The organism is Ruminococcus albus AD2013 (assembly GCF_000526775.1).
GTDB lineage: Bacteria > Bacillota > Clostridia > Oscillospirales > Ruminococcaceae > Hominimerdicola > Hominimerdicola alba_A.
This window is the reverse complement of sequence record NZ_JAGS01000001.1, coordinates 3,745,487-3,795,135: the sequence shown is the minus strand read 5'-3', so window position 1 is coordinate 3,795,135 and position 49,649 is coordinate 3,745,487. Positions and strand designations below refer to the sequence as shown.

General features: G+C 40.2%; 49 protein-coding genes and 5 pseudogenes. 9 read left to right on the top strand and 45 right to left on the bottom strand.

The features are described 5' to 3' along the window. Positions 1 to 459: 459 nt before the first annotated feature. On the top strand, positions 460 to 837 hold the full coding sequence (locus N773_RS0117145) for a hypothetical protein (protein ID WP_024855858.1): 378 nt from the start codon (positions 460 to 462) through the stop codon (positions 835 to 837). 19 nt (positions 838 to 856) lie between these two features. On the opposite strand, the gene N773_RS0117140 is transcribed toward N773_RS0117145, so the two are convergent. Then, positions 857 to 1,051 carry a hypothetical protein gene (locus tag N773_RS0117140; protein WP_024855857.1) on the bottom strand — a complete coding sequence of 65 codons (195 nt, stop codon included), beginning with the start codon at positions 1,049 to 1,051 and terminating at the stop codon, positions 857 to 859. Further along, positions 1,008 to 1,307, bottom strand: a pseudogene (tnpB, locus tag N773_RS23535) (IS66 family insertion sequence element accessory protein TnpB); the annotation flags it as partial. The gene N773_RS0117140 and the pseudogene tnpB (N773_RS23535), both read right to left, overlap by 44 nt. A 170-nt stretch (positions 1,308 to 1,477) precedes the next feature. Between tnpB (N773_RS23535) and N773_RS0117135 the strand changes: the two are divergent. Next, entirely contained in the window at positions 1,478 to 2,623 is a 1,146-nt protein-coding gene (locus tag N773_RS0117135; protein WP_024858915.1) for a hypothetical protein, read from the top strand. 370 nt (positions 2,624 to 2,993) lie between these two features. After that, positions 2,994 to 3,173 (top strand): hypothetical protein, encoded by a 180-nt coding sequence (locus tag N773_RS22695; protein ID WP_196231657.1) that lies wholly within the window; start codon positions 2,994 to 2,996, stop codon positions 3,171 to 3,173. Between the two features lie 569 nt (positions 3,174 to 3,742). Here the strand turns inward: N773_RS22695 and N773_RS22690 are convergent. Further along, a complete protein-coding gene (locus N773_RS22690; protein WP_196231656.1) occupies positions 3,743 to 3,979 on the bottom strand; it encodes a hypothetical protein in 237 nt (78 codons plus the stop codon). A 627-nt stretch (positions 3,980 to 4,606) separates the two neighbouring features. On the opposite strand from N773_RS22690, the pseudogene N773_RS22685 reads away from it, so the two are divergent. After that, positions 4,607 to 4,918: pseudogene (locus tag N773_RS22685) on the top strand (hypothetical protein); the annotation flags it as partial. Between the two features lie 606 nt (positions 4,919 to 5,524). On the opposite strand, the gene tnpB (N773_RS21985) reads toward N773_RS22685, so the two are convergent. The 7 genes from tnpB (N773_RS21985) to N773_RS0117095 form a co-directional block, all read right to left on the bottom strand. After that, positions 5,525 to 5,761, bottom strand: a complete 237-nt coding sequence (tnpB, locus tag N773_RS21985; protein WP_043537903.1) for an IS66 family insertion sequence element accessory protein TnpB — start codon at positions 5,759 to 5,761, stop codon at positions 5,525 to 5,527. Between the two features lie 3 nt (positions 5,762 to 5,764). Continuing rightward, entirely contained in the window at positions 5,765 to 6,076 is a 312-nt protein-coding gene (locus N773_RS0117110; RefSeq protein WP_024858912.1) for a hypothetical protein, read from the bottom strand. A gap of 439 nt (positions 6,077 to 6,515) precedes the next feature. Then, complete coding sequence (locus N773_RS20530; RefSeq protein ID WP_024858911.1) at positions 6,516 to 6,992, bottom strand: sigma factor-like helix-turn-helix DNA-binding protein; 477 nt, start codon at positions 6,990 to 6,992, stop codon at positions 6,516 to 6,518. 233 nt (positions 6,993 to 7,225) lie between these two features. Next, the gene (locus tag N773_RS23010) at positions 7,226 to 7,504 is read right to left on the bottom strand and encodes a hypothetical protein (RefSeq protein ID WP_242840417.1); all 279 of its coding nucleotides are present in this window, start codon (positions 7,502 to 7,504) and stop codon (positions 7,226 to 7,228) included. 89 nt (positions 7,505 to 7,593) lie between these two features. Continuing rightward, positions 7,594 to 7,779 (bottom strand): hypothetical protein, encoded by a 186-nt coding sequence (locus N773_RS23005; protein ID WP_242840416.1) that lies wholly within the window; start codon positions 7,777 to 7,779, stop codon positions 7,594 to 7,596. Next, the gene (locus tag N773_RS23000; protein WP_242840415.1) at positions 7,754 to 8,554 is read right to left on the bottom strand and encodes a recombinase family protein; all 801 of its coding nucleotides are present in this window, start codon (positions 8,552 to 8,554) and stop codon (positions 7,754 to 7,756) included. Before N773_RS23000 ends, N773_RS23005 begins: the two co-directional genes overlap by 26 nt. 125 nt (positions 8,555 to 8,679) lie before the next feature. Further along, positions 8,680 to 8,862, bottom strand: a complete 183-nt coding sequence (locus N773_RS0117095; protein WP_024855849.1) for a hypothetical protein — start codon at positions 8,860 to 8,862, stop codon at positions 8,680 to 8,682. Positions 8,863 to 9,121: 259 nt separating this feature from the next. Here N773_RS0117095 and N773_RS0117090 point away from each other — a divergent pair. Then, positions 9,122 to 9,478: pseudogene (locus tag N773_RS0117090) on the top strand (IS66 family transposase); the annotation flags it as partial. Between the two features lie 163 nt (positions 9,479 to 9,641). Here the strand turns inward: N773_RS0117090 and N773_RS0117085 are convergent. The 33 genes and pseudogenes from N773_RS0117085 to N773_RS23520 all read right to left on the bottom strand — a co-directional run bounded on the left by N773_RS0117085 (position 9,642) and on the right by N773_RS23520 (position 43,730). After that, on the bottom strand, positions 9,642 to 9,983 hold the full coding sequence (locus tag N773_RS0117085; RefSeq protein ID WP_024858909.1) for an IS66 family transposase: 342 nt from the start codon (positions 9,981 to 9,983) through the stop codon (positions 9,642 to 9,644). Continuing rightward, on the bottom strand, positions 9,943 to 11,277 hold the full coding sequence (tnpC, locus tag N773_RS0117080) for an IS66 family transposase (RefSeq protein ID WP_024858908.1): 1,335 nt from the start codon (positions 11,275 to 11,277) through the stop codon (positions 9,943 to 9,945). The genes N773_RS0117085 and tnpC overlap by 41 nt, the downstream gene beginning before the upstream one ends. 152 nt (positions 11,278 to 11,429) lie before the next feature. After that, positions 11,430 to 11,597: pseudogene (gene tnpB, locus N773_RS23530) on the bottom strand (IS66 family insertion sequence element accessory protein TnpB); the annotation flags it as partial. A gap of 135 nt (positions 11,598 to 11,732) precedes the next feature. After that, entirely contained in the window at positions 11,733 to 12,956 is a 1,224-nt protein-coding gene (locus N773_RS0117075; RefSeq protein ID WP_242840414.1) for a tyrosine-type recombinase/integrase, read from the bottom strand. A gap of 133 nt (positions 12,957 to 13,089) precedes the next feature. Then, positions 13,090 to 13,740: a tyrosine-type recombinase/integrase gene (locus tag N773_RS0117070; RefSeq protein ID WP_024858907.1), complete on the bottom strand. Its 651-nt coding sequence runs from the start codon at positions 13,738 to 13,740 to the stop codon at positions 13,090 to 13,092. Continuing rightward, a complete protein-coding gene (locus N773_RS0117065) occupies positions 13,737 to 15,674 on the bottom strand; it encodes a tyrosine-type recombinase/integrase (RefSeq protein WP_024855856.1) in 1,938 nt (645 codons plus the stop codon). Before N773_RS0117065 ends, N773_RS0117070 begins: the two co-directional genes overlap by 4 nt. 96 nt (positions 15,675 to 15,770) lie before the next feature. Next, entirely contained in the window at positions 15,771 to 15,989 is a 219-nt protein-coding gene (gene tnpB, locus N773_RS20520; protein ID WP_080678369.1) for an IS66 family insertion sequence element accessory protein TnpB, read from the bottom strand. Beyond that, positions 15,983 to 16,357: an IS66 family insertion sequence element accessory protein TnpA gene (gene tnpA, locus N773_RS21470; RefSeq protein WP_024855846.1), complete on the bottom strand. Its 375-nt coding sequence runs from the start codon at positions 16,355 to 16,357 to the stop codon at positions 15,983 to 15,985. Before tnpA ends, tnpB (N773_RS20520) begins: the two co-directional genes overlap by 7 nt. Positions 16,358 to 16,811: 454 nt before the next feature. Then, positions 16,812 to 17,924 (bottom strand): hypothetical protein, encoded by a 1,113-nt coding sequence (locus N773_RS0117050; protein ID WP_024855845.1) that lies wholly within the window; start codon positions 17,922 to 17,924, stop codon positions 16,812 to 16,814. Next, positions 17,921 to 18,394: an RNA polymerase sigma factor gene (locus N773_RS0117045; protein WP_024855844.1), complete on the bottom strand. Its 474-nt coding sequence runs from the start codon at positions 18,392 to 18,394 to the stop codon at positions 17,921 to 17,923. The genes N773_RS0117050 and N773_RS0117045 overlap by 4 nt, the downstream gene beginning before the upstream one ends. A 309-nt stretch (positions 18,395 to 18,703) precedes the next feature. Beyond that, positions 18,704 to 18,892, bottom strand: a pseudogene (locus tag N773_RS23525) (BspA family leucine-rich repeat surface protein); the annotation flags it as partial. Between the two features lie 103 nt (positions 18,893 to 18,995). Continuing rightward, on the bottom strand, positions 18,996 to 19,325 hold the full coding sequence (locus tag N773_RS0117040) for an IS1096 element passenger TnpR family protein (protein ID WP_196231655.1): 330 nt from the start codon (positions 19,323 to 19,325) through the stop codon (positions 18,996 to 18,998). A gap of 222 nt (positions 19,326 to 19,547) precedes the next feature. Further along, the gene (locus N773_RS0117035; protein WP_024858905.1) at positions 19,548 to 20,711 is read right to left on the bottom strand and encodes an IS1096 element passenger TnpR family protein; all 1,164 of its coding nucleotides are present in this window, start codon (positions 20,709 to 20,711) and stop codon (positions 19,548 to 19,550) included. A 263-nt stretch (positions 20,712 to 20,974) separates the two neighbouring features. Next, the gene (locus N773_RS0117030) at positions 20,975 to 22,072 is read right to left on the bottom strand and encodes a nucleotidyltransferase domain-containing protein (protein WP_024858904.1); all 1,098 of its coding nucleotides are present in this window, start codon (positions 22,070 to 22,072) and stop codon (positions 20,975 to 20,977) included. Positions 22,073 to 22,126: 54 nt separating this feature from the next. Then, positions 22,127 to 22,795 (bottom strand): UDP-N-acetylglucosamine pyrophosphorylase, encoded by a 669-nt coding sequence (locus N773_RS0117025; protein ID WP_024858903.1) that lies wholly within the window; start codon positions 22,793 to 22,795, stop codon positions 22,127 to 22,129. A gap of 10 nt (positions 22,796 to 22,805) precedes the next feature. Then, positions 22,806 to 24,644 carry a glutamine--fructose-6-phosphate transaminase (isomerizing) gene (glmS, locus tag N773_RS0117020; RefSeq protein ID WP_024858902.1) on the bottom strand — a complete coding sequence of 613 codons (1,839 nt, stop codon included), beginning with the start codon at positions 24,642 to 24,644 and terminating at the stop codon, positions 22,806 to 22,808. Between the two features lie 16 nt (positions 24,645 to 24,660). Beyond that, positions 24,661 to 25,776, bottom strand: a complete 1,116-nt coding sequence (gene aepY, locus N773_RS0117015; RefSeq protein WP_024858901.1) for a phosphonopyruvate decarboxylase — start codon at positions 25,774 to 25,776, stop codon at positions 24,661 to 24,663. Positions 25,777 to 25,781: 5 nt separating this feature from the next. Continuing rightward, complete coding sequence (locus N773_RS0117010) at positions 25,782 to 27,209, bottom strand: lipopolysaccharide biosynthesis protein (RefSeq protein WP_043538384.1); 1,428 nt, start codon at positions 27,207 to 27,209, stop codon at positions 25,782 to 25,784. A 3-nt stretch (positions 27,210 to 27,212) separates the two neighbouring features. After that, a complete protein-coding gene (locus N773_RS0117005) occupies positions 27,213 to 28,331 on the bottom strand; it encodes a phosphonoacetaldehyde reductase (protein WP_347495433.1) in 1,119 nt (372 codons plus the stop codon). Further along, positions 28,331 to 30,340, bottom strand: coding sequence for a phosphoenolpyruvate mutase (gene aepX, locus N773_RS0117000; RefSeq protein WP_024858896.1), 2,010 nt, complete (start codon positions 30,338 to 30,340; stop codon positions 28,331 to 28,333). The genes N773_RS0117005 and aepX (N773_RS0117000) overlap by 1 nt, the downstream gene beginning before the upstream one ends. Then, a complete protein-coding gene (locus N773_RS20510; RefSeq protein WP_043537901.1) occupies positions 30,337 to 31,521 on the bottom strand; it encodes a CDP-glycerol glycerophosphotransferase family protein in 1,185 nt (394 codons plus the stop codon). Before N773_RS20510 ends, aepX (N773_RS0117000) begins: the two co-directional genes overlap by 4 nt. Beyond that, entirely contained in the window at positions 31,518 to 32,234 is a 717-nt protein-coding gene (locus N773_RS20505; RefSeq protein ID WP_043537899.1) for a glycosyltransferase family 32 protein, read from the bottom strand. Before N773_RS20505 ends, N773_RS20510 begins: the two co-directional genes overlap by 4 nt. A gap of 23 nt (positions 32,235 to 32,257) precedes the next feature. Further along, positions 32,258 to 33,463: an EpsG family protein gene (locus tag N773_RS0116990; RefSeq protein WP_024858898.1), complete on the bottom strand. Its 1,206-nt coding sequence runs from the start codon at positions 33,461 to 33,463 to the stop codon at positions 32,258 to 32,260. Positions 33,464 to 33,499: 36 nt separating this feature from the next. After that, a complete protein-coding gene (locus tag N773_RS0116985) occupies positions 33,500 to 34,684 on the bottom strand; it encodes a glycosyltransferase (RefSeq protein ID WP_051454303.1) in 1,185 nt (394 codons plus the stop codon). A 207-nt stretch (positions 34,685 to 34,891) separates the two neighbouring features. Then, the gene (gene aepX / locus N773_RS0116975; RefSeq protein WP_024858896.1) at positions 34,892 to 36,901 is read right to left on the bottom strand and encodes a phosphoenolpyruvate mutase; all 2,010 of its coding nucleotides are present in this window, start codon (positions 36,899 to 36,901) and stop codon (positions 34,892 to 34,894) included. A 2-nt stretch (positions 36,902 to 36,903) separates the two neighbouring features. Further along, positions 36,904 to 37,746, bottom strand: a complete 843-nt coding sequence (locus tag N773_RS0116970) for a LicD family protein (protein ID WP_024858895.1) — start codon at positions 37,744 to 37,746, stop codon at positions 36,904 to 36,906. A 128-nt stretch (positions 37,747 to 37,874) separates the two neighbouring features. Continuing rightward, positions 37,875 to 38,963 (bottom strand): glycosyltransferase family 4 protein, encoded by a 1,089-nt coding sequence (locus N773_RS0116965; protein ID WP_242840413.1) that lies wholly within the window; start codon positions 38,961 to 38,963, stop codon positions 37,875 to 37,877. Continuing rightward, a complete protein-coding gene (locus N773_RS0116960) occupies positions 38,960 to 39,559 on the bottom strand; it encodes an acetyltransferase (RefSeq protein WP_024858893.1) in 600 nt (199 codons plus the stop codon). The genes N773_RS0116965 and N773_RS0116960 overlap by 4 nt, the downstream gene beginning before the upstream one ends. Before the next feature lie 2 nt (positions 39,560 to 39,561). Then, on the bottom strand, positions 39,562 to 40,308 hold the full coding sequence (locus N773_RS20500; RefSeq protein ID WP_043537898.1) for a sugar transferase: 747 nt from the start codon (positions 40,306 to 40,308) through the stop codon (positions 39,562 to 39,564). After that, the gene (locus tag N773_RS0116950) at positions 40,305 to 41,576 is read right to left on the bottom strand and encodes a DegT/DnrJ/EryC1/StrS family aminotransferase (protein WP_024858892.1); all 1,272 of its coding nucleotides are present in this window, start codon (positions 41,574 to 41,576) and stop codon (positions 40,305 to 40,307) included. Before N773_RS0116950 ends, N773_RS20500 begins: the two co-directional genes overlap by 4 nt. A 720-nt stretch (positions 41,577 to 42,296) precedes the next feature. Beyond that, positions 42,297 to 42,887 (bottom strand): hypothetical protein, encoded by a 591-nt coding sequence (locus N773_RS22995; protein ID WP_242840412.1) that lies wholly within the window; start codon positions 42,885 to 42,887, stop codon positions 42,297 to 42,299. Positions 42,888 to 42,944: 57 nt separating this feature from the next. Then, entirely contained in the window at positions 42,945 to 43,622 is a 678-nt protein-coding gene (locus N773_RS22990; RefSeq protein ID WP_242840411.1) for a hypothetical protein, read from the bottom strand. An 18-nt stretch (positions 43,623 to 43,640) separates the two neighbouring features. Next, a complete protein-coding gene (locus tag N773_RS23520) occupies positions 43,641 to 43,730 on the bottom strand; it encodes a transposase (protein ID WP_155250934.1) in 90 nt (29 codons plus the stop codon). Between the two features lie 1,048 nt (positions 43,731 to 44,778). On the opposite strand from N773_RS23520, the gene N773_RS22335 reads away from it, so the two are divergent. After that, complete coding sequence (locus N773_RS22335; RefSeq protein WP_155250915.1) at positions 44,779 to 44,952, top strand: hypothetical protein; 174 nt, start codon at positions 44,779 to 44,781, stop codon at positions 44,950 to 44,952. Positions 44,953 to 45,181: 229 nt separating this feature from the next. Beyond that, positions 45,182 to 47,500, top strand: a complete 2,319-nt coding sequence (locus tag N773_RS0116925) for a peptidase domain-containing ABC transporter (RefSeq protein ID WP_024858890.1) — start codon at positions 45,182 to 45,184, stop codon at positions 47,498 to 47,500. 297 nt (positions 47,501 to 47,797) lie between these two features. Here the strand turns inward: N773_RS0116925 and N773_RS0116920 are convergent, their stop codons facing one another. Together N773_RS0116920 and N773_RS23515 are read right to left on the bottom strand one after the other, a co-directional pair. Further along, positions 47,798 to 48,217, bottom strand: a complete 420-nt coding sequence (locus tag N773_RS0116920) for a hypothetical protein (RefSeq protein WP_024858889.1) — start codon at positions 48,215 to 48,217, stop codon at positions 47,798 to 47,800. Positions 48,218 to 48,235: 18 nt separating this feature from the next. Beyond that, positions 48,236 to 48,325, bottom strand: a complete 90-nt coding sequence (locus N773_RS23515) for a transposase (RefSeq protein WP_242840439.1) — start codon at positions 48,323 to 48,325, stop codon at positions 48,236 to 48,238. Between the two features lie 511 nt (positions 48,326 to 48,836). On the opposite strand from N773_RS23515, the gene N773_RS0116915 reads away from it, so the two are divergent. Together N773_RS0116915 and N773_RS0116910 are read left to right on the top strand one after the other, a co-directional pair. Then, a complete protein-coding gene (locus tag N773_RS0116915; protein WP_013483404.1) occupies positions 48,837 to 49,016 on the top strand; it encodes a helix-turn-helix domain-containing protein in 180 nt (59 codons plus the stop codon). Between the two features lie 213 nt (positions 49,017 to 49,229). Continuing rightward, a complete protein-coding gene (locus tag N773_RS0116910; RefSeq protein WP_024858888.1) occupies positions 49,230 to 49,517 on the top strand; it encodes a hypothetical protein in 288 nt (95 codons plus the stop codon). Positions 49,518 to 49,649: the final 132 nt, after the last annotated feature.

Here is a 49,649-nt window from a genome sequence, read left to right as displayed (position 1 = left end):
ACAATTTCTTCATTTTTGTGGTACAATCCTTTCGTTGGTTTGATGTTATATTTGCAATTACATTATACCACAAAATGAGACGCCTGGCACTACCTTTTTGGTGTGTCAGGCGTCTTTTTCTTTGTTGGGGCTGCAACAGCCCCTTTATTTTCATTGTAGCGAGCCTGTACAAACTCTATATAGTGAATTCACTTTCAATTTGATCAATGGAATTTTAAGACTAGAAAAATGTATAATCAACGCCTGATTTGAAGTCCAGTAAATTCGACTTCAAATCAGGCGTTGATTACAGATAAAAAATAAAATCTGTCTAATACTATTCAACATTCTAAAATAGTTTTCAAGAGCTTTAGACGTTTTCTTTAATGTCATTTCAAAAAAGGTGTGGTTATTCTTTGCATCATTGAGAGTGTGATTCGGCGGTTGCTTTTTTTTTAGCTGATGTGGTATAATTTGTAGATGAAAGTAACTCTTATACATGCACAAAGTGATAGTATGATTCTTATCATTGACAATATTAATGAATTAAAATGTTTATTCGGTTTTGTGCCTGAAGAAATTGAATATGATGATGAAAAATTAAAACAGTATAGTAATAATTGTACGTTTCTGTACAACTTTAAAGAGCAGATACTAAACCGAACAAATCACACTAGTGGCGTTGTACTTTATAGTCTGTATTACTGGCAGCATAAATATATAGAAAGAATGCATGAGCTTTCTTATTCGGACGAAAGCTATGAGCAATGGAATTTTAAGACTATGGAACAGATAGAATACACTTGTGGAAAGGTAGACCTTGCTCTGTTAGAAAAAATCGAAAACAATGAAATATAAGTCGAAAGATTATTTAAAATCATCGAGAACCAAACATGGAAAGCTGAACACCGAATTCCTTTTCCATAACAACAGATGTTTGCTCTGTTTTTCTTCCGAATATCTGCTTTCTGAACCAATCAAGCTGCTGGTTGGCAAGTGCTAGTTCTTCTTTGAGGACAGCATTTTCATTACGGAGTGATACTATTTCCGATGTCATATTTTGTTCGGACATAAAGCAACCCTCCGTTCGTGATGATACATCCATAATACCACGAAAAGAGGGGCTTTTCAAGCACATATTCTGAATATTCGGTAAGTATTGCCTTAATACAGCGCGCCGGTTTTCCTTCACGGATAGCTTTCGGCTGTTCGATCTTCAAACCTTCTAAAAGCCAGCGAATTTGCTGAGATGTGAGCATTACAGCTTCTGTTTCACTGCGTGGCCACTGAAATCTTCCGTTGTCAAGGCGCTTGTACAGCAGCAGAAAACCATCGCCCTCTTATCCGAATATTCGGATAAGAAGGCTTATCCGCAGGTTTTTGTTATCCGAACATTTATTAGAGATAAGGCGTGTTCCTGCTGTTTAAGATAAATTCGGAAAAAAAATGTTCGGATAACAATATTTGGGTGTATCATTATCTCAGGAGGTGATACACAATGAACGAATATCGCAAAAATGTTACTATTGTTTTAAACTTTCTGAAAGAAAGGGGGTATGCGCAATCCACAGTTAAAAATCATGAACGGTTTTACACTCTGCTGGCTGACGATCTTGCGGCTAAGGATATAACCTATTCACCAGAATACGGAAAAGCTCTGTTATCCACATTACCGGTGCCTGCATGGCTCCCTAAAAGCCGTATAGAAAATGCGGCTTGCATTTCAAAACTTGATGATGCATATATCCACGGATGCATCATCAATGCCCAGGCATCACCCAGGAAGAGTTACTCCAAGCTATCGCTTAACAGCAACTTTGAAAACCACATCACAAGATTCCTGCGTTCTCGCGAAAATGTTTTTACAGAATCGCAAATAGCAAATGTCAAACGAAGGTGCTCATTGTTCTTGAAGTGTATGCAATCCAAGGGAAGGATGGATCCATCTGAGATAACCTACGGTGACATAGATTCATACCATGAGGAGCTTGCGCACTTGAAAAGGATTTCCCGAGTTATTGAAGAGTCAACTTTGCACCAGTTCCTGCAATTCCTGGCCGAATCGGGAAAGGTTCCTTACGGTCTATATCTGAGAATATATGCATTGGAGACGGAATGTTCCGTCAACCTGGACGATTTTCCACCTGATGAACAATCCAGGCTTATAAAGAATAGCTCTGAGGGACAAGTCCGGTTGTCGCCTGAAAGGTTTTTGTCTGAGGGCCTGGAACTTATCAGACTCCATCAAGAGGCAGGCTATGTCCAGAAATATACAGAAGCATCTAAAAGGGCAATTCTTCAGCTATACCTGTTCCTTGATTACCACAATCTGTGGTATGACCCAGACATGGCAGACATTTGGCTTCATTCGGACTGCGTAAAAAAACGTCTGTTCAAAGGCTGTTCGTGGAATACAGCGCGGCACATACTGTTCATGTTTTCCGATTATGTTACATCCGGGTCAGTCCATTTCGAGAAGAAGTTGCCGAGGGGAATCAACGGCATAAATAACATTCCAGAATGGTGGCTTGACACCACTGCTTGGACTTTGCCGAGGAGCCGCCGCAAGATGAAACTGGATGAGAACACCGTTAAAAACGATATTTACTCCCATACTCAGATTTTGCCGGTTTATAATCGGTGAGGGCCTGTCATCGTATGGCGAGTTGTTAACGAAGTCATCTTGCTGATTTCAAACCTTGCAAGACCACCATGGAACCCCAGAGGGCAAAAAATGCATGCAACAACCGGGTGAAGCGGTTCCTTAAGTACCTGTATCGTAAAAGGTCCTCAACGCAAACCCATCGCTGTATATGGCTCTTGGGCTGCTCGGCGGCACCAGTGGGAGACCGTTGTGGTAGTAGCTCACTTCCAGTGAGATCGAGGAGATCAAAACTTTTGTTTGGCAATGCATATACGGATCTTGAGATCCGCGACAGTGCAGTCCATAATGCTCGGACTTGAAATGGGAATGCGCAAGCAGCGATATTGCAAAACCTGAAGCTGGGAGAACATTGATTGGGGAAAACCGTTCATTCTGTACAGGCCAGAACAAGACAGATGCTGATGTATGGGTAGCCGATGCCAGTGGCGGTAAGGCAATGCCATCTTGCAGATACCTGAAGATGGCACGTCCAAGAATGCGGTATGCAGAAATGTATTCGTTGATTTCAAGGCTCCGTTTAGCGGCATGAGCCGAAACATATGCTACAGTGCGTTAAAGCGAGCTTTGCCTGACCGCGATGTAAGGGATCAGGTTTTCACGTCACCCGAAAAACATTTTCGACAAACAGGGCTTAGAAAACGGAGTTTCGTCCCCGAAAGCATAGCAGATGTAATCGGGCCAGCAGGGACACGGAAAGCCTGAAGCATTACCTTTCCCTTGACGATGACGCATGGCGGCATGTCCGCTCTCCTTGCGGATCTTCGCCTTGAAATGGAAGGGAGCGATGCGTTATGATGAATATCGCTTTCAAGAGCGTCCTGGCCCATACATACAAGGGTTTACTGGATCAAAAAAGGTCACTTGGCTTCAAGTATGACAACGAGGCATATATACTCGCACGCTTTGACAAGTATTGGCTGGAGAACCAATGGGGATTCGGATGACGTGACAATGGAATCTCTTGAAGGATGGACGCGACTGCTTCCGACAGAGGGAAAGTCATCCCAGGCTGGGCGGATATCTGTGGATACGGCAGCTGACTCTGTACATGAATGGCCTCGGCAAGATTTCAATATGTTCCTATAGATTGTTATACGTTTACAGCCGCCCTGTTTGTCCACGTTCTGTCACCAGAAGAGGTTGCTGATCTCTTCCGTGTGATTGAACGGGGTAATGTTCCCAAAAAGCAATCCACGGAAAGTGACAAGGATGGGCGGTAATGGTTACAGGGTGATTTTTTTCGACTGATTTCTTGCAACGGGTCTGCGCAGAAGCGGAGGCGGTGTGCTCCGGCTTGATGACATCAACCTGGAAAGAAACGGTTTCCATTACCATTTATAATGCAAAGGGTCATAAGGACAGGGTGGTTTTTCATGTCTGGGATCTTACGAAAGTCATGAGAAAATACACCAGTGACAATCTACGCCTAATGGACACTGAGTGGGTTTTCCCGTCCTTTGATCCCGCCAGGCATTTTTCCGGTGGTGGCACTTTCCATACGCTTTAGGCAATTTTGGAAAGGAAACCGTATATGCGCCGAGTTGCGCAAAGCCCCCGACAATCCACTCACTGCGTCACACTTATGTTGTTATGCGCATGAATGCATGGATATCCGAGGGAATCGACCTGAATGTCATGCTGCCTTACCTCAGGCAGAGCGTTGGGAACACAAATCGTCCAATGAGACCTTCTATTATTACCACCAGGTCAAAGAGACGTTCCGTATTATACGGGAAAAAGACAGCCTCGCGTTATGAGATTTTTTCGGAGGTGAGGGTCAGATGAATAATACGGTTAAAAGAAGCTCTTCTTTTCCATGACGTTTGGACTTCCTTGAAACCTATATACCCCAGGACAGTCCAAGCCTGAAAACGGTAAAAACATATAGGGACGGACTTAGCATTTTCAGGAGGTATGTCTCGGACGAAAAAGGGATATCCATGAAACGATTCCCTTTTTGAGGATTGCACTTTTGACTTTCTCCTTGACTACCGGAACTGGTTGCTCGACTACAAGAAACACACCAGAAGCACAGTCAACAACAGGCTTGCGGCAATAAAGTCATATGTCCGGTACGCTTCATCACGCGATGTTTCTCTCCAGCAGGTAATATTTGAGCATTACCGATGTTCCCATTTTTGGCGCGTGGAAAAGAAGATGCGACCCATAATCGAGGAACGTTCAACGCTCAAAGCTTTTTTAGATGCTCCCGCCCAATACAAGGACGGGATGCAGGGACACGATGATGCTTTTCCGTTCTGTTTGACACGATGATACGCGCGGACGAACTCATAAATATCCGGTTGAAAGATTGTTAATCTGAAGGTTGCTGCACCCTATATTCTAATTAAGGGTAAGGGCAACAAGGAACGAACAGTCCCTATTTCTGAAAATGTAGTGTCTCTCATTGAAGCGTACATGGCAGAATACCATGATGGGGAGTCAGCTGGGTCTTTCCGTCCCATTTATCTACACAGTGTCCCATGGTGAGATACATTCTATGTCGGAAAGGAATGTGGAGCGCATAGTGAAAAAATATGCGGACATTGTCCGAAAGGATCATCCAGACCTGCCCAATCCAGTTTATCCACATATGCTTCGAAGAACACGGGGAACATACCTTTATCGTGATGGAGTGGCAAATAGAGACGATTGCTGTGGCAATGGGGCATTCGAGCATCCAGACCACGAAGGACCATTACGCATTTCCATCTTTGGAACAAAAACGCAAGGCCATGGAAATAGGGAACCCTGTAATATCTTCTGGCAATGAGGTACCAGAATGGCCCGATGACGAGGATGAATTTGCACGGCCTTTGCGGCTTGAGGTAAATTTTTATCCGCATATTTTTTTGAAGGAACAAGGCTTGATCATCAGCATCAAGCCTTGTTCCATAAAAATGTTCGGATAACAAAAACCTGCGGATAAGCCCTCCCACAGCAGACCTTTGATGCGGTCACAACGTCCTGCCGCAGAACAAAAAACAATGCTTTCGAGAACGGGTCAAGTCGAAGCTGAGCCTGAACGATAGTCGCAAGTCCGTCTATCCCGCGTCGAAGGTCGGTGTATCCCGTAACAAGATAGACCTGTGCGTCCGCTGCCAGATCATTCAGCATAGCTCATGCACCAAAGCGGTCAGAGTGTCCCGCAGATATATCTGCCGGAAGAGATATTTGAAGTCCGTTTTTCTCAATGTGGATATTTTCGTTTGAGCAAGGAACTGATACAGGAACGATGGTCGGAAAATTTTCGATATACTTTTCACGCACTTTTCTTAGGCGGTTTGTAATACGTGTTTGGCTTGATCCCATTTTTCTTTGCACCATTCCCGGATCGTCAGACCGCTTGCCTGCTGTGCTTTTGATCTGCGCAGACCATTCCTGAAGCTGCATTTCTTTTTTGATTGTTGTGATGGATGTTGTTTTGTCCATACCTGTTACCTCCTTGTCTAATCGTCTCCAATGAACTCCATGGATCAATTTTGGATTATTCAATTTACTTCATGGTGTTGTTTGGAGTTTATTATACTTCATTAGACTTTGGTGAGGTAGGTGCGGAGGGTTATACGCTTACCGCAAAGTGCTATAAAAACAATGAATCATCGTGTTGATGTTATCCTTCCCTCCGTCGTAGGCGGTGGGAAGGATAACCGCCTAGTATTTCAAGTTCCGATATTACACCAATTAATTTGGTGTGTCAGCGGGATAACCAGATTTCTATTTTCAAATTTACAACATGACACGTATGAGTTCATATGAGTGGAACTTTGATTAAATCGACAATACTGCAACAATTATAACGACAGCAAAAAAGACGTAACTATAAGCTGAACTGTTTTTCAGGATGTCATACTTTATTCCAGTTCATGCCTCAGCTTCTCCAAAAGCCCTTTTTTTCTATCCGCGATACATACGACCTGGATATCCCCAGCTTTTTAGCCGCCTCACGCTGAGTGAGGGCAGGTTTGCCGAAAAGCCCGTACCTCATAACAATTATCTCCTTCTCACGATCATCAAGGCACTTATCAAGATCGATATACATCTGTTCCGCACGGACAAGAAGTTCTATACGCTCCGCAACGTCCTCGCTGTCGGTCAGTATATCCATAAGTGAAAGACTGTTACCGTCTTTGTCTGAACCTGTCGGCTCTTCCATAGAAACATCGTTAGCCGTCTTTTTCAGGGAGCGGAAATGCATGAGTATCTCGTTTGCTACACTCGCACTCCGGCTCTGAATGCGGCACATCAGCACCCCCCGCTTTTCTGCGCCCATAAGATACAGGTGGATATTCTCGCCGTCCCACTCAACACGACGCACGAAGCAGCGTATAACATCACGCTTTTTCATAACATCTAATGTGTCAATAGTTTTTAGCGAATGACGACAGCATATCCGCAAGGCTTTGATACTGCTCGTCGGTGATGTCGCTGTTTTTCCATAAGCCTGCGGTGCTCGGATATCTGCCTTTCAAGCTCGGAAGTCTTAGTGTGCAGATCGTTTTATTTGCGAGATGATGTCATCAGCAGCCATAGTATCGCCTGCCAAAGTCCAAAGCCTTAACAAGATTTGTGCGCTCGGATTCATACTGCTTTTTCTTTTTCAGTCAGCCTGTCGATTTCTGCCTGCGAATCAGCGAATGTCTCATTCAAACTCTTCTGTGAATTTCTTAGCAGCTTCATCAGCTCCGAATCGTCCTCGCCCAGGTGCTTTATCTCATCGCATATCTGACGGTCAAGCTCGTTGCCGTTAATTCGCTTATTATCACACTTGAGACCGTGACTTCTTTCTTTGAGCTCGCAAAGGTAATCATATACCTTCTCGCCCTGCTTGTTGACCCTTGATGAAAGCTTTGGGCGCATAAAGCTTCCACAGCACGCACAAAAACAGCAGTCCCGACAGAAGTGCGGTATTGCTCTTGGGCCTTCGGTATGCCTTGTCCCTGTTCTTTTCAAGCAGATGCTGTACCTCTACCCAGCGCTTGCCCTCGATAATTCCCTCGTGCTTGCCAACAGCCCACTATCCACTCGCTTGGAGCTTTCTGCTTCATTGACCTTCCCTTTTTCTGTATGGTCTTGTTGTACGCCATAATACCGTGAATGCCGTCAAAGTCATCGTGTGAACCGTACAACTGCATATCTTTTTTCGTTCAAATATACCCATGTATCCTCGTCAGCAATGGCATATACAGGGTTTTGCAGAATGGTCTTAATGGCAAACCTCGAAAGCGTGTTGCCCTTTTTCGACTTGAAATCATTATTGAGCAGATAGGTCTCCACCTTAGTAATAGAACGCAGTTCAACAAACTTAGTGAACACCAGCCTGACAAGCTCTGCCTCTTCGGGATTTTTCTCCAGCATTCTCGCCTTATGTATCTTGCCATCAACCGTCTTACTGCCTACGGTCTCGGCACTCCTGTAACCCGTTGGCGGATTGCCGCCCAACCACCGTCCCGACTTTGCAAGCTCATGCATATTGTCGGTTATTCTCTCTGCAATAATGTCACGCTCCAGCTGTGCAAAAACCGAGCTTATCATCATCATAGCCCTGCCCATAGGCGAGGTATCATCAATGTTGTCGCTGACCGAACGAAAACTAACGCTGTGTTCTTTCAGCTCCTCATAGGTGTTCACAAAGTCCGATGTGTTGCGGCTTATCCTGTCAAGACGGTAGCAAATAACCAACTGAAACTCACCATTGCGGCAGCGCTCCATCATCTCCTGAAATTTCGGGCGCTTGGTGTTGCCACCCGAAAAGCCCTCATCCTCGAACTCCACAATGTCCTCATCAACTACATCATATTTGCTTTTCAACGCCCGTCTGCATATCTCAATCTGGTTTTCAATGCTCTCACCTTTACCGGTGAATTTGGATTTGCGGCTGTAAATTGCGTATTTTCTGTTATCAGGCATATTATTCTTCCTTTCGTTATATTTGCAATTGTTATATATCATTATGGATATTATATCATTATTATTAGCAATTGTCAAGTGCCAGATTTAAAGACCTCTCTGAATGTCAGGAGAGGTCTTTGCGGTCAATCGTTTTTCTGCGATGCGATATTTTCTATCACCATATCAAGCAGTTGTTTCTTCTTTTCTTTTGAAACAGGCAGTGCATCAATGTGAGCCGTGATAATCTTAGCGTGGCACTCAGCAACAGTCGTTTGAAGCTGCCTGATACCCTCAGCCGAAGTGGGATAATGTAATACGATTTTCATGTTATCACCTTTTCTTTTTGTTTTCAAGCTAAAAGCTTATCATTGATATACAATCATTGGCTTTGCTCTAAAACTATTATATAAGAAAATTGTATGTGATATTATCATGATTCTGCATAAATTTACAAATGAGTTAAATAGAATATGACTGTTTATTCTATGGTTTGTGTTTGTAGTCTTATGAACTATCAGCATTTTCGTGGTATCATTAAAGTATCATCACGAACGGAGGGGTGCTTTATGTCCGAACCAAATATGACATGCGTTGAATGAACGGAAATATCTTTACACGTTTCTTGAAAACGGTGATGTTCCTATTGATAACAACAGGGCTGAGAATGCGATAAGACCGTTTGCTGTCGGCAGACGTTATGTTCTAAAAAACATAACAGACGCAACTGGCTATTCAGCAACACAGCCAACGGAGCAAAAAGCGAGTGCGGCGCTGTATTCGATAATTTCAACTGCGCAAGCTAATGGTCTTGATGCGGAGAAATACTTGACCGAGGGCTCGGGGGTGTTATGTTCTGCTGGTATTTATGCCGTTTTCAGTTCAAAAAGAGTAATTCCAATAACATTGGAAAGAGCCGGTTTGATGCTTACTTTTCACAAATAATAAAGCCATCCTGATAGTAAGCGCCAACCAAACCCAGCCCCTAAAGAGAAAAGCCGAGGCTTCCAATGAAACCTCGGCTTTGATTATTAGAGCCATCTACTTGTACTTTACTACCGGTTACTATACTTCTCTACCAACGGCTGTAACTCTACTTTACAGCCAATTACTTTACCTCACTGTAAGTTTGCTTACAGTATGGTGGAAGTGCCATGCTCCAAGGCATTACCGATTTAAGCTGTGTTTCAGTTGGATCCGCACCCCACTTGGGCAGGACGGTCAGCAGATAGAGCAGATACCCATAGACATCAAGCTCATTTCTTTTTGCTGTTTCGATGATGCTCATAACTGCTGCGCTTGCAGCGGCTCCTTTTTCCGTGTCGCTAAAAAGGAAATTCTTTCGGTTGATGACATAAGGCTTCACCGTTCTTTCGGCTAGATTATTTGTCATTTCTACATCGGGATTGTCAAGGAACAGGTACAGCTTCTTTTTTCTGATTTTGGGCATAGGTAACTGCCTTAGCCAGGTTTGAACCTTGACTAGGGCGCAGAGTATTTATTATCTCATATGCCTTGTCGAGCAGAGGCTTTACTTTTTCCTGCCGCATTTCAAGTATCTGCTCCCTTGTGTATTCTGCCTCCTTAGCCGCTTGTTCATAGTCTGCTGCCTTGCTGATCAGTGCAACTATCTGCGCTGATGGACAGGTGGTATCTCCATCTGTTATGCAGTCGAAGAAGTATCTCCGGCAATGAGCCCAGCAGCCGGCACTCTCATAATCTCCGCTGCCATAGGACTTCATTCCGTCCGTTTGCACAACACCCGTGTATCCTTCAAGCAGCTTCTCGGCAGTTATCTTGCTGCGGCTGTCACGGTAATAGTACAAAGCGATCTTCTTTGATGCACTTGCCCCTGTGCAGATAACCCACATCTGGCATTTTTTCTTAGATGGCTTGCCGTCTATCTTCAATACCCTTGTTGGAGTCTCATCGGCATTCAAAACCGGTTCGAGGAATGAATACATACGCAGCATTCCGATGACCGGTTCAAACCATTTTGCACCCTTTATGACCCAGTTTGCAAGTGAAGTGCGGTTCAGATAAATGCCCCTCAGCTTCCAGTATTGCTCCTGTCGATACAGAGGTTCTCCGAGCTGATACTTTCTCTGCATTATATCCGCGACCAGCGACGGATCGGGCAGCCCCTTTTCGATGACAGCGGCAGGAGTCTTGTTCTCCGCTTTGATTATGTTGGACCTGATCCCATTCTTATCGCAGTTTCTGCACTTATAGACCTTGCGGTAGTATTCTATCTTGTAGATCTTTTCGGGAATGACCGCAAGCCTTGTTGTCAGATATTCTTCGGTATATTCTGTAAGAGCATCACCGCACACACCGCAGATAAGCTGATTCTCGGGCAGATCAAAAACGACCTTTTTGGTTTCAAGGTCTGTTCTTATCTCATTTCTGCCGCGGTGCTTTCCGGTCTTTGCAGACTTTCTCGTTATCTTTTCTTCGTTAGGTTCCGACAAAGCTAAATTTGACTGTTCTTCGGCTTCATTGAAAAATCCTTCAAATGAAAGCTGACCATCACATAGATATTTACCCTTTTCGCTTTTCTGACCAAACAGCATTTTATTGCGTTTAAGAACAAGCTCGGTAAGATGTTCTATTCGGAGGTCTTTGTCTTCATTTGATTTTTTTAATTCACTGTTTTCTTTTTCCAGTTCAGCTTTTTTCGATTCAAGTTCGGAACACTTTTTTGCGGCTTCTTCATATGCTTTTTTCAGTTCTTCGTATGTCATAAAAAGCGCTCCTTTTCTTGTTTTTTTCAGTGGTTCCCGATACTTTAATTATACCACAAACCGCCCGATTTTTCAAGAAAAAGAACGCTTTTCACTGCTTTCCGGGCAGAGAAATATTGTCAACATTTATGTGCAGATTTAGTGTTGGATATTCAGCATATATCCACACCACCGCTGATCTTTTTTATTGCTTTCGGCTGGTCGATAGACAGCCCCTGCATCAGCCATATGAATTGCTCTCTCGTAATATCCCTTACTTCCTGCTCATTGCGTGGCCAGTTGAAACGACCATTTTCAAGCCGTTTGTAGAACAGCAGAAAACCGTCGCCTTCTTATCCGAATATTCGGATAAGAGGGCTTATCCGCAGGTTTTTGTTATCCGAACATTTTTATGGAACAAGGCTTGATGCTGATGATCAAGCCTTGTTCCTTCAAAAAAATATGCGGATAAAAATTTACCTCAAGCCGCAAAGCCGTGCAAATTCATCCTCGTCATCGGGCCATTCTGGTACCTCATTGCCAGAAGATATTACAGGGTTCCCTATTTCCATGGCCTTGCGTTTTTGTTCCAAAGATGGAAATGCGTAATGGTCCTTCGTGGTCTGGATGCTCGAATGCCCCATTGCCACAGCAATCGTCTCTATTGCCACTCCATCACGATAAAGGTATGTTCCCCGTGTTCTTCGAAGCATATGTGGATAAACTGGATTGGGCAGGTCTGGATGATCCTTTCGGACAATGTCCGCATATTTTTTCACTATGCGCTCCACATTCCTTTCCGACATAGAATGTATCTCACCATGGGACACTGTGTAGATAAATGGGACGGAAGACCCAGCTGACTCCCCATCATGGTATTCTGCCATGTACGCTTCAATGAGAGACACTACATTTTCAGAAATAGGGACTGTTCGTTCCTTGTTGCCCTTACCCTTAATTAGAATATAGGGTGCAGCAACCTTCAGATTAACATCTTTCAACCGGATATTTATGAGTTCGTCCGCGCGTATCATCGTGTCAAACAGAACGGAAAGCATCATCGTGTCCCTGCATCCCGTCCTTGTATTGGGCGGAGCATCTAAAAAAGCTTTGAGCGTTGAACGTTCCTCGATTATGGGTCGCATCTTCTTTTCCACGCGCAAAAATGGAACATCGGTAATGCTCAAATATACCTGCTGGAGAGAAACATCGCGTGATGAAGCGTACCGGACATATGACTTTATTGCCGCAAGCCTGTTGTTGACTGTGCTTCTGGTGTGTTTCTTGTAGTCGAGCAACCAGTTCCGGTAGTCAAGGAGAAAGTCAAAAGTGCAATCCTCAAAAAGGAATCGTTTCATGGATATCCCTTTTTCGTCCGAGACATACCTCCTGAAAATGCTAAGTCCGTCCCTATATGTTTTTACCGTTTTCAGGCTTGGACTGTCCTGGGGTATATAGGTTTCAAGGAAGTCCAACGTCATGGAAAAGAAGAGCTTCTTTTTAACCGTATTATTCATCTGACCCTCACCTCCGGAAAAAATCTCATACGCGAGGCTGTCTTTTTCCCGTATAATACGGAACGTCTCTTTGACCTGGTGGTAATAATAGAAGGTCTCATTGGACGATTTGTGTCCCAACGCTCTGCTGAGGTAAGGCAGCATGACATTCAGGTCGATTCCCTCGGATATCCATGCATTCATGCGCATAACAACATAAGTGTGACGCAGTGAGTGGATTGTCGGGGGCTTTGCGCAACTCGGCGCATATACGGTTTCTTTCCAAAATTGCCTAAAGCGTATGGAAAGTGCACCACCGGAAAAATGCCTGGCGGGATCAAAGGACGGGAAAAACCCACTCAGTGTCCATTAGGCGTAGATTGTCACTGGTGTATTTTCTCATGACTTTCGTAAGATCCCCAGACATGAAAACCACCCTGTCCTTATGACCCTTTGCATTATAAATGGTAATGGAACCGTTCTTCCAGTTGATGTCATCAAGCCGGAGGCACACCGCCTCGCTTCTGCGCAGACCCGTTGCAAGAATCAGTCGAAAAATCACCCTGTAACCATACGCCATCCTTGTCACTTCCGTGGATTGCTTTTTGGGAACATACCCGTCAATCACACGGAAGAGATCAGCAACCTCTTCTGGTGACAGAACGTGGACAACAGGGCGGCTGTAACGTATAACATCTATAGGAACATATGAAATCTTGCCGAGGCCATTCATGTACAGAGTCAGCTGCCGTATCACAGATATCCGCCCAGCCTGGGATGACTTTCCCTCTGTCGGAAGCAGTCGCGTCCATCCTTCAAGAGATTCCATTGTCACGTCATCCGAATCCCCATTGGTCTCCAGCCAATACTTGTCAAAGCGTGCGAGTATATATGCCTCGTTGTCATACTTGAAGCCAAGTGACCTTTTTTGATCCAGTAACCCTTGTATGTATGGGGCCAGGACGCTCTTGAAAGCGATATTCATCATAACGCATCGCTCCCTTCCATTTCAAGGCGAAGATCCGCAAGGGAGAGCGGACATGCCGCCATGCGTTCATCGTCAAGGGAAAGGTAATGCTTCAGGCTTTCCGTGTCCCTGTGCCCGATTACATCTGCTATGCTTTCGGGACGAACTCCGTTTCTAAGCCTGTTTGTCGAAAATGTTTTTCGGGTGACGTGAAAACCTGATCCCCTTACATCGCGGTCAGGCAAAGCTCGCTTTAACGCACTGTAGCATATGTTTCGGCTCATGCCGCTAAACGGAGCCTTGAAATCAACGAATACATTTCTGCATACCGCCATTCTTGGACGTGCCATCTTCAGGTATCTGAAGATGGCATTGCCTACCGCCACTGGCATCGGTACCCATACATCAGCATCTGTCTTGTTCTGCCTGTACAGAATGGAACGGTTTTCCCAATCAATGTTCTCCAGCTTCAGGTTTGCAATATCGCTGCTGCGCATTCCCATTTCAAGTCCGAGCATTATGACTGCACTGTCGCGGATCTCAAGATCCGTATATGCATTGCCAACAAAAGTTTTGATCTCCTCGATCTCACTGGAAGTGAGTACTACCACAACGGTCTCCACTGGTGCCGCCGAGCAGCCAAGAGCCATATACAGCGATGGGTTTGCGTTGAGACCTTTACGATACAGGTACTTAAGGAACCGCTTCACCCGGTTGTTGCATGCATTTTTGCCCTCTGGGGTTCCATGGTGGTCTGCAAGGTTGAAATCAGCAAGATGACTTCCGTTAACATCGCCATACGATGACAGGCCCTCACCGATTATAAACCGGCAAAATCTGAGTATGGAGTAAATATCGTTTTTAACGGTGTTCTCATCCAGTTTCATCTTGCGGCGGCTCTCGGCAAAGTCAAGCAGTGGTGTCAAGCACCATTCTGGAATGTTATTTATGCCGTTGATTCCCCTCGGCAACTTCTTCTCGAAATGGACTGACCCGGATGTAACATAATCGGAAAACATGAACAGTATGTGCCGCGCTGTATTCCACGAACAGCCTTTGAACAGACGTTTTTTTACGCAGTCCGAATGAAGCCAAATGTCTGCCATGTCTGGGTCATACCACAGATTGTGGTAATCAAGGAACAGGTATAGCTGAAGAATTGCCCTTTTAGATGCTTCTGTATATTTCTGGACATAGCCTGCCTCTTGATGGAGTCTGATAAGTTCCAGGCCCTCAGACAAAAACCTTTCAGGCGACAACCGGACTTGTCCCTCAGAGCTATTCTTTATAAGCCTGGATTGTTCATCAGGTGGAAAATCGTCCAGGTTGACGGAACATTCCGTCTCCAATGCATATATTCTCAGATATAGACCGTAAGGAACCTTTCCCGATTCGGCCAGGAATTGCAGGAACTGGTGCAAAGTTGACTCTTCAATAACTCGGGAAATCCTTTTCAAGTGCGCAAGCTCCTCATGGTATGAATCTATGTCACCGTAGGTTATCTCAGATGGATCCATCCTTCCCTTGGATTGCATACACTTCAAGAACAATGAGCACCTTCGTTTGACATTTGCTATTTGCGATTCTGTAAAAACATTTTCGCGAGAACGCAGGAATCTTGTGATGTGGTTTTCAAAGTTGCTGTTAAGCGATAGCTTGGAGTAACTCTTCCTGGGTGATGCCTGGGCATTGATGATGCATCCGTGGATATATGCATCATCAAGTTTTGAAATGCAAGCCGCATTTTCTATACGGCTTTTAGGGAGCCATGCAGGCACCGGTAATGTGGATAACAGAGCTTTTCCGTATTCTGGTGAATAGGTTATATCCTTAGCCGCAAGATCGTCAGCCAGCAGAGTGTAAAACCGTTCATGATTTTTAACTGTGGATTGCGCATACCCCCTTTCTTTCAGAAAGTTTAAAACAATAGTAACATTTTTGCGATATTCGTTCATTGTGTATCACCTCCTGAGATAATGATACACCCAAATATTGTTATCCGAACATTTTTTTTCGGAATTTATCTTAAACAGCAGGAACACGCCTTATCTCTAATAAATGTTCGGATAACAAAAACCTGCGGATAAACCCTCCCACAATAGTGCTTTCAGTCGATCCCTGCGCCTTCCGCAGAACAGGAACAGGCTATCCGAGAATAAGTCGAGATCAAACTTCCGCTGTACGATAGCAGCAAGGCCATCAATAGATTTTCTCATATCCGTATGCCCGCACACGATGTAGATATTGGCAGCTGACAGTTCTTTCAGCATTGGCTCAGTCCCCGAAGCAATGCGAGCACAATATCTCCGGATATATTCTGAGGCAGCTCGATCTCGATGCCGTTCTTGCGCATCATTATCTTATCCTCACAACTGCATTTCTTCACTGCATTCGCGATAACCGAATTGCTCGCATCCGAAACAGCAGCGGAAACACTTACCGGAACGATACTCTGATTTTCGCTTTCTTCGATAAGCTCGGTTCTGATCACATTCAACCTTTTGTAGTAGGTACTGATATTGATGCCGTTCTCATTGCACCATTCTTCGACTTTCTTTCCGCTGCTCTGACATTCCTGTACCATTGCCGCCCATTCTTTGTGACGCACCTGCTTTTTTATCTCGCGTATTCTTCCCATGATATCTTACTCCTTTCAGGTTTCGATTTGCCTTCAGAGTAATTATATCATTCTTTGCTAACTTTGTCATTGGCTGGGGGTGGTTGGCGGTTACTCCTGATACTGCAAAAATGCAGTATTTGGATGACTTATGATTCTTTACGAAATATTTCACCAACTTAGTTTTTCTCGGACTTATTTTGGTCAGCTATCAAAAGGTAATTCCACTAATCAACCTGTAAAAAATGGACTAATGTGGTATAAATCTTCGATGGCTGACGTCCATTCCTGAGGTGGATCGCCGTTTTTTTCAAATACAGGGCAGCAAATATAAGCCTGACCCCATTTTGTTACTTGAGCCGATCCTCTGTACGGAGTATATCGCATACCGGAACGATGGTTATATAACGTTAATTTATCTTGACATAACATTGTTGGTGCGGCATTACCTTTATCACGTTCTTCATATTTATCCTTATTTAAGTATATATGTCTCTCCGCCTGCTGTAAGTGTGATATTTTCAGCACGTGTATAGTCAATGCCAGGGAAACTCATCCATGTTTTGCATTTTCCGGCTTCAACAGTTTCACTATCTGTGACATAAGTTTCATCATCAGCGAGACAATAGGAGTAGCCGATTTCCTTTGGAGAGTATTCAATGCCGTCAACTGTGAGGACGAATTGCCTTGCAAATTTTTGCCAGTCGACATTGAATTTATCCATTACGTTGTTATAATCTGTCTCGCCGCCTGCAAGATCTGTTTCAAGGAAATTAAAGTTGAATCCGAATGATGATTCGTATGAACCGTACTCTGCATATATCAGATCGTAGTCAACGTTTCCGCTGCTGAGGGTTATTCCGTTGTATAAATCGAAATAAGAATCCTTCAGTGCATGATCCGGAACTATGAATCTGTACTCCATATCCACATCATAGTCAAATTTCTGATTTACCGGATCACTTTCAAAGCTTATCTGCTTAACTGCTGCGATGACCTCCTCTTCGTTCACCATAAATGCTGAAGGACCGTCCAGGCAGACGTGATATAAATTGCTGACTTCGGGGTCTTTTTTTCCGTATGCGTCACACATTCCATATTCGTCAAGGTGATTATTATAATTGTTCTCGTCGAGGATATAGGCGAAAAGATGGATCCTGTCGTTCTTTGAAGCAAGGGTCTCGTCATTTACTGTGACATCAAAAATAATTTTAGGAGATATCTTGTCGCCTGTTACCGAATCAAGCGTGACTGTGAATATTCCGTCAGACTGTTCCTGACCGATATTGCAGTAATGTCCCTGATCGATGATCTCTGCTGTTGTTTCATCTTCACCGAAGAAACGGCTGAATGTCTCGCCAAACGGACCGATGCCGATAGCCGATACAGCTGTACCCGTTATTGCCAGGCAGGCAGCAGATGTTATAATGATCTTGCGTATTATACTTCTTTTGGTTGATTGTTTCATTGTGATATTCCTTTCTGTATTAGCAGATGTCTTTGCTTTTTCAAGCATTTCTGCTGGTGTTAAGTTGAAGTGTTTATCACATACGTCGTCCATTGCCTTTTTATAGCGATTTTCGTTCACAGCCAATCTTCCTTTCTGAGAGTTTTTTTTAGTTTGTCCCTGCCTCGTTTCAGCCTTGTCTTAACAGTAGCTTCCGGGAGTTCAAGGATATTTGCTATTTCGCTTATACTGTACTCTTCATAGTAAAACAGATGGATGGGTATTCTGTACTTTTCAGGAAGTTTCATGACCTCGCAAATGATCTCATCAAACTCAGGTTCTTCATCCGAGAGAAGATCATCGGGAATGGGAGAAGCAGAAATATGTTTTTGGTTTCGGAAATGATTGTTGCAGTTGTTTATGGCAACTCTGATAAGCCATGCCTTCATGTGCTCGTCTGAAAAAAAGTCACCGTCGTATGTGTATAGCTTTATAAAGGTATCCTGCGAAAGCTCAGAAGCATCATCGGTATTCCGCACATAACTGTATATGACGGAATATACCGTTTTTCTGAATTCTTCATATGCCCATAGGAATTTTTCTTCTGTCATTATAGATCTTCCTTTTTTGAAACGTTTCATAGGGTCTTTTCAGGACCTTTACACTCATAATACACATCTGCATCGGAAAAAGTTTCACTTTTTCAAAAAAATTTTCCGCGGCAAGATCTAACAACAGCAGTCGATATGGATCACTGTTTGATGAGCAGCTTTTTTCAGACTGAGTTCACCTGATAGCTGTAGGGATTCTTCTTTGGAACTTTTCGGCGTCATTATTTTATTCTACCGGATTTTTGGGCGTTAGTCGACTGCTCTTTCAATATAAACACATCAAAATATGTGTCGGATCTTATTCTTGTGTTACTTTATTGTAACGGTAACAGCATTCTTTATAGCATTAGCAGTATCCCATTTTCCGTTAACTCTTGCAGCGATCGCTACCTTGTAGGTCTTACCGGGTGTGAGATTTTTAGGAGAAGTGTAAACCGTTCCAGTGATATTCTGTGCCTGAACTCTCCACTTCCCTGCCAGATATACAGCAATTCCGTACAGACACAGAATATCACTGACACATTTTTTATATCTCCCAAGAATTTTACTTCAGGAAAAAGCTATAAAGTTGCTATTGCTGCAAGAGTTCACCATATATTCTTTAGAGCATATTCTCAGGTTTGCTCTTTCTTCCTGTCCAGCCAAGAAATCTCGCCCAGTTCAGCGTTTCTTCACGTTTCGGATTTGAGTGGTCATCGATTTCTTTCAGAAATTCGATAAAACCGTAAATTCCACCCACATCGTCACAAACGTTAAGGCCATCAGTTCCAATACAAACAGGCTTGTTTCCGATGTCTATCTTAACAAGCGTCTGTCTCAGTTCTTCACACACCTCAGAGTGTTTGCTGTCTTTGTATTTGTAGTTTTTGCGTGCATCATCGTATGTAAATACATCAACTCTTGACCAGCCGTCCTTTGCTTGATAATTCAAGAAGTTTATTCTGTCATAGATTTCTTCGCAGGTGATCTTCACGCACCAATCGTCACCGTAATCATAATGATAATATAATTCGCTAACGTTAGGGATAAGTTTTGGTCTAAGTTTAAAAAGATCATTTGATGCTATACTCCAGTATTTTTAAAGAAGCCTTATGTTCGGCAATAGCATCATCAGCAGTCATTCCGTAAGCGTTTTTTTATCTTGGATGGATTTTCAAAAACCTATCTCCATCAGATTGCAATAGCTCGTCCTCCATGTAAGAAGCTGCCGTACAGCTTCATTGAGTGCTTCTGCTTGCTTTTGGTTTGACGTAGTCAACTCTTCGATTTCTTCTGTATCAGCCATTGAACTGAGTATTCTTGCTTTCCATTCAGGAACTGAGAACGCATCATCCGAGCAGCTTATCATCAATTCATTGATACGCAGATTTTCAAGCAGATAGTTTGGATCTTGCTCATATATGGTTTCTCTGAGGGAACTATCTGCCTTAAGATCTATATGTTCGCCCAGCTTGCTGATCTTTCTCCTATTATCCGAATAAGTGTTACATACCGACAGATAATCATTATCGGTGTACTTATGTTTCAGCCAGGTCTTGAAGCTCTTATTCTGCATATAGTCATCATCGGCATAACTGTCATCAACATCTTCATCATGTAGATAAAACAGAGTTCCCACAAGTTCTGCCCACTGATTTGTTTTATTCTCTGTCAGCTTTTTAAATATGTCATCGGGCAGGCTGAAATTGTGAAGATGCGAGTTCTGCCAGCCAAACAGCTTCTGGATCATATAGTGCATTGAATGAAGGGTCATATTGCCCTGGACAAGAACTGTTCTGCTTATTGAGCTTTCAGCCTTAGCAAGTTTCAGAGCATCACTGTCCAGTTCCGGCTGCTTTGAATCCGAATCCACCAGTTCCAGTCTTAGCCGGAGAACACAGTTTTTGTTCTCCTCGCACTTGACGGGAATATTAAAGTTTGTAAAATCAGCTTTGATCTCAGGTATTTTCTCGATGCTTATTTCCGTACTATTCCCTCTTTTCATTCTTTGCGCGGCCAGCTTCATACGCTTTCTGTACTCGCTGCTCCATTCGGCATCATTTGAAGAAGAATTACCATATACTCCCCTGCTATAAGGAATATACGCCTGTACATTTTTCACTGTCATATGAAGCTTTTCGGCAATTTCCTCTGTCGAAAGCCCTTGTACATAAAGTTCACCTATCTCAAGACTACTCCTGCTGCACCAAAGACCTTCGGTGATAAGTATCCTCTGTACCTTAACTTTGGAAAGACCAGTTTCAGCAACAGTATCCTTTACCGACTCAGTTTCATTGTATATAGATATGACCTTTTGGTAGATGTCCCGCTCACTCATAGGTAGCACTCCTAATATTTATTTCAGCTGATGGGTATATTATAGCAAATAAGCAATTAGTTGTCAACCTAAACTTTCGTGTCTTTTAAAAGTGCATTTTGGAGTTTTGAATCCTAGTGCACTTTTATATCGCAAAATATTCTCATTAACGAAATGGCTGTTAAATCACCGTTCATTGCGTATTTTTTGTCCTTACGCCAATTTTCTGATTTATTGAAAGCCTGTCATTACCTCTCTTTACTTGTTTCTTTATACTTTTTATATTAACGTTTGAAGATATCCCTTTCATCAAAGTTCTGACTATACCATAGATCCAAGCAAAAGGAATTAGAAATGAGTGTTTTTGACAGGATTTCCATGTATGTCGTCCAATGCTTTGAAAATAACGAAAAAAAACCAAGTCTTCTTATATTGTACGCTGTAGACATGATTCTTTTATCAGTTTTCTTTTCTGATGAATTATTTGCCTTTCTACCAAAGTTACCAGTTTCGAATAAAACATTCAAATACTCTTCTAAAACACTTTTGGATTTCATTACCAAATTCAGATCATTAGGTAGACCAAAGTATTCGACACACATTTCTGTTGTATTCAATGCCAATTCGTCTAATCCGATACTTCTTGCAATAGGAATATATTTATTATCCCACAAATTACGATCCATGGCCTTATGAAGAAAAACTTCCCAATCTATGATTTGACGTAACCCAAGATCACAACCTCTCATATGCTGATTGATGTGCCCCAAAAGTACAAGTCCATTTTCTATATCCGGCAGCACCGGTATTTTATATCCGTCCAGTTCGCGATACTCTCGTTTATATATTCCTTGTTCAAGAATATCATCCATATCAAAACCTTCAGAACTAAAATGGTGATGTAATTCTATTATTATTCCGTTTTTCTTATATACGATATTTCGTTCATATGCTAACATATGACCATTCTCATCCTTGTTATGGACATAAATATATCCGTTACTTTCTAGTAATTCAACAGCCTCTTCAAATCTATCACGAGTGACAAGAATATCAATATCACCCATAGCTCGCAAATACGGCTTTGGATAATACTGCGCAGCAGCAGATCCTTTAAGAATAACACAAGGAATATCATTGGCATCAAGCAACTTTATGAGTTTATCCTGTTCAAACAGAATCCTCATATACGTTGCCTTACCCATTTCGACACTTACGTCCTTAACTGGAATAACAGGGCTAATTATCCCCAAAACAGTCTGAGCCTTAGCTTCTTTTACTACCTCATCCCAATCTGTATCAGCAGGAAAATTAGGCTCAATATCAAATAGTGAAGCTTTTATTGCTTCTAATAATGCAACTTGAGTCGTGGTCAATTTCATTTCAGCTTCACTCCTTGATGTTTTTGAAAAAGCACCCCGAAAGGTGCTTCATCGTTATTCCCTGTCTTCTTTATGAATGATCTCCCCATTATCCTTCCAAATAGAATCAGCAGGCACAACGCCCCTTACGCAAGAGGTCGGATAAACATTACTATGTCTACCAATGACAGTACCTGGATTGCAGACGGCATTACAGCCAACCTCAACATAGTCGCCTATCATCGCACCAAACTTCTTGATACCTGTCTCGACTTTCTCACTCCCGTCACGGACGATAACATTCTTTTTATCGGACTTCACATTTGATGTGATCGAGCCTGCACCCATGTGGCTGAAATAGCCGAGAATGCTGTCGCCAACATAATTGTAGTGCGGAGTCTGAACGTGGTCGAACAGAATAACATTCTTCAGTTCAACACTGTTACCCACAACACAGTCTGCACCTACAAGAGCAGAACCACGAATGAATGCACAATGACGTACTTCGGTATTCGGTCCGATGATGCATGGCGCACCAAGATAAGCAGTCGGGAAAACCTTTGCAGTCTTGTGTACCCAAACGCCTTCCTCTCGAAGCTCATATTCGTTAGGGTCTAAGGTTTTGCCGAGTTCAAGGATAAAATCCTTTATGCCACTGAGTGCTTCCCAGGGGTATGTAAATTTGCTAAGGTAGTCCTTAGCAAGTGTGTGATCAAGATCATAGAGATCGGAAATTGTGTACATAGCTTTCTCCTTATTCAACAGTAACGCTCTTTGCGAGATTTCTAGGCTTGTCAACGTCATAGCCCTTGCCGACAGAAACGTAATAACCCATCAGCTGCAACGGAATAACCGACAGACTTCCTGCGAACAGCGGATCCATCTTCGGGATATACACCGTGAAATCGGCGGTATCCTCCATCGCATAGTTGCCGTAGGTTGTCAGTCCCAGAACGTGTGCGCCACGACTCTTGACCTCAACCATGTTGCTGACAGTCTTCTCATACAACTCTGGCTGGGTCACAACGCTGATGACCACAGTTCCATCTTCGATAAGGCTGATAGGACCGTGTTTCAGCTCACCCGCAGCATACGCTTCAGAATGGATATAGCTGATCTCTTTCATTTTCAGGCTGCCCTCAAGGCTGATTGCATAGTCGATACCTCGACCGATGAAAAAAGCGTCCTTGATGCCGACCAGCTTGGTGGAGAACCACTGTATGCGCTCCTTATCTTCAAGAATACGGCTGATCTTTTCGGGAATGGTATTTATCTCATTGATAAGCTCGGCATATCTCTCGTCGGAGATTTCCTCTCTTGCCTTTGCAAACTGGAGAGCGAGCAGATAACCTGCAATAAGCTGTGTGCTATACGCCTTTGTTGTTGCAACGGATATTTCGGGACCTGCAAGAGTGTAGAATACATTATCCGCTTCTCTTGCGATAGACGAGCCCACAACATTCACGATACCAAGCGTTTTGATGCCCTGATCCTTGGCAGAGCGAAGTGCCGCTAGGCTATCGGCAGTTTCACCCGACTGGCTGATGATGATAACAAGACTGTTCTGTTTCAGTTTCATCTTTCTGTAACGGAACTCGCTTGCAAGCTCAACACGAACCGAAAGACTTGTCAGTTCCTCTATTACATACTGAGCCGCCATGCCGACATGGTACGCCGAGCCACAGGCAACAATGTATATCTGCTCGATATTTCGCATATCCTCGTCGGTCAAACCAACGCTTTCAAAGCTGATAACGCCGTCCTTGACAACGGAATTGATGGTGTCACGAATGACCTTCGGCTGTTCATGAATTTCTTTCAGCATGAAATGCTCATATCCGCCCTTTTCGGCAGACTCGGCATCCCATTTGATTTCTTTCAATGGCTTTGTGATTTCTTCTTGATCTATGTTATAGAAAGTAGCCTTTCCTTTTTCGAGCTTTGCTATCTCGTTATTGCCAATATAGTACACATTACGGGTGTATTTCAGAATTGCCGGAACATCAGAAGCTACATAAGTTTCACCATCGGCAATACCGATTATCATCGGGCTGTCTTTACGAGCGGTGTAGATCTCGTCGGGATATTCTTTGAACATAACACACAATGCATAAGAGCCGCGTATACGTAGCATAGCACGAACGATAGAATCCACGGGACCCTCGTTGTACTTCTTGTAATAGTAGTCGATCAGCTTGACAGCAACTTCGGTATCGGTCTGCGAATTGAAGGTGTAGCCTTTCTTTGTGAGTTTTTCACGCAGTTCCTGATAATTCTCGATGATACCATTATGCACGGCAATTACATTCTCGTCATCGGAAGCGTGAGGGTGAGCATTGAGCGCAGACGGCTCTCCGTGAGTCGCCCATCTAGTATGTCCTATACCGCAGCAACCTTTGACTGCATTGCCGTTGTCGGTCATCTCCGCAAGCACACGCAGCTTGCCCTTTTCCTTTAAGATCTCAGTTTCATTCACACCGTCACGAACAGCGATACCCGCCGAATCATAGCCTCTGTATTCGAGCTTTGCCAGCCCGTCAAGAAGTATGGGAGCTGCCTGTTTTGTTCCGGTGAAGCCTACTATGCCGCACATAGATAAATCTCCAACATTAAATAATATATTCCATAAAATTCTGCTTATTCTCAATAGCTGTAGTAGTAGGTCTCCCAAGATCATCTCTCGCACCAATACTACACTTTACTTCAATAAGAGAAAGCTCATTTCGGGCCTTAACTGCTTCAAGCTCTCTGTCAAGCGTTTCAAAACTATCAACACAAACCGCATTCGGATACCCGCAAGCTTTTGCCACGCCAACAACATCTATCTGCCCAGCAACCGTAGGCATTCCACCAACAGTTTCATGTGCAGAGTTGTTTATTACGATGTGAACCATATTTGCGGGCTTATTTGCACCAAGAACAGCCATGCTGCCCATGTGCATCAGCACAGCTCCATCACCATCAATGCACCAAACCTTACTATCAGGCTTGTTTATCGCTACGCCAAACGCTATTGAGGAGCTGTGACCCATGCTGCCAACCGTTAGAAAATCATACTTGTGGCTCTGTCCATTTGCCTCTCTTATCTCGAAAAGCTCACGACTTGCTTTACCTGTAGTCGAAACGATTGGATCTTCACCACTTATCCTAACGATATGACGGATTATCTCCTCACGTACCATGGTATTATCGTTTTTGTACTCGACCATCGGAGCGTCTGTCAGCGCACCCTTACGAATGACGAAAGCAACCTGCTTTCCATTTACAAGTATAGCCTTGAAGTTTTCCATTGCAGCTTTGACTTCATCATCAGTTGTATCTTTGCCAATGATGAATGTCTCAATATCCATATCCTCAAGCAGCTTAACAGTTACTTCACCCTGATAGATATGCTGGGGCTCGTCATGAATGCCAGGCTCGCCACGCCAGCCTACAATGAATATCATCGGGATAGCGTAAACCTTATCATTCAATAAACTAGCAACCGGATTGATAATATTCCCCTCACCGCTGTTCTGCATATAAACGACAGGAACTTTTCCTGTTGCAAGATGATAACCAGCAGCCAAAGCAGTACAATTACCTTCATTTGCAGCTATAATATGGTGGCTCTGATCTATTCCATATGTATACATTAGATAATTACAAAGCGCTTTTAATTGGCTATCTGGAACACCCGTGTAAAAATCTGCGCCGATAATGTTAACTAAGTTTTCAACCTTCATAATGATTATCCTTTCTTTAACCCCTTAAATAATGAGATCATTTTTTTGCTATTTAGAATTCCAACAATCAGTAAAACTATAACAACAACATAACGAATTATCACATAATCATACGTTAGATTACTAAATATCGAAATTATTGTCAAAAAAACAGACATACCAACAATTATTCTCATATCATAAATGCTTTCGCCTACTACGTATCTCATTGCAAAATAGTCAATAAGCGCCTGAACAAAATAGCAGAAAATCGTAGTATATCCAGCTGCAATGTACCCGTACTGCTTTATAAATATGAAATTCAAAACAACATTGAGTACAGTTGCAACAAAACTCCCAATCATTACAAATTTGGGCTTTTTATAATAATATAGTACATTTGCATAAATATAATAATGTACTTGGAAAAACACGCCTCCAACAATAGGAGGGATTACATAAATTGCTTCTTTATATTCTTTAGATGCCATAATAGCAACTACTTCTGGTGCTAGCAAAATAATGAAAATACAAGCAGCTCCAAAAACTATTAAGATAGGTATTGTTACGTTTGAAATAGCCTTATAGTCTTTTATCTTGCATTTTTCATAAGTGAATGGTATCAAAGATGAATTAGCGGCCGTCCAGATAATGATTGCAACGGAAGCAACTGAATATGCAACACTATAATATGCTGTAGCCGTATCATTTATAATATTTGAAATCATTATCTTATCAGCACTTCCCAATAAATAAGTTGATAGATAATGCGGTATTAAAGGCAAATTAAAAAGCAATGCCGCCATCCAATACTTTGTTATAATCTTTCCTTTTGCTTTGATAATAAGATGAACATAGAATCCAATATATATCAGTAAAAGAGCAATTTCTGCGCCAAATATTCGAGCATATAATCTGTGTTCAGGAAATAATAAAATACAAATAATCGCTATTAATGGAGAACAGAAAGCAGATATTAAAGACCATAATACAGAAAATTTATATTTTAGTTCATAGCGTTGTTTTGCCATCCAAAAATTATAGGCTGGCTGAAATAAAAAAATCAAACACATCAAAACCAATAATGAAAATGACATTTTTAAGTATTGACTTATCAATGGATATATGCAAAGAATAATTCCCGAGAAGCACACCGTAATGATGTTTGATAAAACAAGCATTGACAACGAATATTCATCTCTTTTTTCTGGGTAATCAATCATACCATTATTAAAAACTCCATATGATAAACAATACATAGCAATAATTCCAAATACTTGCAGCCACGTTAAGAATACAGAAGTCTGTCCATATTGTTCTGTTGATAATAACCTTGTATAAAGTGGCGTAGTAATATAGCCTATACCCTTTGTAATGATATTTGCTATAAAGAAGGCGATAGATGCCTTAACCCCTTGTGGCAGCCCTCTAACTTTATTGATGTACGTATTCATCAATCACTTCACTTCCAAAATATTACGATATAATTTCTCGATGACATTTAATGATAAAGAAACCGGATTGTTCTTCAACCGTACAAGGTTAACCGATGTTTTCAGCACTTCGATATCGATTTCCGATTTTATCTGCGGTGGAGCAAATTCCAGCCTGTCCACAATACCTGCGAACTTTTCAGCGGCTAACACAACTGAGTCAGAGTCCGTTGCCTCAGCAATCTCTGCAAAAGTGTCTTTCAGATACTGAACACCACGCTTATCAATGCACTTGTCAGCATTAGCAATCATGTACGGGAACAGCACCTTGTCACACAGAGCAGCAGCATGACCATGAGCAATACCGAAAAGACTAGTCAGCTTATAGCACATGGCGTGTCCTGCGGTGGTCTGTGTAATGTTGATCGCCTTACCAGCGATGTTTGCAGCTTTGAGCATATTGGCATTAGCCGTTTCATCATTAGCAAGATAGCTATCTATATTCGCAAGAATAAGCTGAATTGCTTCCTTTGAGTACTGCTTGCTCTCATCGGTGCTGTTTACCGACCAAAAGCTCTCTATCGCATGACAGAAAGCATCCATCATTGTTGCTTTCTTCTGATACATAGGCAGAGTTTTCAGCACGCTTGGATCGAACAGAACTGTACTCGGTATACAGCTTTCACTTGTTACACTTTGCTTTTCGCCATTGTAGTAAATTACAGCATAACGTGTAGCTTCGCTGCCGGTGCCTGCCGTAGTCGGTACGGCAAACAAAGTAATATCATTAGGAACTATCTCCTGTTTCAGATAGTTCTTGCTGCTGTCCATATTGGAATAGAGCTTTATGCACTTGGCAACGTCGATCGCCGAACCGCCGCCAACAACAGCGATAAGTTCACAGTTTTCATTATGAAAAAGCTCAACGCCATTTACAACGCTCTCGTATTTCGGATTAGGTTCAAAATCGCTGAAACGAATAACCTTAATGCTAAGTCTTTCTTCAAGCGTATTGAAATAATCATTAAGCTTCAGAAAACCGATAGAGTTATCGCAGACAAGCAGTATCTTTTTTGTACCAGTGCTCTTGAAATATTCGTCAAGCTCAGTGTAATTCTCACTTGCTGTTAGTATATTCTGCATCATACATCCTCCGGGATAAGTCTGATGATCTCCTTGAACGGCATACAGATATCATCGCATTCTTTAGCACGGTGATGTTCAAGTATCATCTTTGCGGCATTCTGCATAGCGGGGAAACCTGTTCTTGTGAGCTGATTTGCATAGATAACAATATTTACGCCACGCTCTTTGAATTCTTCCTCGGTAACAGTGTTGAACGAAGTCGGAACAACAACGATAGGCGTTGTTCTGTCCTTTGCTCTGAACTTCTCAACGAACTCAAAAATCTCAGCAGGGTCTTTTTTACGGCTGTGTATCATGATAGCGTCTGCGCCTGCATCTGCAAATGCAAAAGCTCTTTCAAGTGCGTCGTTCATGCCCTGTTCAAGTATAAGGCTCTCGATTCTTGCACAGATCATGAAGTCCTTCGTTTTCTGTGCTTTCTTGCCAGCCTTTATCTTCTCACAGAAATCGGGGATAGCTGCCTGCGTCTGCTGAACTTCTGTACCAAACAGACTGTTCTTCTTAAGACCGGTTTTGTCCTCGATTATGACCATTGAAACGCCCATACGTTCCAAAGTTCTTACCGTATATACAAAATGTTCTGTCAGTCCGCCTGTATCACCATCGAAGATAATAGGCTTTGTAGTAACTTCCATAATATCGTCAATAGTGCGGAAACGGCTAGTCATATCAACAAGCTCTATATCGGGCTTACCCTTAGCAGTAGAATCGCAAAGGGAACTTACCCACATAGCGTCGAACTGTCTCGCACCGCCGTTCTCATACACAACGGTATCCTCAACAATAAGCCCCGTAAGACCGCTATGCGCTTCCATAGCAGTAATAGTGCCTTTCATGGCAAGAGCCTTGCGAAGTCTGCTTCTTCTCATGTCGGGAGTGGAAAGCTCGGAGCGAGAGCGGTTCTCCAGTTCCTTATACTTTTCATCGGTAGAATAAGGATACTCGACAAGTTTTCCACCGTATGAAGCGAGAACAGATGTCACTTCATCACGGATAGGCTTCTGAAAACCGCTTACCCAGTCATCTCCATGAACAACAATGTCGGGCTTGTACTTTTCAAGATTTTCCTTATAGCTGAGATTTTTTTGCTCTACAACATTATGTACGCCAGCAATGTTTTCAAACATTGTCTTACGCTCTTCAAAAGGCAGCATCGGGAATCGCTTGTAGCTTACAACAGCCTCATCGGAAAGAACGCCAATAGTCAACTTGCCAAGACGTGCAGCCTTTTTGATGATAGCAATATGACCGCTGTGGATAACGTCCGTCGAGAAGCACATATATACACTTCTATTTTCGATCTCTTTGAGCTTAGCAGAAACAACAGCGAGATCTTCGGGATTGTCGATCTCAGAACAAAGTCTGTTTTCAACGTCCAGAGCTGAGATGTTTGCCGCACCATTCAGCTCGTTGAGAGCGTTCTCAGCGTAAACCTTTGTATTTCCTGCTTCACAGAACTCGACTATCTTGTCAAGCCATACCTTCCAGTCATCTCTGTTCAGCTTATACAGAGCCTGCGCTTCCATAGCTTCATTGAAGATATCCACGCCGACTTTCATGACTTTTCCATCAACAACTTGAGCCTTGAAATCCTTCTCAGGCAAAGGAAGAGTAGAGCTTACGGTCATGCAGCTTTTTTCGTTTGCGACAACATCATCAAATACAGTATTCTCGAATACAAGATCTCCGTGCATGAGTATAATGTCATCATCAAGATACTCACGAGCGCAGTAGATTGAATATATGTAGTTCGTTTTGTCATAGACAGGGTTATTTACAAATGTGAAGTGCAGTGGTAGATCAAGCGAGTTACAGTAGTTTACAAGCACTTCGTCGAAATAACCTGTTGTCATAACCACTTCTGTAATTCCTGCTGCTGCTATCTGTTTGAGTTGTCTACTAAGTATTGTTTCAGTTACAGAAACCTCGGTCATACATTTTGGGTGTTCAGAAGTCAAGACACCCATTCGAGTGCCAAGTCCAGAGTTTAAAATTATAGCTTTCATAGATACTTTTTCCAATCCTTTCTACCATGATACATAAAATCAATTATCATGTCAGAAACCTTATCTGATGCTTTTCCTGACTCAACATTTCCGATTTGTTTTAAAAAAGCATTTATTCGTTGTTTATATTCATCATAATTAAAATGTTCAAGACAATCAATCAGTTCGTTAGATGAATAAGCTTTTGGAAATGGTAATTCATCATAATCATAATAAAAACCACGTTCAACGTTTTCGTAGTGATTACGATCAGGAGCAAACAAAAAGCAAGGTTTACCAGTTAATGCAAAATCATACATTGAGCCAGAGTAATCTGTAATTAGAATATCTATACACGCAAGATACTCTGCCATATCTTCTCCTATATTACCATTAACGAATCTATCTCCAAATTTATCAGTCCATTTTTTTACGTCAATCGCATCTAATACTTCATTATGCACACGAAAAACAAAGCACCATTCATCTCCAAATTGAATATGTAACGTTTCAAATAATATATCAAAATTGATGCTTTTCATCTGGTTAATGCCGCTTTCTTCAACTGAATTTCTAAAAGTTGGCGCAAACAGTACAATTTTTTTATCTATGGGTAATCTTAGTTTTTGTTTGATTTTATCAATGTTTAATGATTGATTAATCAATACATCATTTCGCGGAGTTCCAATTAAAAGAACAGGATAATCATCACAAAATGCTTGATTTAAGATTTGAGCAGTGTATTTGCATCCCGCCAAAATGAAATCAGATACTCTACCAATGCTGTCTTTTTTTGTTTTCCCTGGTTCATCCCTAAAAATTTTTTTGATAGGTGTTCCATGCCAAGTAGAAATGTTCAATCTGTTCTTTCTTCTCATCATCCATGACAAATCAATTGCCGAAGCGATTTTTCCGTTAATTCCAAAGTAATTATCTACTACTACTTGTGATCGTGAAAGATATTTAATGTAATCAGGTGAATCAAAATGCACCACTTTCACATACTCTGGAACCACATGTTCATCTGAATTCAATACCCAAATTATACGAATTGTGTCATCTTTTTCATGTAATGACTCCGAAATATATCTGGGATTATCATTATACATACCTTGAAAACTGCGAAATAAAACTGTATATGGATATATAGGAAAAAAGCGAAATATTATTTTATTAATTCGTCTTTTTATATCTTGAATCATTTTACTAAACGCCTCATCTTCCTAATTCTTTCGGCAAATTTCACTCCAAACAACCTACTTATCGTTCGATATATTTTCGCTCTTAATCTAGTATTACTATCAACCCAACTTGCTGCATAATGATGAATAGAAATAGTATTAGCAGAAATATTAATTTTACCAGTGCCGATTTCTGTTGGATTAAAGTATTCTGATGGATAAATTGTTGTATTCTCGATCAATTGCAATTGGTTATTTAATTTCAATCCATATTCACGTAAGATGCCTGTTTCTCTTTCACAAACAGTAACTAAATTATAAGTGCCATCGTCGTTTAGAAAACAATCATTTTGATAAGAATCCAGCATTTTTTTACAAATTGAATCACCTTTATTTGCACCTCTTACTAGGCCGCTATTAACTTGTTGTGGACTTTCAAAACCAACAAAAGCATCACTGAGATTATCAAGACTTTTTAATAATTCAACATCTGTATCTAGATAGATCCCACCATAATGAAATAAAACATAGAATCTACAATAATCTGAAACAAAAGCCCATTTCTTTGCTTCATAAGCTTCTCTGACATAATTGCAACAATTTATATCAAAATTATCTTCATTCCATTCTATTATATTATAATTAGGACATTTATTTTTCCAACTATCTATACATTTTATAATTAAATTTGGTTTTGGGTTTCTCCCGAACCAACAGTAATGAATTGTATTCATATACAATACTTTTCCTTTCAAATCTAACAAAAGATACTTTTATAATTATTTAGATTATTCCAAATATAATTATTGTTAAAAATCGTATGCATTAAAAATACATATGGAATAATAGTCACTACAATAGACAGGATTCTTCCGTCATTTCCATTTCTGATTATTTTATTTTTAAGTATAAAAGACATTAGTAGAATGATTCCGCAATTTGTATAATAGACTATTCTTCCTAAATCTGTCCACATTGAACCTATACTAACAGATATAGTTAATAAAATCAAAACTAAGTATAATCTATACTCTTTTTTAGTTTGAGTATCTTCTTCTTGTATTACAGGGATATAGAATATTCCTATAATCAAAAAAGGTAGTTTATCAACAAATGAAAAAAGCGAATTTGTAGATTTATTAACTGCTAAAGCATATCCTTCATACCTAACTCCAAGGGTGGGCGCTAAATATTTTGAAACAATAACTAGAATAATTGGTATTATAACCAACAAAATTACAGATAATAACTTAATATGCCTATAGAAAAATCCATCATTAATAAGTAGCAACAATAACGAAAACATTACTAACGACGAATAATGAAACAAAGATGCAATCAACACACAGGCAATATAACGTTTCATATCATTTTTTAATATATATTTCAATCCAAAAAAAATAATTGAGACTGAGAAAAAGATTCTTACCAATCCTGCTGACATAATAAAATAATACAATGTCATGTAAAAATACAATAATGCGACTGATAATTCTAATTCATTTCTCTTTTTCCAAAACGTAATTTGAAATAATAATATAGGAATAAAAGAAAAAATAAACTGACATACATTGTAATTCCCGTTGGATAAATGAAATATTATATAATTAGAGATTTTATAACCAATCTCCATTTCACTATATGATAAAAACTCTTGTAAACTTGAATTAGCTGCTTTTTCAAAATATAGTTTATATGTAATATCATCAATGCCCGTTTGATTTCTAAAACAGAACACATAAGAAATCAAAAATGTAGAAATTAGCCAAAAAAAGCCACTTACAATTCTATTACTACAAAAAGTTGCTGCTTTTAAAAAACAACTACTCCCAGCTATAAGCAACATATACATCATAAAAAAGTTTCTACCATCGTTTTTAAATAATAAAATGCAGATAAACGTGCAACTGATAATTGATAAAAAAATGATTATATCAATTATATCTATTTTATTTTTTATCATGAGATTATTCCTAACTTTTAATCTATCTTATTACTTTTAACTACGTAACAAATTCTTTTTTATCATTGTATAAAAATCAAATCTTTTACTTTGTAACACATCTCTTCTATACTTTAAAGCACATGAGAAACTTGTTTTAGAATATTTAATTTGTTCATCTATAGAAAGATTTGATATTTTGTTTGCAATTGTTTCGGGAATATTACTATGAATACTATATACACATTCTTTTGGTAATAATTCAGGTATTCCACCAACAGATGAACCTATGCATGTTAATGCTCTGCTTTGAGCTTCTAGTAAAGATCTTGGCAATCCTTCGGTTAAGCTTGGCTGCAAATAAATATCTATTGAATCCAACCAATCAAATACTTCTTTATGAGATTTTCCACCAAGGAACTTTACTTGTTTTGCAACACCACATGATTCTGCTATTTTTTTTAATCTAGAATTATCGCCAGTACCAACAAGTTGGTATTCAATATTCGATATACCTTTATTTTTCAATACTGCCAAAGCTTTTATAACATATTCCTGTCCTTTATATCTTACATCAATCGCACCTGTTGTTCCGAGAATTATTTTATTTTGATTTTTTATATGTTCAATTCTTTTTTCCAATATAGTATTATTCATATCTTGTAATTCAACATCAGAACAGCCTAAAGCTTTCCCTTTAGTTGGATATCTTTTTTGTAAAAACTGATTTGTAACATAATGAACATAATTACTTTTATATACCTTATTCTTAGTTAACATAGTTACTGGAATAGATAACAATTTTCCTTTTAAACTATGATTCCACAATGAATCCCAAGGACAACCTACTAATTCTATTAAATATGGTTTCCCTCTTTTTCTACATTCCGTAATAGCAACATTTCCTATATTGCTAGGTAGCCTTATGATTGCAAAATCCACTTTCTCTATGACTTTTTGTATTATTCTCTTTGCTTTACTATATTTTAATAATCCACTAATAGAAGAAAGATTTGGAGACTTAGTAACATGGTAATTGGGCAAATCAATTTTAGTATACCTATTCTCATCACCTATAAATTTATTTGAAACTCGAACACAAATTTCAATTTTATTACCTAGTTCATAGTATCGCTGAAACATTTGTGTTGTCATTGAAACGCCAAAATATTCGCCAATATTATTTTTGAATAAAGTTCCATCATAAAAGAAACCAATATTATCAAATTTTTTTGTTTCCACCCTAAAATCTCCTTATTATACAAAGTAGTGACTTTTATATATTATATTAAAGCAAATAAGTCGTAATAGTATTTAATATTGATCTATTATTATGTATTACGAAACCGATAGAGTTATCGCAGACAAGCAGTATCTTTTTTGTACCAGTGCTCTTGAAATATTCGTCAAGCTCAGTGTAATTCTCACTTGCTGTTAGTATATTCTGCATCATACATCCTCCGGGATAAGTCTGATGATCTCCTTGAACGGCATACAGATATCATCGCATTCTTTAGCACGGTGATGTTCAAGTATCATCTTTGCGGCATTCTGCATAGCGGGGAAACCTGTTCTTGTGAGCTGATTTGCATAGATAACAATATTTACGCCACGCTCTTTGAATTCTTCCTCGGTAACAGTGTTGAACGAAGTCGGAACAACAACGATAGGCGTTGTTCTGTCCTTTGCTCTGAACTTCTCAACGAACTCAAAAATCTCAGCAGGGTCTTTTTTACGGCTGTGTATCATGATAGCGTCTGCGCCTGCATCTGCAAATGCAAAAGCTCTTTCAAGTGCGTCGTTCATGCCCTGTTCAAGTATAAGGCTCTCGATTCTTGCACAGATCATGAAGTCCTTCGTTTTCTGTGCTTTCTTGCCAGCCTTTATCTTCTCACAGAAATCGGGGATAGCTGCCTGCGTCTGCTGAACTTCTGTACCAAACAGACTGTTCTTCTTAAGACCGGTTTTGTCCTCGATTATGACCATTGAAACGCCCATACGTTCCAAAGTTCTTACCGTATATACAAAATGTTCTGTCAGTCCGCCTGTATCACCATCGAAGATAATAGGCTTTGTAGTAACTTCCATAATATCGTCAATAGTGCGGAAACGGCTAGTCATATCAACAAGCTCTATATCGGGCTTACCCTTAGCAGTAGAATCGCAAAGGGAACTTACCCACATAGCGTCGAACTGTCTCGCACCGCCGTTCTCATACACAACGGTATCCTCAACAATAAGCCCCGTAAGACCGCTATGCGCTTCCATAGCAGTAATAGTGCCTTTCATGGCAAGAGCCTTGCGAAGTCTGCTTCTTCTCATGTCGGGAGTGGAAAGCTCGGAGCGAGAGCGGTTCTCCAGTTCCTTATACTTTTCATCGGTAGAATAAGGATACTCGACAAGTTTTCCACCGTATGAAGCGAGAACAGATGTCACTTCATCACGGATAGGCTTCTGAAAACCGCTTACCCAGTCATCTCCATGAACAACAATGTCGGGCTTGTACTTTTCAAGATTTTCCTTATAGCTGAGATTTTTTTGCTCTACAACATTATGTACGCCAGCAATGTTTTCAAACATTGTCTTACGCTCTTCAAAAGGCAGCATCGGGAATCGCTTGTAGCTTACAACAGCCTCATCGGAAAGAACGCCAATAGTCAACTTGCCAAGACGTGCAGCCTTTTTGATGATAGCAATATGACCGCTGTGGATAACGTCCGTCGAGAAGCACATATATACACTTCTATTTTCGATCTCTTTGAGCTTAGCAGAAACAACAGCGAGATCTTCGGGATTGTCGATCTCAGAACAAAGTCTGTTTTCAACGTCCAGAGCTGAGATGTTTGCCGCACCATTCAGCTCGTTGAGAGCGTTCTCAGCGTAAACCTTTGTATTTCCTGCTTCACAGAACTCGACTATCTTGTCAAGCCATACCTTCCAGTCATCTCTGTTCAGCTTATACAGAGCCTGCGCTTCCATAGCTTCATTGAAGATATCCACGCCGACTTTCATGACTTTTCCATCAACAACTTGAGCCTTGAAATCCTTCTCAGGCAAAGGAAGAGTAGAGCTTACGGTCATGCAGCTTTTTTCGTTTGCGACAACATCATCAAATACAGTATTCTCGAATACAAGATCTCCGTGCATGAGTATAATGTCATCATCAAGATACTCACGAGCGCAGTAGATTGAATATATGTAGTTCGTTTTGTCATAGACAGGGTTATTTACAAATGTGAAGTGCAGTGGTAGATCAAGCGAGTTACAGTAGTTTACAAGCACTTCGTCGAAATAACCTGTTGTCATAACCACTTCTGTAATTCCTGCTGCTGCTATCTGTTTGAGTTGTCTACTAAGTATTGTTTCAGTTACAGAAACCTCGGTCATACATTTTGGGTGTTCAGAAGTCAAGACACCCATTCGAGTGCCAAGTCCAGAGTTTAAAATTATAGCTTTCATTTTCATTCTTCAATAGATACTCTTAGTTCCTCAAAATTGTGTTTATAGTCAACGATTATCGGTGTATGTTTCCATGTTCTGTCACATTCAGGCGGTAATTGCATATAATTTCCATACATTGCTTTCAAGAAACCGTCGTAATTTTCAGTTATAAGATATTTTTTCTTATTGAATTCTTTCTTAATTATTCTATTGAAAAGATCATTTGGATAATACATTTTACTAAAAGCGAACGTACATGGCACAACCAACTGATAGCTATTATTTTTGTTCCATTTTGTCATAAAATGAAAAGTTAATTGTTTAATTATTCTTTTGATTGATTTCGGGAATGCCAGTAATACTTTTTGAATCAATAAATATGCAGTGTTCTTGCTATTGTCACAATAATCTCTAGACAACAACATATATACCGAAAAGGCAATGAATTGTAATTTTCTTTGTATTCCTTTTGGTGCTACTCTATCCATAGGAAAAATATCAATAAATATTCCTTTATGATATTTCTTTATCATTTCTTTTTTATCTTGAATAAATGTAGTATGATCCTTACGCAATTTACAAAAATTATTGGGATAATCATCTCTTGAATTATATTCATCTTGAAGTATATAACCGTCTATTGGATTATTATTCCAAAATGATATAAAGCAGTCATAATCTCTTCTTGGCATAATAATGTCTATATCGTCATCCCATGGTATAAATCCATTATGCCTTATTGCACCTAAAAGGGTTCCATACCCCAAAGAATACCTGAATTTGTTTTCAATACATATTTTATGGAACAGATCCAATATTTCTTGTTCATGTTTCCATACCATTTTCATATCTATAGTGTCCATACTAAACTCCAAATTAGCTTTTCATTATTAATTGCATTTAGCAACTAATGAAGCAAACAACTCATATTATTTGCTAAACAAGATGCTCTAACAATGCAAAGCTAATGCTTTCAAATGTCATTTTACTTTTAACTTATAATATCTAGTGATTTTATAGTGTTGATAACAACCTTTTTCTTATCAAAGTTCCTTACCATATGCTTTCTGCCAAGAATTCCCATTCTTGCTTTATTATCTTTTGTTTCTATAGCAAATCTTTTCATAACTTCAAATAAGTTTTTGGTGTTTAGCTTCTCGCAAAGGAATCCACTTTTTCCATCAACAACCGACTCGAGACACCCATGAATATTACTTGTAATTACGGGTCGCCCACTCGCAGCACATTCGAGATTAGTATTTGCCATTCCCTCATGCCAAGAAGGCAGAACAAAGCAATGACAATTCTTGATAAACGATCTTACATCTTCCTGATATCCATGATATCGAAGCCACCCTTCTTTTTCAAAGCGTTGTATAATTGGCTCATAATTTTCTTCAAGACCACCAACAACGTCAAGAGAGCAATTGATCCCTTCTTTTCTAAGCATTCTCATAGCCTTGAAAAGCTCGTTGACTCCTTTTTCTTTCATGACCCTGCCAATAAAAAGGAAGCGTGTTTCTTCTGTATCAGTCGGATACTCCTGATAACTGTAGTGTTCCAAATTAACACCCGCTCCGTTTAAAAGACAGGTCTTATCCTTTGATATTATCCCTTCGTCTATAAATATTTGCTGGTTTTCACAGTTTTCAAAAAAGACCACTTTCGCACTTCTGAGGGCTGCCTTATACATAGCAGTAACCAGTTTTCTTAACGCACCCTGTTTCTGAAATGCTGTTCCAAGACCCGTGATATTTACAGCGTAAGGTATCTTTAAAGCTCTGCAAGCTAAACTGCCATATATATTCGGCTTTATTGTATATGTAATGACCAGATCAGGTCTTACTTTCTTTAATAGTTCACAATAGTATATAAGAAGCTCAAGGTCTTTAAACGGATTAAGACCTCTGCGATCAACAGGGGCGTCGATAAACTTGCACCCCATCGCTTTTAATGGCTCAACGAGTTTTCCATAAGGAAGAGAAATAAAAACCTTATTATCCTTTAATAACTCTTCGATCAATTCTTTACGGAACTGATAAAGACCAACATCATTATTCGCAAGTATCAGAATCCTCAATATATCACCCTCGCCGGCACCCCAACATAAGTGCCTTCTTCTTCAATATTCTTGACTACAACAGCCCCTGCACCAATCATGCAGTTGCCGCATATCGTTATATTATTTAAAATCGTCGCACCTGCACCGATCCATGTTGATTCGCCAACTGTTACTGTTCCACATAAATGCGCACCAACAGAGACATGAACGAAGTCATTAACATCACAATCATGGTCAATGGAACTGCAGGTATTAACAATACAACCATTACCGATAATAGCACCGGGATTGATAACAGTGCCTGCCATTACTACAGAACCTTTGCCAATAACAACATCTTCAGCGATAACTGCGTTTGGATGAATAAGCGTTGCCAGACGTTTATCAGAAAGCCTTTCCATTACCCGCTGTCGAATTTTTGCATTACCAATGCCAACGATCATATCATTCTGAACATCCTTGACTTTTTCGGACGTTCCTACAACCGGATACTTTCCGCAGAACTTCAATTTCTTGTTATCATCAAGAAACTCTATTTCATCATACCCGTTGAGTCTTGCTATATCTGCAATCACTCGTCCATGCCCAGATGCACCGATTATCGTTAATTTCATTTTCAATTACCCATAAACTCTTCCATCGTTGCTGAAGTCTCAGAGCTTATTCCATCTTTCTTTAAAACGATCTTTACCGTGTCAAGAATAACCTTAACATCGCCCTTGAAAGTTACTTTATCTACATACTTTACATCCCAGTCAAACTTTTCTTCCCAGCTGATAGCATTTCTACCATGAACCTGAGCAAGTCCTGTAAATCCGGGACGGACATCATGTCTTCTCTTTTGGTGATCATTATATCTACCAAGGTATCTGACCAACAGTGGTCTCGGACCCACAACAGCCATATCACCCTTAAAAATATTTATAAGTTCAGGAAGCTCATCAAGACTTGTCGCCCTTAAAGCCTTACCAAACCTTGTCAAGCGAACATCATCTGGCAGCAACTCACCATTCTCATCACGCTCATCCGTCATAGTCCTGAACTTGTAAAGCTTAAATATCTTCTCATCCTTGCCTGGACGCTCCTGAGTAAACAAAACAGGTGAACCCAGCTTTGTTTTAACAAGAACTGCCGTTACCGCTAGTATCGGACTAAACACAATCAGCGCTCCGGTACTCAGGAAGCAATCAAGCGGTCTCTTGATAAATCTCTCATAAACACCATAAGGCTTATGCCTTAATTCTTTGCCGTAGTTCTGCAATTCTTCAATTCGTTCTGCAATAAAAGCAAAGCTAGCAGTCACAGCAGCTATAGCTGAAATGCAACCGGCAACTTTAAAGAAACCTTTCAGAAACTTATTCATTCAAAACAACTCCTGATGATCTGAATAATAACGTCCTGCTCATCCGCAGTCATCTTATTATCACTGGGCAGGCACAACCCTCTGTGGAAGATATCCGCACCAACATCCACCATGCCAGTCTCCTTTATGTAGGCGTTACTTCTCGCACGACCGTTACCGTTCGCTGTAATGAACGGATTACTGCGGTAGATAGGCTGCATATGCATTGGTTTCCAGATCGGACGTCCCTCAGCGTTGTACTGCGCCATTTTTTCGAGTATCTCAGTGGGGCAAGACTTGCCCTGCTCGTGTATGTAAAGAGCATCCTGCTCGCCGCGAACCTGCTTGCACATAGCGTCTTTGTCGATAATAAGACAGCTGAGCCAGAAGTTCGGAACACTGTTCTTTTTGTCATAAGGATTCATGCTGACAGGCAGACCCTTGAAACCTTCCTTATATCGCTCATAGATTGCTTTCTTCTGAGCGATATGCTCGTCAAGATAAGGAATCTGTCCACGCACGATACCGGCAACAATATTGCTTATACGGTAGTTGTAGCCGATTTCCTCGTGCTGATACCACGCAGCATCCTCACGGCTCTGAGTGCTCCACTTGCGAACCTTGTCCGCATCTTCCCTGCTGTCGGTCAGGAACATTCCGCCTGCCGAACCAGTGATTATCTTGTTGCCGTTGAATGAAATGCAGCCATAGTCACCGAACATTCCGGTCTGCTTACCTTTATATGTAGCACCAAGGCTCTCGGCAGCGTCCTCAACTATCAGCGCACCGTGCTTGTCGCAGATAGCCTTTATCTCATCGATCTTTCCTGGAGTGCCATAAAGGTGGGCAACGACTACCAGTTTGACATCGGGATAGATTTCAAACGCTTTTTCCAGTGCGACAGGATCCATATTCCATGTATCATACTCGGTGTCGATGAAAACAGCCTCGCCGTCCTCATAAGCAACTGGATTGACGGTCGCATCGAAAGTCATATCTGAGCAAAAAACCTTGTGTCCCTGTAAAGTACCACAGTTTGGCTTTGGCATACCGTAGAGTTTCTCGCCTGCCAGCTTAACAGCCAAATGCAGCGAAGCTGTTCCACAGGAAAGACCAACAGCATACTTACAGCCTACATACTCAGCAATCTGCTTTTCGATCTCATTTATGTTCGCACCAACAGTGCTGACCCAGTTAGTCTCTATCGCTTCATCCACCCACTTCTGCTCGTCACCATGCATAGTGGGAGATGCGAGCCATATCTTCTTTTCAAAAGGTTTGATATTCATATCCATACTTCCCTTATGGTTTTATATTAATGCCTTTTCACCAATATAGTGCCAAGGCAAAGTCATTTCTTGTTTTTAAGAACAATGATTATCTTATCATTATCTGAAGTGATTGAAATGATCTATATTTTATAGTCGGTTTCAAAACTATCAATCATTACCATCAAGCTTTTCTATAATTGGTGAAGTTATCTTCTTAACAAATTATTCAACCATATATGTCATATAATCCACCAAATTTTCGTGAAATAGCGCATTTTACGTAATGGAGTAGTATAATTAATATAAACCAATGTTTACACCATTACAATATAATAGTATATCATCATAAAAAGCTAATGTCAAGTTAATTTGGCGTTGTTTTATGAATACAACATAAACAGTACTATAAAAATGCTAAAATTTGACATACTTTTAAACGGAGAGGTACATATGAGTATTGGAAGCACATACTTTCGAAAGGACGGGCGATGGGAAGCGCGTCTGAATTTGGGGATAATTAACGGAAAATATCAGTCAAAATCTTTCTATGGAAAGACGAAAGAGGAAGCACAGAATAAATTGATGCTTGCAGTCATTAGCAGTTCAGAAATCGTTGTAACGGATATGACCGTGAAGCCTCACACGACTAAAGTCGCGTGCTTCCAATAGTGTCCTAGCGGACACGCCCACTTTAGGCAGGCGGACTACGTTTCTACCATACAGCCTGAACTCAGAAAATTATGCTGTTTGAGCAATAATTTCCGCATTCAGGTTAACTAAGGTAGAGAACGTGCAGGTGCTTCTCTTACTGCATTGAGGGACTTTAGCCTCAATGAGCAACCTTGAATTCTCATCCAAGGATTTTAATATTTCACGTATGAAATATCTTGCCCCGATATTATACGAAGCAGATAGATCACAGTTGTAGGTCTTGCCATTTTGAAATTTGCATAGCTCATAGGTATTGAAACCACCGAATTTACCACGAAGTACAAAACCACTGCCATCGTAGGCAAGGCGTGACGTATTCCATGCACAGATATGGCTTACTCTCATACCTAGTCTGTGAGCTTTATTCGTTACAATAGACTGTACTTCCTGACTGCGCCACAGCTTGAGTTTCTGCTTTTTAGAACCGCGGACCTTACCGTTCTTGTCTAAATGCTCAAATACAATAACATCTGCATTATAAAGAACGGCTATATCTACGATGCAGTTCGCAGTTTTTATGGCAATGTCGTGATTGATGCCTTTGGCTTTTGCCCAAAGCCTTGGTGTTTTATAGTTACCATGCTGCTGAGCTTTTTTTATACGGTTAACACAATGCATCAGATGGTCTGTTTCTTTGGTAAGCTTACAAAAATGCCTTCCAAGAATAGTGCCATCTTAACGCATTACGGAAATCGTAGCGGCAGTGTTGATACCAAGATCTACAGCAACAATGGTCTGTTCATACACAGATATATCTGCAAGTTTGACCTTTTCCTCAAACGGAAATCCCAAAAACCACTCCTTGCCTCGTTTTTGAAGTGTTGGAGCGCATTGCTTGCGAAAACTGCAATGCCTGTATATATAATCCATATCAGACTTTTTAAGGTTTATCGTTATCCAGTCCCATGTATTACGGATGTAGACTTTGATCTGGGCAGTATAATCACCGGTCCGATTGTACATTACTGTACGATACATAGACGGGAATGAATAACCTGCTTTTGGATACGATGGTTCTCTTCCGACCGGATCTTTGATCCAGTTATCGAGATTGGTTTTGTAAGATGATACCTTACCTATAGCCTCGTTAATAGCACCACGGCGCAGATAGCTTGGCATCTTATAGAATTTGGCATCAAAATCATAAATTGGATCGGGATTATCTTTTGTAGCATGGATCAGTGTTTCGATATATGTGAGTCTACTCACCCCTTTGAATGTAACAATGTTATCCCAATGATCCAGACAAACGCTGATAAGGTAATCTACAGCATGTCTGTATACGATAACGGTATCTTTAAAGATGTTGTTGTAATGCTTGATCTTAACGCTGTAAGTCGTATATATCTGCATACTGCAGACTCCCTCCTTCTACTTAGTTCTTTGAGAATTAATGTAATCTGTTACCTGTTTAAGACTTCTGTCGCTTACAGTTGCTACAAAATACGATGGATTCCATATATATTATAGCAGATTTATTTAAGAATAAAAAATTATATATACTTAAAAGTTTTGCTGTGATTGTGTCACGCGTGACACAATCAAAATTTAATGATTTTTTTGATCTAAGAAGCAGAAAGACAGCTGATCTTACTCACTTAGCTGTCTTTCACTTAAGAATTATAGTATCTGACATTCTTAAGTGAGGCTTACAGTTTACAAGACGAAGTATATGATCAGGACTTCCTGTATTTGGTAGCTCTTACGATATGGTATTACAATGAATATACATACCCTCGACAATGCACAACAGAATGTCTAGAAATGCCGCCTAACTCATGACTAAAGTCACGAGCGTGCGGCGGCAAAATCGTCAGACACTTTATGATATATATCAAAATTCATATAAAATTGGCACAGGAAATAACTCAGTACTTTCTGTACCTTCATCATATATCATTCATATACTTTTCCCTTTCCATAAAGTTTCATATGGTATCACTTTGTTTCTCTTTGAATTATCTTTTGTTTTTGGAAAGAGTATTTCAAGTATTAGAGAAATATCTGGTGTTTGATTTTGAAATGAGGTGAAAATGTAGCGAAGTTATGATGAAACGACAGGTTTTATTACTGTCTAAATTTTAGACACCTTAAATAGAAGTGAATTAAGTGCTTCATTATATATTACATAAGCTTATTTTATAAGACGATCACTAGACTCCAAGTTCCCTGCTGTTTTATTTTGAACTTGGTTTTTTTGATTTCGTTTAGTGTATCGTAGATATACATAATTGCTGAGTTCACAAAGCTCAACATTTAATCTACAAATCATTTAATATATAATTCATTAATTATACAACAAGCACAATTCGCGGTAAGAGTAAACATGTATATTGCGCATTGACATATTGTGGAATTTTTGTTATCATAATTAAGTAAAAGAAAATCGTTATTAATATTATTTTCGAAAATTTCAACTACAATAGGTATGTATTAAAGCTGAATACGATTCGCAAGTCGACACGGATCGTTCAGATAAAACAATTTTTAAGAAAGAGGTGTTTATCAAATGAAAAAGATGAGTGTTGAGGCAAAAAAAGCTGCAAACGGTGGTAAAGCAAATATCGTATCACATTGTAATATTTGTGGCTGGGCTGTTGAAGATGTGTGGTGGGCACGTAGTATTCACGATTCTGTATGCCACCCCGGTAGATCAAGCTGGACTGATAGGGCTCTCTGGTAAAAAAAGGAGTTATTTATTATGAAAAAAATGACTAAGACTTCAATGAAAAAAGCTAATGGCGGAATGTTACAGTGCCCATATTGTCATACGCCTTTCCCTTTTTTCTTCGGATGGGAAAAAAGGTATGATAATCACGTAGCTAAATGCTCAAAAGGCAATTATTGGCTGTACTAAATAAATAGAATTTTATAAAATTGCCTCGCTGCAATTATGCGGTGGGGCATTTTTTATGGAAGAAGGTTTTTTTTTGAAGTATCCACATATAAAGCAGCACGATGAAACGGATTGTGGTGCTGCCTGCTTGTCAATGATAGCTGAATCCTATGGAAAAAGGCTGAAGCTTGCAACTTGTCGTGAACTTATAAAAGTAGACAGTCAGGGGGCAAGTATTTATGGTATAGTTGAGGGCGCTAAGCAGTTAGGATTAGAGGCCGAAGGACTTGAGGGCGAATGGGATGAACTTGTTGACGGGATAAAAAACAAGGAATTTGCTCTGCCCTTTATCGCAAGGATTATCAACGACCAGCACTATGAGCATTTTGTAGTTGTATATAAAATTGATGAGAAATATGTAACTATCGGGGATCCCGGTGCAGCTAAGATAACCCGTATTACGGTGGAAAAGTTCCGTGATCAATGGCAGGAACAGATAGTTTCTTTTGAAAAAGGAGCCGAATTTGTGGCTGACGATGAACGCAAAGGCTCTTTCAAAAAGTTTTTCAGGTATATAACCTGTCAGAAAAAAATGCTGACGTTTATATTTATTTCATCAATAATCGTGACGTTTATAAACCTTTTCAGTTCGGTGATGCTGCCATATGTCTTTTCAGCAAGCAGTGCTCCGGCTTTGGCTTCGACAATTGAAGAAGAACATGAGCATGAACATGAACACGAACATGATGAAGCAGCTGAAAAAGAGCAAATGGATGCCCTCGGTTATCAGAAATACGAAAAAACGATCACTATTGTTGAAAAGGTTCAGAACAAATTCGATGTTGTATTTAAAAATCTGACAACGGTTTCTGTGATAATAATAGCACTTTATCTACTCGGTATTGTCGTAAACATACTTAGAGGTTATCTGCTTGCAGAAACCTCAAAGCGAGTTAATGTTCCGCTTACAACTACATATTACGACCATTTGCTTGATCTTCCTATGAATTTCTTTGAAACAAGGAAAACAGGCGAACTTATGTCACGTTTTTCTGATACGGAAAAAATACGTGAGGCTATCTCGGCTACGGCTCTGACCGTCATGCTTGATTCCATAATGGCAATTGGCTGTGGAATAGTGCTGTTCTTTATCAGTAAAACACTTTTGCTGGTAGTAATGGTCGTTATAGCTATATATGCTCTGATAGTTTTTCTGTTTAAAAACCCAATAAAACAGGTAAACCATAAATATATGGAAAGCTATGCAGTAGTGACATCATATCTGAAGGAATCGGTAGACGGCATTGAAACAATAAAAGCCTATCAGAATGAGAAGAGTTCCAAAAACAAGCTTTCACATTTATTTGGTGATTTTGCAGACTTTACTGTACACGGTTCACTTATATATATCATACAGGAAGCACTTGTTTCCGCAACCGGCTCAATCGGAATAGTTGTGCTGTTGTTTATTGGCGCAAAGCTGTGTGCAGAAAACATCATCAGCATACTTGACCTTTTTGTGTTCTATTATCTTATCGGGTACTTCATAAATCCTGTAAAGAATCTTATAAATCTTCAGCCTGAGCTTCAGACAGCTGTTGTTGCAGGTGAAAGATTGAACGATGTTCTTGATGCAAAATCTGAAGATGACGGGGCAACCGTAAACCTTGAAAACATTGAGAATATAACTGCAGAAAATTTATCATTCTGTTATGGAAACCGAGATCTTGTACTGAAAGACATAGATCTTGAAATAAAAAAGGGTCAGAAAATAGCACTTGTTGGTGAAAGCGGAAGCGGTAAAACAACGTTCATAAAACTTCTTATGAAGTATTACGCACCAAGTTCAGGTGAACTTAAAATAAACGGCAAGCCGTTGACGGAATACTCAATAAAATCTGTAAGAAGCAAGATTTCTTATGTTTCACAGAATATTTTCCTGTTTGCGGATACTGTTTTGAATAACCTTACAATGTATGATAGCAGTATCCCAGAAGAAAAAGTAAGAGAAGTATGTAGACTTTGCAGTATTGACGATATTATTGAAAAAATGCCGCTTGGCTACCATTCAATGCTCGGTGAAAACGGAAGTGAGCTTTCGGGTGGACAAAAACAGCGTATGGCATTAGCAAGGGCAATGTTAAGAGATCCTGAGATAATCATTCTCGATGAAGCTACAAGTCACCTTGATTCGATAACAGAGGGAAATATTAAGGAAGCCTTTGACAAGGTATGCGCGGGAAAAACTGTGATCCTGATAGCACACCGCCTGAAAACCATTCAGGAATGTGATATGATTTACGTTATGGATAACGGTGAAATAATCGAAAAAGGAAATCATAGCAGTCTTATAGAACAAAACGGAGTCTATGCAAGACTTTTCAAAAATTCATAGCAAAAAAAGTGTGTTGCTATCCTCTTAACAACAGCAAGTGATATATATCATATAATAAAAACGCATAAAAGTTTTGGCAATGACGGATCAAAGGTCTAAGAAGTATTTAAAAATATTTAATACGTTCAAGCAGCGGCTGATGAAGATTTCCTTGAACTGTTAAATCAGCTTTGATCTGTTACCTTAATGGTGAAGCCTCACACGACTAAAGTCGCGTGCTTCCAATAGTGTCCTAGCGGACACGCCCACTTTAGGTGGGCGGACTACGTTTCTACCATAAAGCCTGAACTCAGAAAATTATGCTGTTTGAGCAATAATTTCCGCATTCAGGTTAACTAAGGTAGAGAACGTGCAGGTGCTTCTCTTACTGCATTGAGGTACTTTAGCCTCAATGAGCAACCTTGAATTCTCATCCAAGGATTTTAATATTTCACGTATGAAGTATCTTGCCCCTATATTATACGAAGCAGATAGATCACAGTTGTAGGTCTTGCCATTTTGAAATTTGCATAGCTCATCGGGATTATCTTTTGTAGCATGAATAAGTGTTTCGATATATGTGAGTCTACTCACCCCTTTGAATGTAACAATGTTATCCCAATGATCCAGACAAACGCTGATAAGGTAATCTACAGCATGTCTGTATACGATAACGGTATCTTTAAAGATGTTGTTGTAATGCTTGATCTTAACGCTGTATGTCGTATATATCTGCATACTGCAGACTCCCTCCTTCTACTTGTTTTTTTGAGAATTAATGTAATCTGTTACCTGTTTAAGACTTCTGTCGCTTACAGTTGCTACAAAATACGATGGTTTCCATATATATTTATTATAGTAGATTTTTTTAAGAATTTAAAATTTTATATACTTAAAAGTTGTTCTGTGTTTGTGTCACGCGTGACACAAACAGAATTCAATTTTTCTTTTTATGAGGTTTAAGAAGCAGAAAGACAGCTGATCTTACTCACTTAGCTGTCTTTCACTTAAGAATTATAGTATCTGACATTCTTAAGTGAGGCTTACAGTTTACAAGACGAAGTATATGATCAGGACTTCCTGTATTTTGTTGCTCTTACGATATGGTATTACAATGAATATACATACCCTCGACCATGCACAACAGAATGTCTAGAAATGCCGCCTAACTCATGACTAAAGTCACGAGCGTGCGGCGGCAAAATCGTCAAATTGCATTAAACCTGGATTTAGTTTTGTGCAAATATCCAAAACTCACTAAAATGGTGGTAAAGTCCTTGATGCGTCACCAAGATGGTGGTATAATTTAATCAAGAAAACGTCGTTTTGTGGAATGGCTTTTAAAGGATGTGATATTATGACCGTAAAGGAAATGCGTGCGAAAACAGGGCTATCCCAAGCCCAGTTCGCAAAGCTCCTCGGGATCCCCAAGAGAACTATCGAGAATTGGGACGGTGGAAAAAGCAACTGTCACGAGTATACAATCAAGTTGATAGATTACTTCCTTACGCACGAAGGATTATACAATGAGGAGTAATTTGGTAGATAAAATCAAAGAAATCTGCCTGATTTATAAAACAAGGTTCTCATAGTCGAAAACGAACTCACGCAATGCGAAAACTCTTTAATCACTTTTGCACTGGCAACAAATCGGGAGAACGACAGCTTACTGTAAAAAGGGTCTCCCCGGTGATCGTAAAAGCAGAATATGAGAACGTCGTGACGATACATAAGGTGAAATAAACTTACTATGAGTGATATGAAAAACGTATATACCGGGGCCTTTGGCAAAGTGAATTCTCCCAAAGAACAGCATCAGATAATGAATGAAAACTACAGCAAAATATGCCTGGAATTTGCTGGAATATGCCGTAGATACCGACTTATGCTAGATGAAAAGTTCAAGGAGATAGTCAGGCTCAGAGATGAAGTGATAAAGCATCAAAACACTATTTCGGCGCAAAGTCGGCAGATAAGAAATCTGCAAAAGGAAAATTCTAAGTTAAAGAAAGCATTGCAAAAACAAAAAAAGAAATAAGCGGAAAATCATATAAAAACTCTGAGCTACACGGCGTACCTCAGAGTTTTTTGAATGGAGTTTAGTTTGTAAATTTATTTCTTTCAGCATCTATAACTGTGTTGATTGATCATATTTTGATTCAATCTTGTC

What these genes read in the sequence shown, in the direction of transcription:
- N773_RS0117145 (WP_024855858.1), top strand. Translation starts at nt 460, where the DNA reads ATGAAAGTAACTCTTATACATGCACAAAGTGATAGTATGATTCTTATC.
- N773_RS0117140 (WP_024855857.1), bottom strand. Translation starts at nt 1,051, where the DNA reads ATGTCCGAACAAAATATGACATCGGAAATAGTATCACTCCGTAATGAA.
- N773_RS0117135 (WP_024858915.1), top strand. Translation starts at nt 1,478, where the DNA reads ATGAACGAATATCGCAAAAATGTTACTATTGTTTTAAACTTTCTGAAA.
- N773_RS22690 (WP_196231656.1), bottom strand. Translation starts at nt 3,979, where the DNA reads ATGGTAATGGAAACCGTTTCTTTCCAGGTTGATGTCATCAAGCCGGAG.
- tnpB (WP_043537903.1), bottom strand. Translation starts at nt 5,761, where the DNA reads ATGCTGAATGATCTGGCAGCGGACGCACAGGTCTATCTTGTTACGGGA.
- N773_RS0117110 (WP_024858912.1), bottom strand. Translation starts at nt 6,076, where the DNA reads ATGGACAAAACAACATCCATCACAACAATCAAAAAAGAAATGCAGCTT.
- N773_RS20530 (WP_024858911.1), bottom strand. Translation starts at nt 6,992, where the DNA reads ATGAAAAAGCGTGATGTTATACGCTGCTTCGTGCGTCGTGTTGAGTGG.
- N773_RS23010 (WP_242840417.1), bottom strand. Translation starts at nt 7,504, where the DNA reads ATGCGCCCAAAGCTTTCATCAAGGGTCAACAAGCAGGGCGAGAAGGTA.
- N773_RS23005 (WP_242840416.1), bottom strand. Translation starts at nt 7,779, where the DNA reads ATGCAGTTGTACGGTTCACACGATGACTTTGACGGCATTCACGGTATT.
- N773_RS23000 (WP_242840415.1), bottom strand. Translation starts at nt 8,554, where the DNA reads ATGCCTGATAACAGAAAATACGCAATTTACAGCCGCAAATCCAAATTC.
- N773_RS0117095 (WP_024855849.1), bottom strand. Translation starts at nt 8,862, where the DNA reads ATGAAAATCGTATTACATTATCCCACTTCGGCTGAGGGTATCAGGCAG.
- N773_RS0117085 (WP_024858909.1), bottom strand. Translation starts at nt 9,983, where the DNA reads ATGCCCAAAATCAGAAAAAAGAAGCTGTACCTGTTCCTTGACAATCCC.
- tnpC (WP_024858908.1), bottom strand. Translation starts at nt 11,277, where the DNA reads ATGACATACGAAGAACTGAAAAAAGCATATGAAGAAGCCGCAAAAAAG.
- N773_RS0117075 (WP_242840414.1), bottom strand. Translation starts at nt 12,956, where the DNA reads ATGAATGCATGGATATCCGAGGGAATCGACCTGAATGTCATGCTGCCT.
- N773_RS0117070 (WP_024858907.1), bottom strand. Translation starts at nt 13,740, where the DNA reads ATGATGAATATCGCTTTCAAGAGCGTCCTGGCCCCATACATACAAGGG.
- N773_RS0117065 (WP_024855856.1), bottom strand. Translation starts at nt 15,674, where the DNA reads ATGAACGAATATCGCAAAAATGTTACTATTGTTTTAAACTTTCTGAAA.
- tnpB (WP_080678369.1), bottom strand. Translation starts at nt 15,989, where the DNA reads ATGCTGAAAGAACTGTCAGCTGCCAATATCTACATCGTGTGCGGGCAT.
- tnpA (WP_024855846.1), bottom strand. Translation starts at nt 16,357, where the DNA reads ATGGGAAGAATACGCGAGATAAAAAAGCAGGTGCGTCACAAAGAATGG.
- N773_RS0117045 (WP_024855844.1), bottom strand. Translation starts at nt 18,394, where the DNA reads ATGACAGAAGAAAAATTCCTATGGGCATATGAAGAATTCAGAAAAACG.
- N773_RS0117035 (WP_024858905.1), bottom strand. Translation starts at nt 20,711, where the DNA reads ATGAGTGAGCGGGACATCTACCAAAAGGTCATATCTATATACAATGAA.
- N773_RS0117030 (WP_024858904.1), bottom strand. Translation starts at nt 22,072, where the DNA reads ATGAAATTGACCACGACTCAAGTTGCATTATTAGAAGCAATAAAAGCT.
- N773_RS0117025 (WP_024858903.1), bottom strand. Translation starts at nt 22,795, where the DNA reads ATGTACACAATTTCCGATCTCTATGATCTTGATCACACACTTGCTAAG.
- glmS (WP_024858902.1), bottom strand. Translation starts at nt 24,644, where the DNA reads ATGTGCGGCATAGTAGGCTTCACCGGAACAAAACAGGCAGCTCCCATA.
- aepY (WP_024858901.1), bottom strand. Translation starts at nt 25,776, where the DNA reads ATGAAGGTTGAAAACTTAGTTAACATTATCGGCGCAGATTTTTACACG.
- N773_RS0117010 (WP_043538384.1), bottom strand. Translation starts at nt 27,209, where the DNA reads ATGAATACGTACATCAATAAAGTTAGAGGGCTGCCACAAGGGGTTAAG.
- N773_RS0117005 (WP_347495433.1), bottom strand. Translation starts at nt 28,331, where the DNA reads ATGCAGAATATACTAACAGCAAGTGAGAATTACACTGAGCTTGACGAA.
- aepX (WP_024858896.1), bottom strand. Translation starts at nt 30,340, where the DNA reads ATGAAAGCTATAATTTTAAACTCTGGACTTGGCACTCGAATGGGTGTC.
- N773_RS20510 (WP_043537901.1), bottom strand. Translation starts at nt 31,521, where the DNA reads ATGATTCAAGATATAAAAAGACGAATTAATAAAATAATATTTCGCTTT.
- N773_RS20505 (WP_043537899.1), bottom strand. Translation starts at nt 32,234, where the DNA reads ATGAATACAATTCATTACTGTTGGTTCGGGAGAAACCCAAAACCAAAT.
- N773_RS0116990 (WP_024858898.1), bottom strand. Translation starts at nt 33,463, where the DNA reads ATGATAAAAAATAAAATAGATATAATTGATATAATCATTTTTTTATCA.
- aepX (WP_024858896.1), bottom strand. Translation starts at nt 36,901, where the DNA reads ATGAAAGCTATAATTTTAAACTCTGGACTTGGCACTCGAATGGGTGTC.
- N773_RS0116970 (WP_024858895.1), bottom strand. Translation starts at nt 37,746, where the DNA reads ATGGACACTATAGATATGAAAATGGTATGGAAACATGAACAAGAAATA.
- N773_RS0116960 (WP_024858893.1), bottom strand. Translation starts at nt 39,559, where the DNA reads ATGAAATTAACGATAATCGGTGCATCTGGGCATGGACGAGTGATTGCA.
- N773_RS20500 (WP_043537898.1), bottom strand. Translation starts at nt 40,308, where the DNA reads ATGAATAAGTTTCTGAAAGGTTTCTTTAAAGTTGCCGGTTGCATTTCA.
- N773_RS0116950 (WP_024858892.1), bottom strand. Translation starts at nt 41,576, where the DNA reads ATGAATATCAAACCTTTTGAAAAGAAGATATGGCTCGCATCTCCCACT.
- N773_RS22995 (WP_242840412.1), bottom strand. Translation starts at nt 42,887, where the DNA reads ATGCATTGTGTTAACCGTATAAAAAAAGCTCAGCAGCATGGTAACTAT.
- N773_RS22990 (WP_242840411.1), bottom strand. Translation starts at nt 43,622, where the DNA reads ATGCAGATATATACGACTTACAGCGTTAAGATCAAGCATTACAACAAC.
- N773_RS22335 (WP_155250915.1), top strand. Translation starts at nt 44,779, where the DNA reads ATGAAAAAGATGAGTGTTGAGGCAAAAAAAGCTGCAAACGGTGGTAAA.
- N773_RS0116925 (WP_024858890.1), top strand. Translation starts at nt 45,182, where the DNA reads ATGGAAGAAGGTTTTTTTTTGAAGTATCCACATATAAAGCAGCACGAT.
- N773_RS0116920 (WP_024858889.1), bottom strand. Translation starts at nt 48,217, where the DNA reads ATGCAGATATATACGACATACAGCGTTAAGATCAAGCATTACAACAAC.
- N773_RS0116915 (WP_013483404.1), top strand. Translation starts at nt 48,837, where the DNA reads ATGACCGTAAAGGAAATGCGTGCGAAAACAGGGCTATCCCAAGCCCAG.
- N773_RS0116910 (WP_024858888.1), top strand. Translation starts at nt 49,230, where the DNA reads ATGAGTGATATGAAAAACGTATATACCGGGGCCTTTGGCAAAGTGAAT.